This is a genomic window from Streptomyces sp. TRM70350, assembly GCF_019219825.1.
GTDB lineage: Bacteria > Actinomycetota > Actinomycetes > Streptomycetales > Streptomycetaceae > Streptomyces.
This window is the reverse complement of record NZ_JAHUXH010000018.1, coordinates 1-57,170: the sequence shown is the minus strand read 5'-3', so window position 1 is coordinate 57,170 and position 57,170 is coordinate 1. Positions and strand designations below refer to the sequence as shown.

Sequence of the window (57,170 nt, the reverse complement as noted above, 5' to 3'; positions counted from 1 at the left end):
AACCGTTCTCCAGGCCCGCCGCCGGATGCCACTCCACGGCCGCGATGTCGGTGACGGCCAGCGTGCGGGTGCCGGCGGCGGCCTTGGCGTCCTCCGTCTTCCAGTTCCACTCCAGGCGCACCTGCTCGCCGTCGAAGCTCGCCGTGCCGTCCCCGGCGGCGGCCGACAGCGGGACGGCGGGGCCGGGCAGCAGGTACTCCGAGACCGGGTCGGAGGGCACCTGGTCCAGCATCAGGGCGCTGCGCACCTCGTCCACCACGTACTCGGCGACGCCGTAGCGGTCGGACTCGACGACCAGTTGGTAGGGGTCGTGGGGCTCGGTGAGCCGACCGCCGGTCGCGTGCAGCAGCGGGTCGGCGCCGTCCCGCAGCCGCAGCCTCAGCCGCCCGGACTTGCGGCCCTGCTCGAACGATATGCCCGCCAGCGCCCGCAGCGGCACGACCAGTTCACCCAGCGTCTTGCGCAGCAGACTGACGTTCTTGTCCCGTCCGGGCGTCAGGCGCAGCGCGTCGCCGTCGAAGACCCAGGTGCCGTCCTTCTGGATGATTTCCGCCATGCCGGGGATTGTTTCACCGGTCTGGCGAGACAGTGGGTGCTGCGCCCTCCGACGGGACACCGCCTCCCCGCCACCACACATGGCGACGGCGGCATCCGGCTGCGGCTCGCCAAGGGCCCGTACGGCGACGGGGGCTACCGCCTCGGCAGCGGCCGCACCGGCGTCACCCTCACCGCCGCCCGCCCCGCCGGTCTCTTCCTTTGTCGGCCTTCATGTCCGCGCCGAGTGACTCGGCCAGCGCCCACATGCGCTGCAGCGGCTCGGTCATCTGGCGGTCGTAGACGGAGACGGCGACGCTCGGGGCGAGCTTGGCGATCTTGTCCTTGGACGCCTCGGGGACGTACCAGAGGGTGCCCGCGCTGTCGAAGGTGGTGGAGATCAGCACGTCCGGCTGGAAGGCGGCGTACTTCTCGACGTTGAACTGGTCCCAGGCGTTGCCGAAGACGGTCAGCTTGCTGACGTCCATGTCACCGGTCTGGACGTCGGCCTTGCCGTCCTGCGTGGTGGTCGGGCCGAAGACGCCCTTGACCTCGATGCCGTAGTCGTGGAGGGCGGCGGCGGCGACGCCGACGAAGGCGGCGATGTTCGTCGGGACCTGGTCCAGCTTCACCGTCTCGCCGCGGTCGTCCTTGAGCGACCAGGGGCCGGATGCCGTGGCGGATGCCTTCGGGTCCGAGCCGCCGCTGTTCGCGTCTTCGTCGCCGCAGGCGGCGAGCACGGCCCCGAGGCCGAGGGCGCCACCGGCGGCGAGGATGCCGCGGCGGGTGAGATGGGTGGCACGGGCGTTGGACACGAGCGTGGCTGCTTTCGAACAGGGCGGAGGGCCCGCCGGACCATTCGAAGATAGGTTAGGCTAACCTAATCTCATATCCTGTTCCGGGAGTGGGCCCCCGCGCCGCAGCCTGTACGCAGCCCGTGCGGGCGGTGGCTCAGCCCGCGAGCCCCAGCTCCCGCGCGATCAGCATCCGTTGCACCTCGCTCGTGCCCTCCCCGATCTCCAGGATCTTCGAGTCCCGCCACATACGGGCCACCGGATACTCGTTCATGAAGCCGTAACCGCCGTGAATCTGGGTGGCGTCGCGGGCGTTGTCCACCGCGATGGTGGAGGAGTACAGCTTCGCCAGCGCCGCCTCCTTCTTGAAGGGTTCGCCCGCCAGCAGCCGGGAGGCCGCGTCCCGCCACGCCAGGCGGGCCGTGTGGGCCTTCATCTCCATGTCGGCGATCTTGAACTGGATGGCCTGGTTGGCACCGATCGGCCGGCCGAAGGCGTGCCGTTCCTTCGCGTACTTCACCGACTCGTCGACGCAGCCCTGCGCCAGGCCGGTGGCGAGCGCCGCGATGGCGATGCGGCCCTCGTCGAGGATGCGCAGGAACTGTGCGTACCCCCTGCCCTCCTCGCCCAGCAGGTTCGCCGCCGGGACCCGGACGTCGTCGAAGGACAGCTCCCGGGTGTCGGAGGCGTTCCAGCCGACCTTGGAGTACGGGGGCGCGACCGAGAAGCCCGGCGTGCCGGACGGGACGATGATCGCGGAGATCAGCGGCCTGCCGTCCGGCTGACGGCCCGTCACCGCGGTGACCGTGACCAGACCGGTGATGTCCGTACCGGAGTTGGTGATGAAGCACTTGGTGCCGTTGATCACCCACTCGTCGGTCTCCGGGTCCAGCCGGGCCGTCGTGCGGGTCGCGCCCGCGTCCGAGCCGCCGTCGGGCTCGGTCAGGCCGAAGGCGCCCAGGATCTCGCCGGAGCACAGCCGGGGCAGCCAGGCGCGCTTCTGCTCCTCGGTGCCGAACAGATGGATCGGCATGGCGCCCAGCGAGACGCCCGCCTCCAGGGTGATGGCCACCGAGGAGTCCACGCGGGCCAGTTCCTCCAGGGCGACGCCCAGGGCGAGGTAGTCGCCGCCCATACCGCCGTACTCCTCCGGGAACGGCAGCCCGAACAGGCCCATCCGGGCCATCTCGCGGACGATCTCGTACGGGAACTCGTGCCGCTCGTAGTAGTCGCCGATCTTGGGCGCGACGACCTCGTGTGCGAACTCCTCGACCGTGCGGCGGAGTTCTTCCAGCTCGGGGGTGAGGCGGTGGTCCATGATGCGTCACTGCTCCTGGTGGGAGAGGGCTCTTACGGTGCGGGACGGGCTGGGTCGGCCCAGGTGACCGGCCATCCACACGCTGGTGGCGGTGAGACGGCCGAGGTCGACGCCGGTGTCGATGCCGAGGCCGTGCAGCATCCACACGAGGTCCTCGGTGGCGAGGTTGCCGGTGGCGCTCTTGGCGTACGGGCAGCCGCCGAGGCCGCCCGCCGAGGCGTCGACCGTCGTGACGCCGTGCTGGAGCGCGGCCAGGGTGTTGGCGAGGGCCTGGCCGTAGGTGTCGTGGAAGTGCACGCCGAGGGCGGTGGTGGGAATGTGGTCGGCGTTGAGGGCGGTGAGGAGTTCGGCGACGTGACCGGGGGTCGCCACGCCGATCGTGTCGCCCAGGCTCAGCTCGTCGCAGCCCATGTCCATCAGGGCCTTGCAGACCCGGACGACCTGGTGGACCGGGACGGGGCCCTCCCAGGGGTCGCCGAAACACATGGACAGATAGCCGCGGACATGGACGTGCTCGGCCTTGGCCCGCGCCACCACCGGGGCGAACATGGCCAGCGCCTCGTCGACCGTGCGGTTGAGGTTGGCCTTCGCGAAGGACTCGGTGGCGCTGGCGAAGACGGCGACGCGGGTGGCGCCCAGGACCAGCGCCCGGTCGAGGCCACGGGTGTTGGGGACGAGGACCGGGAGGGCGACTGCCACGTCCCTGACGAGCGGGAACAACTGCTCCGCGTCCGCCAGTTGGGGCACCCACTTGGGGTGTACGAAGCTGGTGGCCTCGATCGTGGTCAGGCCCGCGTCGGCCAGGCGGCGGACGAACTCCGCCTTGACCTCCGTCGGGACCTGCGCCTTCTCGTTCTGCAGGCCGTCGCGGGGGCCGACCTCGTGGATGCGGACCCGGGCGGGCAGGTCCGGGGCCGGTACGACCATCGGGAGGCCGGGTCCGGGGCTGCTCATGCCGTCTCCTCCTCGGTCGGGGCGATGACCGCCAGTACCTGGTCCATGGCGACCGTGGTGCCGGGAGCGACGTCCAGCTCGGTGACCTTTCCGGCGTGCGGGGCGGAGATGACGTGCTCCATCTTCATCGCCTCCACCACCAGCAGGCTCTGACCGGCGCTCACTTCGTCGCCGACCGCGACCTTCACGACCGTGACCGTGCCCGGCATGGGCGCGGTGAGCGAGTCGGCGCCGGAGTGGGCGGCGCGGGAGAGGGACGCCTCGACCGGGTCGTGGTCGCGGACGTGCCAGGCGTCACCGTCGCGGCCGAGCCACGTGCCGTCCGGCAGGGCGGCGAAGGTGTGGGCGGTGCCGCCGAGCCGGAAGGTGAACCGCGACTCCGCTCCCGCCGGGGCCGGGCCTGCGGACACTCGGACCGGGGCTGCGGCTTCTGCCGGGGTGGGGCCGGTTGCGCCCGGCCGGGCTGCGGCTTCGGCTTCGGCCCCCGCCAGGGCTTCGGCTCCCGTCCGGGCCGGCCCGGGGGCCCTCGGCGTCGGGGCCTCCGTCGTGCCGAGCAGCAGCTCGAAGCCGCCGTCCGTCGTGGCGCGCAGACGTGCGGTCACCGGGTCGTGACCCGGCACCCGCAGGTGATGCGGCGTCCAGGCCCGCTCACCGCCCAGGCGCCAGCCCTGAGGGACGGAGAACGGATCGACCCAGCCGGAGCCCGGGGCGGGCGCGGGGGCCGACGCGGCCTGGCGCAGCAGAGCCGCCGCCGCGTAGACCTCCTTGGGGACCTCGTCCGCCACGAGGTCCGCCACCTCCCGCTCCACCAGCCCCGTGTCCAGGTCGCCCTCGACGACCGCCGGATGGGCCAGCAGCCGTCGCAGGAACCCGGTGTTCGTCGGCACGCCCAGGATCACCGTCTCGGCGAGGGCGGCGCGCAGCTTGCGCAGGGCGGTGGCGCGGTCGGGGCCGTACGCGATGACCTTCGACAGCATCGGGTCGTACAGGCTGCCCACCTCGGTGCCCTCGCTGAGCCCGGAGTCGGTGCGGATGCCGTCGCCCTGGGGCTCGCGCAGCCCGAGCACCGTGCCGCCGGAGGGCAGGAAGCCCCGGGTCGGGTCCTCGGCGCAGATGCGGGCCTCTATGGCGTGCCCGGTGAGGGCGATGTCGTCCTGCGCGAAGGCGAGGCGCTCGCCCGCCGCGACCCGCAGCTGCCACTCCACCAGGTCGAGGCCCGTGATGAACTCGGTGACGGGGTGCTCCACCTGGAGGCGGGTGTTCATCTCCATGAAGTAGTACGCGCTCGGGTCCCCGCCCGGGACGATGAACTCGACCGTGCCCGCGCCGACGTACCCGCACGAGCGGGCCGCTTCCACGGCCGCCCGGCCCATCGCCGACCGCGTCTCCTCGCTGAGGAGCACACTCGGCGCCTCCTCGATGATCTTCTGGTGGCGGCGCTGGAGGGAGCACTCGCGCTCGCCCAGGTGAACGACGCCCCCGTGGCCGTCGGCCAGGACCTGGATCTCGATGTGGCGGGGCCGGTCGATCCACCGCTCCACGAGGAGGGTGTCGTCACCGAAGGAGGCGGCGGCCTCGCGCCGGGCGGCGGCGATCTCGTCGTTGAGGTGGGTCAGGTCCCGCACCAGGCGCATGCCCTTGCCACCACCGCCCGCGGACGGCTTGATGAGCACGGGGGCGCCCAGTTCGCGGGCCGCCCGCGCGAGTTCGGGGTCGCGGCCGCCGGGGACGACGGGGACTCCGGCCGCCGCCACGGTCTCCTTGGCGCGGATCTTGTCACCCATGAGGGAGATCGCGCCCGCCGGGGGGCCGATGAAGGCCAGCCCCGCCGCGGCGCACGCGCGCGCGAAGGCGGCGTTCTCGGCGAGGAAGCCGTACCCCGGGTGGACCGCCTGGGCGTTCGTGGCGGCCGCCGCCTCAAGGATCCGCTCCACGGACAGATAGCTGTCGACGGCCGGTGCCGGTCCGATCCGTACCGCCGTGTCGGCCTCGCGGACATGCCGGGCGTCGGCGTCGGCGTCGGAGAAGACGGCGACCGAGCGGACGCCCAGCGAGCGCAGCGTACGGATGACGCGGACGGCGATCTCGCCGCGGTTGGCCACAAGAACGGTGTCGAACATCGGTCCCCTCACATCCGGAAGACGCCGAACTGGGGGTCACCCAGAGGCGCGTTGGCGCACGCGGTCAGGGCCAGGCCGACCACCTGACGGGTCTCCAGGGGGTCGATCACCCCGTCGTCCCAGAGGCGGGCGGTCGCGTAGTAGGCGTTCCCCTGGCGCTCGTACTGCGCACGGATCGGTGCCTTGAACGCCTCTTCCTCCTCGGCGGGCCAGGACTCGCCGCGGCCCTCGATCTGGTCCCGCTTGACGGTGGCGAGGACGGAGGCGGCCTGCTCGCCGCCCATGACGGAGATCTTGGCGTTCGGCCACATCCACAGGAAACGGGGGGAGTACGCCCTGCCGCACATGGAGTAGTTCCCCGCGCCGTACGAGCCGCCGACCACGACCGTCAGTTTCGGTACGCGGGTGGTGGCGACGGCGGTGACCATCTTCGCCCCGTGCTTGGCGATGCCGCCGGCCTCGTAGTCCCTGCCGACCATGAACCCGGAGATGTTCTGCAGGAACAGCAGCGGGATGCCGCGCTGGTCGCACAGCTCGATGAAGTGGGCGCCCTTCTGGGCGGACTCGGAGAAGAGGATGCCGTTGTTGGCGACGACCCCCACCGGGTGCCCGTGGATCCGGGCGAAGCCGGTGACGAGGGTCTGCCCGAACTCGGCCTTGAACTCGGCGAACCGGGAGCCGTCGACCACGCGCGCGATGATCTCGCGTACGTCGTAGGGGGTACGGGGGTCGACCGGCACGGCCCCGTACAGCCCGTACGGGTCGACCTTGGGCTCGGTCGCGGGCCGCACCTCCCAGGGCAGCGCCCCGCGCGCGGGGAGCGTGGCGACGATGGTCCGCACGATGCGCAGGGCGTGGGCGTCGTCCTCCGCGAGGTGGTCGGTGACGCCGGACACGCGCGCGTGCACCTCGCCGCCGCCGAGCTCCTCGGCGGTGACGACCTCGCCGGTGGCGGCCTTCACCAGTGGGGGACCGCCGAGGAAGATCGTCCCCTGGTTCCGCACGATCACGGCCTCGTCGCTCATCGCCGGGACGTACGCCCCGCCGGCCGTGCAGGAGCCGAGGACGGCGGCGATCTGGGGGATACGGGCGGCGGACATCCGGGCCTGGTTGTAGAAGATCCGGCCGAAGTGCTCACGGTCCGGGAAGACCTCGTCCTGCATGGGCAGGAAGGCGCCGCCGGAGTCGACGAGGTAGAGACAGGGCAGCCGGTTCTCCAGGGCGACTTCCTGTGCGCGCAGGTGCTTCTTCACCGTCATCGGGTAGTACGTCCCGCCCTTGACGGTCGCGTCGTTGGCGACGACGACGCACTCCCGCCCGCTCACCCGCCCGATACCGGCGATGACACCGGCGGCGGGGGCCTGGCCGTCGTACATCCCGTCGGCCGCGAGCGGGGCCAGCTCCAGGAAGGGCGAGCCGGGGTCGAGAAGGGTGTCGACGCGGTCGCGCGGCAGCAGCTTCCCGCGCGCGGTGTGCCGGGCGCGCGCCTTCTCACCCCCGCCGAGCCGGGCGGCGGCGAGCTTGGCGCGCAGCTCCTCCACGAGCGCGAGGTGCGCTGTCTCGTTGGCCCGCCAGGCCTCCGACGCGGGATCTGCCGCGCTGTGCAGCTGCGGTGCCTGGTCCATCCTGCGGTCCCCTCACTTTGTTAATGAGCGTTAACGCATTTCCTCCAGGTTAACGACCGCTAACCTCGCTGTCTAGAATTGCTTCCATGGCCACCCGAACCGATGCCCCCACCCGCCGCGAACAGATCCTCAAGGAGGCCGCGCGACTTTTCGCCGAGCGCGGCTTCCACGGCGTCGGGGTGGACGAGATAGGCGCGGCCGTGGGCATCAGCGGCCCCGGTCTCTACCGCCACTTCCCGGGCAAGGACGCGATGCTCGCCGAGCTGCTGGTGGGCATCAGCGGCCAGCTCCTGACCGGCGGCAAGCGCCGGGTCGCGGAGGCGGACGGGGACGCCGAGGCGGTCCTCGACTCGCTCATCGAGGGCCATATCGACTTCGCGCTCGACGACCGCCCGCTCATCACCCTGCACGATCGGGAGCTGGACCGCCTCCGGGACAGCGACCGCAAGCTGGTGCGCCAGCTGCAGCGCCAGTACGTCGAGCTGTGGGTGGAGGTGGTCCGTCAGGTGTATCCGGCCCTGTCCGAGCCGACGGCCCGCTCGGCCGTCCACTCGGTCTTCGGCCTGCTGAACTCGACCCCGCACCTGGGCCGCCCGGGCTCCTTGCCGGGGCGGGGTGCGACGGCGGAGCTGCTGCACCGGATGGCGAAGGGGGCGTTCGCGGCGGCGGGTGCATAGACGGGCTGGGATGCTGGAGGCAGGATGCGGATCGTCTGTGTCGTCGCCGTCCTGGCTGCCGCGAACCTGGTCAACAACTGGCTCGTGCGCGGCCCTGTCGCGTACGTCCTCACCTGTGCGGCCGCGACGGCCGTACTGCTGCTGATCGCCCGCTGGGACGGTCTCACCCGGGCCGATCTGGGGATCGACGCGGCGGGGGTGCGCCGGGGGCTGCGGTGGGCGCCCGTCCTGGCCGGTGCCGTGCTCGTCGTCTTCCTGCTCCTCCTCGCCTTCCCGGCGGGCCGCGAGGCGTTCCGGGACGCCAGGGCTTCCGACCTGTCCGTCGGCCAGCTGCTGTGGAGCGTGCTGGTGCGCGTGCCGATCGGCACGGTGCTGCTGGAGGAGACCGCCTTCCGTGGCGTGCTGTGGGCCATGATCCGCCGCCGAGGTGGCACGGCGTGGGCGACCGCGGGCTCGTCCCTGCTCTTCGGCCTGTGGCATCTGCTGCCCTCTCGCGGCCTGAACCGCGCCAACCCCGCCATGGGTACGGCCTTCGGGAGCGGCTCGGCGGGCGTAGCGGCGACCGTGACGGTCGCTGTCGTCGCCATGGTCGTCGCCGGAGCGGTGCTGTGCGAACTGCGTCGCCGCTCCGGCAGCCTGCTGGCGCCCGCGGCGCTGCACTGGGCGATCAACGGCTTCGGCTACGCGCTGGCCTGGGCGGTGACCCGGGGGTGGGCTCCCGCCTGAGCACTGGAAGTGCCGCGATTGGCCGTCGATCGCCTGCAGCCCCGTCGTGGCTGGTCGCGCCCACGCGGCGGAGCCGCACATTGGTACGGCCTCGCGCCCCTTGGGGGCGCCTGTGCACCGGCGTGACGAGCGTTACCCACGGATCGGTCTGGACGCCGGTTCCTACCCGCCGGTACGGTGAGTGAGCAAGCGCTTAGACATGTACCCGTGGAGGTGGCGGCGTGCGCCGTACGGTGTTCAACGAGGATCACGAGGCGTTCCGGGAGACCCTGCGCGCCTTCATCGAGGCCGAGGTCGTGCCCGTGTACGACGAGTGGTTCGCGGCAGGCCAGGCGCCGCGCGAGTTCTACTACAAGCTCGCCGAGCTGGGGCTCTTCGGGATCAACGTCCCCGAGGAGTACGGCGGCGCCGGGCTGGAGACGCACAAGTTCGAGGCCGTCCAGTACGAGGAGACCGCCCGCGCCGGCGTCACCTTCGGCGGCTCCGGCGTGCATGTGCTGCTCGCCCTGCCGTACATCAAGATGCTCGCCACCGACGAGCAGAAGAAGCGCTTCCTGCCGAAGTTCGTCTCCGGCGAGGAGATGTGGGCCATCGCGATGACCGAGCCCGGCACCGGCTCCGACCTCGCGGGCATGAAGACCACCGCCAAGCTGAGCGAGGACGGCACCCACTACGTCCTCAACGGCGCCAAGACCTTCATCACCGGCGGCGTCCACGCCGACAAGGTGATCGTCTGCGCCCGCACCGCCCCGCCCACCGCCGAGGACCGCCGCTTCGGCATCTCCCTGTTCGCCGTGGACACCAAGTCCGAGGGCTACTCCGTCGGCCGCAAGCTGGACAAGCTGGGCCTGAAGACCTCCGACACGGCCGAGCTGGCGTTCGTCGACGTCAAGGTGCCCGTCGAGGACCTGCTCGGCGAGGAGAACAAGGGCTTCTCCTACCTCGGCGCCAACCTGCCCTCCGAGCGCTGGGGCATCGCCTTCGGCGCCTACGCGCAGGCCAAGGCCGCCGTGCGGTTCGCCCAGCAGTACGTGCAGGAGCGCACCGTGTTCGGCAAGCCGGTCGCCCACTTCCAGAACACCAAGTTCGAACTGGCCGCCTGCCAGGCCGAGGTGGACGCCGCCGAGGCCGTCGCCGACCGCGCGCTCGAAGCGCTCGACGCCGGTGAGCTGACCGCCGCCGAGGCGGCGTCCGCCAAGCTGTTCTGCACCGAAGTCGCCCACCGCGTGATCGACCGCTGCCTGCAGCTGCACGGCGGCTACGGCTACATGAACGAGTACCCGATCGCCCGCCTGTACGCGGACAACCGGGTGAACAGGATCTACGGCGGGACGAGCGAAGTGATGAAGATGATCATCGCGAAGGACATGGGCCTGTAAGGTTCCCGAAATTACCGGCCAGTAGAACAGTGGCCATGAGCCAGGCACTACAGGATCTCCTCGATCTGCTCGACCTGGAGCAGATCGAGGAGAACATCTTCCGCGGCCGGTCCCGGTCCGCCGTCGTCCCACGCGTCTTCGGCGGACAGGTCGCGGCCCAGGCGCTCGTCGCCGCCGGGCGCACGGTCCCCGAGGACCGGCCCCCGCACTCCCTGCACGCGTACTTCCTGCGCACCGGCGACCCCGGCGCGCCCATCGTCTACACCGTCGACCGGCTCCGCGACGGCCGCTCCTTCACCACCCGCCGCGTCGTCGCGGTCCAGCACGGCCAGCCGATCTTCGGCATGTCCGTGTCCTTCCAGACGTACGAGGAAGGGATGGACCACCAGGCGCCGATGCCACCCGCGCCCGACCCGGTCACCCTGCCCACCTCCGAGGAACGGCTCAGCGGCTACGGCCACCTCGATGCGCAGGTCGTCGAGAAGTTCCTGGAGGCGCGCGCCTCAGTCGACCTGCGCTACGTCGACGAGCCGCCGTACGGCAGGTTCGGCGAGCCCCGCGCACCGCACTCGCAGGTGTGGTTCCGCACCAGTGGCAAGCTCGCCGACGACCCCCTCCAGCACATCGCCCTCGCGACCTACGTCTCCGACATGACCCTGCTCGACTCGGTCCTGCTCGCGCACGGCCGGGGCGGCTGGGCCGTCGGTGACGTCGTCGGGGCCTCGCTGGACCACGCGATGTGGTTCCACCGCCCGTTCCGCGCCGACGAGTGGCTCCTGTACGACCAGGAGTCCCCGTCGGCGTACGGCGGCCGAGGCCTCGGCCAGGCCCGCATCTACACGCAGGACGGCCGCCTCGCCATCACGGTGATCCAGGAGGGCGTCGTCCGGATACCCCGGGCTACGTGAGCCCGGCCTCCGACAGCAGATACGCCGTCATCGGGTCGTAGTACCGGGGGCTGACCACATGGTCGTCGAGCGGGACCGTCACCTGGACGGTCCCTTCGGCCTCCGCGATGAACAGGGCCGGGTCGTTGCAGTCGGCGTAGCCGACGGAGTCGACGCCGTGCTGGCCGGCGTAGCCCGCCCAGCCGTGGTCGGCGACGACCAGGTCGGGCAGCGGGCGGCCCTCGCGCTCCAGGGCGGTGAGGATGGCCTTCATCGGTTCGCCCGAGTGGGTGTGCCACAGGGTCGCGCCGTGCTCCAGCATCGCCACGTCCGCGAACTGCATGACGTACCCCTCGTCCGTCTGCAGCCCGTCCGGGATCACGACGATCTCGCACCCGGCGGTACGCAGTGCCGCCGCCGTCGCCCGGTGCACGTCGAGGAGCCCACCCGGGTGGCCGGTCGCGAAGAGCACCCGCTGCTTGCTGTCCGCCGCCTTGCGCAGCCGGGCCGCGAGGCGCTCCAGGGCGGCGACCGTCAGCTCGGGATCGATGGTGTCCTGGCCGTGCCGGTACTCGGGGTCGTCGTTCACGCCGACCCGCTCCGCCATCACCGCGAGCACGTCCTGCTCGTCGGTCCAGCGGTCGCCGAGCTCCAGACCGAGCCAGAAGTTGCGGACGCCGTTGGACAGTTGGCGGTAGTGGGAGAGGTTGTTCTCACGCGGGGTGGCGACGTCGCCCGCGATACGGGTCTTCACGAGGTGCTCGACGAGCTCGGCGCGGCTGGGTGTCCCGGGTATCGGCATGGCTCTTATTGTGCGGTACGCCTCCGGACCCGTCCCCGAGGTCCCGCACGCTGGGACGTGGGTCACTCACCTGGTCACACTCGGGTCACAGCTGCCGCAGCGCGAACCACAGCTCCATCCGTACGTCCGGATCGTCCAGGTCGCTTCCGAGGAGCGCCGCGCACCGGGCGATCCGTTGCCGCACGGTGTTGCGGTGGACGGACAGGGCGACGGCGGTGCGGTCCCAACTGCCGTGCAGGGAGAGCCACGTGCGCAGGGTTTCGGTGAGGGCGGGGTTCGGGGTGAGGGGAGCGAGAACGGTGGTGGCGTGGGCCTGCGCCTCGGCCGCCGGGACCAGGTCGGTGAGTCCGGGGCGGCCGGTGCCGTGGTGGGCCAGGGGGGTGCGGGTGGCGCGGGCGCGGGCCAGCGCGCGGGCCGCCTGCGTGTCGGCGGCCGACCACTCCCCGGGGCCGACGGGGGCGCTGACGCCCAGGGTCCAGCCGGGTTGCGGGGCCGGTTCACGATCGGCGGGCAGCAGGACGCGTACGACGTCCTTGCCGAGGTCCACCAGCGGCGAACCCAGCGCCGCGCCGAGCGCCGAGGCGGCGACCGGGTCGGGGGCGGTCGTGTCGGGCCGCGCGTGCACCACCAGCCACCGCCCGGCACCCAGCAGCGGGGCCACGGCCTCCGGCTCGGCGCCCAGCAGCAGCCGCACCAGCGCGGAGGAGCGGGCCGCTCCGGTGCCGCTCTGGTGCTCGCCGGTGAGGAGGGAGAGGAGCACGGCGGCGACGGAGGCGATGGCGTGGTCGGCGGGGTCGCGGTGCGGGGCGGCGACGCCGAGGACGAAGCCCCGGCCGGTGCCCAGGGCGTAGGCGGCGAGGCGGATGCCGGACGCGGTGGTGTCCGTGGCCGTGGCCGACGAGCGGTTGATGACAACCTCCGCCAGCCCGGCCAGCGACTCCCGCACCTCGTCCCCCTGACCGCGCCCCGCCTCCCCGATCACCGCCCCGTCCGGCCCGTACAGCACCGCCTGGCCTTCCACCCGCTGGGCCAGCTGGCGCAGCACCGCCCGTACCGGGTCCGGGCGCGAGGCCGCCGCCGCCAGGCTCTGCTGGGCCTCCGTCACCCGGCGCAGTTCGGCGTGGCGGGCCTGGGCCATGAGCTGCCAGACCGCGCGGGCCACGCCCGAGAAGGTGGTCCGGGGCGGGACCTCCAGAAGCGGGAGCTCGTATGTGTCGCACGCCTCCACCAGGGCGCGCGGCACGGTGTCGTGCACAGGGGCGAGGCCAAATCCGAGTGCCGCGCCACCCGCCGCGACGATCCTCGACACGTAGTCGTCGAAGTACGTCCCTGACGCCGCCTCCGGGATGTGCACCCCGGCCGTCAACAGCAGCTCACCGCCCAGCAGGTAGGGATACGGATCTGCCAACTCCGACGTGTGCGCCCAGTGGATCACCGTGTCCGCGTCGGCCGGGCCGGCGATCTGGTGCAGGGCCAGGTCCTCACGGGCCAGGAGTGCCGACAAGGGCACCGGTGGCGTGGGCGGGACGGCCGGGTCCGGCATGGTGGATGTTTCCTCCATCCACTCGGTATGCGATGGATAAAACGTACACTTTCTGGCCTTCTTCGAGCCACTTAACGTCGTGAGGGAGCGGAGCCACGGAGCGAGGAGGACGTGCGATGGATGTCGATCGCCTCGACCTCGTGCTTGATCTTGTAGCTGTATCCGTCGGCTCGCTGGAGAAGCCGGATGTTCGGGTGCCGGGTGTCGATGCGCTGCCCGGTGGAAGTGGTGACACGATGCCTGCCGGTGGAGCGGACGGCGATCCGCCCGCTGTGCGTCCCGGCGTATCGACCAGTGCGGATGACCACACGCACAAGGTCTCCGGTTGCGTAGCCGTACGAGTACCTCCGCTTTGGCAGGAGAAGGCGGGGGAAGCCGTGTGCGTCGGACCGGGTGCGGGAGTAGGAGCCGCGCCCAGTCGATGTTGTGACCAGCACTGTGGAGGGATACCGCACAAGAGTGGCGGTGCCGAGAATCAGTGGGCGCCCTCGCTTGTCGAGCACCGCGGCCAACGCCGCCCCGGGAGCCGTGCCCGGTTGTGGGACGGGGAGTCCGTGGTCCGTTTCGTGCTTGCTCCCGAGCGTGTCTGCGACCACGGATTCCAGAGCCTGCCGCTGAGGAAGCACGGCGGGGTGGGTCCGCTCACTCGAACTGAACGTCACCGCCGGTTTTGCACCTCACTGCGTCCGAAGGATGGGCTGGTCACTCCGTACCCGCCTGCGACGAGGCGGGTCCCGGCAATGAGCCGGGAGCGAGTGACGGGCTGGTGGGGCATGCGCGCGCCAGATCGAAAACTACGGCTTGCCACCGATCACCGATATCCGATCAACGACCGATCACTCGAACTGAGGAATTCAATGCAAACGCCTGACCGTCATGGTGCAGATGTCCAGCGCCTCAAGGTTCCGTCGGCTGAACCCCGCGGCCCCGTCGACTCCTCCCGCGTCCCGCGGTACGCCGGTCCCGCGACGTTCGCCCGGCTGCCCCGCCTGGACGAGGTCGGCACCGCCGACGTCGCCGTCGTGGGCGTGCCGTTCGACTCCGGTGTCTCGTACCGGCCGGGCGCCCGCTTCGGCGGCAACGCGATCCGCGAGGCGTCCCGGCTGCTGCGGCCGTACAACCCGGCGCAGGACGCCTCCCCCTTCGCGCTCGCGCAGGTCGCGGACGGCGGCGACATCGCCGTGAACCCGTTCAACATCAACGAGGCCGTGGAGACCGTCGAGGCGGCGGCCGACGACCTGCTCGGCACCGGCGCCCGCCTGATGACACTGGGCGGCGACCACACCATCGCGCTGCCGCTGCTCCGCTCGGTGGCCAGGAAGCACGGCCCCGTCGCCCTGCTCCACTTCGACGCCCACCTCGACACCTGGGACACGTACTTCGGCGCCGAGTACACGCACGGCACCCCGTTCCGGCGGGCGGTGGAGGAGGGCATCCTCGACACCTCCGCGCTCTCCCACGTCGGCACCCGCGGCCCGCTGTACGGCAAGCAGGACCTGGACGACGACGCCAAGATGGGCTTCGGCATCGTGACCTCGGCGGACGTGATGCGGCGGGGCGTCGACGAGGTGGCCGACCAGCTGCGCCAGCGCATCGGCGACCGCCCGCTGTACATCTCCATCGACATCGACTGCCTCGACCCTGCGCACGCGCCCGGCACCGGCACCCCCGAGGCCGGCGGCATGACCTCCCGCGAGCTGCTGGAGATCCTGCGCGGCCTGGCATCCTGCAACCTGGTGTCGGCGGACGTCGTCGAGGTGGCCCCCGCGTACGACCACGCGGAGATCACGTCGGTGGCCGCCTCCCACACGGCGTACGAACTGACCACGATCATGTCCCGACAGATTGCCGAGGCGCGCGCGAAGTGACTCACGACCACGACCTGGTACTCCGCCCGACGGCCACGCAGACGGAGGCCGCACTGAACCCTCCCCCCGGCCGAGGCGGCGGAGACCTGGTCGTGGAGACGCTGGCCGGGCTCGGCGCGACGACGGTCTTCGGCCTGCCCGGCCAGCACGCGCTCGGCATGTTCGACGCGCTGCGCCGCTCGGACCTGCGGTATGTGGGCCTGCGGGTGGAGAACAACGCCGGTTTCGCGGCGGACGCGTACGGCCGGATCACGGGCGAGGCGGCGCCGCTGCTGTTGTCGACGGGGCCGGGGGCGCTGACCTCGCTCGCCGCCCTCCAGGAGGCGCGGGCGGCCTCGGCCCCCGTGCTGGCGATCAGCAGCCAGATCCCGACGGCCGGGCTGGGCGGCGGCCGCCGCGGCTACCTCCACGAACTCCCCGACCAGGCCGCCTCGTTCCGGGGCGTGGTCAAGTCCGTCCACACGGTCCGTACGCAGTCGCAGATCCCGTCGGCGATCGCGGAGGCGTGGCGGTCGGCGCTGACGGCTCCGCACGGGCCGGTGTGGGTGGAGATCCCGCAGGACGTACTGCTGGCCGAGACCTCGCTGCCGGTGGTGACGGGGGTGGACGCGACGCCGGAGGAGCTGGTGCCGCGCCCCGAACTGACGGCGGTGGCGGCTGACCTGCTCTCGAAGGCGGCCCGCCCGGCGATCATCGCGGGCGGGGGAGTCGTACGCGCGGACGCGTCGAAGAAGCTGCGCCAGCTGGCGGAGCGGCTCCAGGCACCCGTCGTCACGACCTTCGGCGGCAAGGGGGCGTTCCCCTGGGAACACCCGCTGTCGCTGCAGTCCTGGCTGGAGGACCGTCATATGACGGACTTCCTGGAGGACGCGGACGTACTGCTGGTGGTCGGCTCCGGCCTCGGCGAACTCTCCTCGAACTACCACACGTTCAAGCCGCGCGGCCGGGTCGTCCAGATCGAGGCGGACCTCGGCAAGCTGGAGTCCAACCACCCGGCGCTGGGCATCCACGCGGACGCGCGGCTGGCGTTGCAGGCGTTGCTGGAGACGGTTGAGACGGTGGAGGACCGGCAGGACGCGGGGGTGCGGGAGCGCGTACGCGAGGTGCTCGGGCGGATCGCCGACCGGATCGCCGCCCAGGAACGCACCCTGGAACAGCAGGTGCTGGCGTCGGTCCGCCGGGCGCTGCCCTCCGACTCCCCGTCCTTCTGGGACATGACGATCCTGGCGTACTGGGCCTGGTCGGCCTTCGACCCGAAGGCCCCCAACGCCATGCACTCCGCCCAGGGCGCGGGCGGTCTCGGCTACGGCTTCCCGGCGGCGCTGGGCGCGGCGGTGGCGGACCCGACCCGTCCGGTGCTGGCGGTGTCCGGCGACGGCGGCGCGCTGTACTCGATCGCGGAGCTGGCGACGGCGAGGCAGTACGACCTGCCGGTGACCTGGCTGATCGTCGACGACGGCGGTTACGGCATCCTGCGCGCGTACATGACGGACGCCTTCGGCCAGGCCACGGCGACGGAACTGACGCGCCCCGACTTTGTGGCGCTGGCGGAGTCGTTCGGGGTCCCCGGGACCCGCACGACCCCCGAGATGCTGGAACAGGACCTGGCGAAGGCGCTGGCGTCACCCGGGCCTTCGGTGGTCGTTCTCCCCGCGGTACTGCGGATGTTCGCGCCGACGCACCTGGGCTGACGACGGATCAGCAGGCACCGGGGCCGACCCCGTCGATCCGGCCGCCGAAGTCGCCGAGGTAGCGGGAGCGCCAGTCGCCGTTGAAGGCGTCGCGCTTCTCGGCCGGGCCCCAGTTGATGAAGCAGGCGTGGGTGCTCGCGACGAACGAGCCGACGTGGCCGTGCAGGTGGGGCGGCATGTCGCGGTAGCCGCTGCGTGCCGTCCACTCCCAGTAGCCGCCGTCGAAGCCCACACCAAAGCCCAGGCCGAACAAGCCCCTGCCACTTGACCGGCCAGGTCACACGGGACGGAAGGGCGGCCTCTGGATCCGTCGCGCTGCCGGGCATGAGCTCAATCGGACGGCATGACCGGGGACCGCAGGCCGAGCCACTGCTCGGCGTCCCAGGCCTGGAACCGCTCTACCTCGGTGAACCCCAGCTTTGCCGCGAGGCGCATCGAGCCGACGTTGGCGGTCTGGGTGGTGAGCACCACCGGCTCGCCGGGAAGGACGCCGTCGAACCAGTCGAGTGCCGCCGCGCACGCCTCGGCGGCGTACCCGAATCCCCACGCTCGCGGCAGGAACAGGTAGCCGAGATCGGCCTTCCCCGCGGCAGCCGGGCGACGGTGCCCCGTTGCTCTCCTGAGCAGGATCTGGCCGATCATCGCCCCGTCGAGATCAACGACGAAACTCCCGGGCCACCGCTCGGGCGCTCCGGGCATCTCGCGCTCAAGCTCGTCACGCGGCCTGGGGCCGCCGAGGTAGGTGTGCACCTCTGGCGACGCCAGCAGCTCGATGAACGCCGCACGGTCCCGGGCCTCGGGCTCACGGAGCACGAGCCTCTCGGTCCTGATCGGGGCAGGCGGCCAAGCGACGGGTCCGAGGTCAGTCATGTCAGCCAGCCAATCAGCAGGCTCGGCAGCGATCAAGGCTCGCGGACCGATCAACCCGCTGGCCCGGGCAAGCCGACGAGAATGCAAAGAAGCGACGTCTGTCAGCGGCCAGTTACTGACTTCGGCTCGTCAGGGTGAACTTCGGCGAAGTCCGTGATGGGCCTGGAGCGGTGGCCGTATCCCGTGCTGTGTGAGATATGCGGATGGGGGCGGGCTGACTGCTGCGGGACGCCGGCGCCGGGAGACCGTGCGGATGTGGGCGGGCGAGCTGTTCGAGCGGAAGGTCAAGCCATCGGAGGTCGCGCGCCAACTGCGGGTGAGCCGGAAGTCGGCCTACCAGTGGCATCAGTTGTGGCGGGACGGTGGTGCGGGGGCTCTGGTCTCCCGTGGCCCGAGCGGTTCGCGGTGCCGTCTGTCCCCGCGCTGTCTGGAGAAGCTGGCCGCGTATCTGGAGCAGGGTCCGGCCGCGCACGGCTGGGTGGAGGACCAGGTGTGGACCACAGCGAGGGTGGCCACGCTGATCGGCCGGAAGTTCCACGTCTCCTACAGCGTCTCGGGTGCGACGAGGCTGATGCACCGGCCCGGCTCCCGGACCCGGCAGTGCCACCGCCTGCGCACCCACCGAGCGGGCAAGGGCAGACGCCGCAGCATGGGCGAGCGGGACTTCATCGCGCTGATCGACGGCGTCCACCAGCTCGTCAAGGCGCCGGTCGTGCTGGTATGGGCCGCCTGAACACCCACGTCTCCCGCGCCATGGGTGAGCTGATTGCCGAGCGTGAGTGGCTGACGGTGTTCCTCCTGCCGGCCTACTCGCCCGACCTCAACCTGGTCGAGTGGGGTATGGGCACACGTCAAACGCAGCCTGGCCAACCTCGCCGTCGTCGCCCTCGATCGGCTCGAAGCACTCGTACGCAACCGGCTCAAGCGCCTTCAGTACCGGTCCAGCACCCTCGACGGCTTCATAGCAGGCACCGGCCTGACCCTCGACGAACCAGCGTCACCTTGACGAGCCGAAGTCAGTGGTCTCGCCCTTGACGACGACTCGCCCCGCTGCGCGGCGGTACCGAGGTCGAGTTCCCCGTGGTCGTGCGCGCTGAGGAACTCGGCCCCGTGTGCGGTGTCCGTCGTGGCTACCAGATCGCCTCGACCCACTCAGGGTGGTCGATGAACGGGTTGCGGTTGTGCTGGTAGGAGTTGTAGATGACGTCGTTGCGGCGCTCCTCGAAGGCGCTCGGCGGGTCCTGCTCGTGCCACTGCTTCAGGACGGAGAGGCGGCCGTGGTAGGGGGCGCTGCCGTTGCTGGTGGAGTTGTTGGGCTCCAGGTCGGGCCAGCTGTCGTCGCCCTCGTAGCGGACGGCCATGTACAGGATCATGCGGGCCACGTCGCCCTTGACGGCGTCGCGGGGCTCGAAGGAGTCAGAGTCGGTGAGGCTGCCGCCGCTGTTGGTGAAGCTGCTGCCGCCGTTGTCGAAGTCCTTGTTGCCGCGTATGGAGTTGACCTGGACGTCCTCGGGGCGCAGGTGGTGCAGGTCGGTGCCGGGGCCGGTGGAGGTGCCGAAGTCGCCGTGGGACTTGGCCCACACGTGCTCGCGGTTCCAGTCGCCGACGTCGCCGCCGTTGAGGGACTTGCTGCGGGAGATGCCCGAGTACAGCAGGATCACGTTGTTGCTGTTGTTCGGGTCCTGGTCGGTGACCTTCAGGGCGTTCCAGACGGAGGAGTAGGACAGCTTCGTCTGGTCGCTGATGATCGTGTGCAGCGAGGACTTGAGGCTCGTCCCCGTCTTGCCGATCGCGTTCTTGTAGTACGTCGAGTCGTACGCGGTCGTCGTGGCTGCCGCCGGGGTCGCGGTCAGCGTCGGTGTGGTGAGGCCGACCAGGACGGCGGCCGTCGTCAGCGCCACTGACTTCCAGCGGCGGCGTATGCGTGTCGCCAGCATGCGGGGTGTCCCATCTACGCGGGTTGAACGGAGGCGGCAAACGGGAGAGTGGCATGGACATGCAGTGGTGTCGAGGGCTTGTACGTGTCTATCGGGTGACGGGAAACGGCAAATCGGGTTTGTCTACGCGAGTTGAGAGGCAGGCGGCCGTCGCGGCGTCGCCCGCCCGGCTCGAAGGCCCACCGCCGCGCGCGTACGGTGGACGTATGGCCTCCCCTATCGGAGGGAAAGGCGCGATGCCCGAGCACAAGGTCGGCCCTGCGGCAGCTCACCCCGCTGCTCACGGCGTCGAAGTCGGCCGCTGACCGCATCATCGGCGTCGTCGCCGTCGGTCGGACCACGGTCATCGCGGACGGCGGCTACCGGGGCACCGACCTGTCATTCCGCATCGCCGCGAACGCGGCCAGACCGAGCACGTCTTCGCGCGAATGAAGACCTGGAAGTCCCTTCGCGGCTGCGTCTGAAGGGCGACGGCATTCACACCGCGATGCTCGGCATCGCCCGGCTGCACACCCTCGCCCTCACGGGATAACTCTCGCCCCTGCGAGGCCAGAGAGGCCCAAGGGAGACGGCTCCCCACCTCGCTGGCTCGGAGGACGCTCAATCGAGACAGAACTCGTTGCCCTCGATGTCCTGCATCACGATGCACGAATCGTTGCCGTCATACAGGAGTCGCACGCGTACCGCGCCGAGAGGGACCAGTCGTGCGCATTCGGCCTCGAGCGCGGCCAGGCGCTCTTCCCCCACGAGTCCGGTACCGACTCTCACGTCAAGATGCAGCCGATTCTTGGCGACCTTGCCTTCGGGGACGCGCTGAAAGAACAGTCGCGGGCCCACACCTGAGGGATCACTGCAGGCGAACCATGAACCCCGATCCTCGGGAGGCTGGGAGCGCTTGAAATCGTCCCAAGTGGCGAACCCCGCCGGTGGCGGCGGTACGACGTACCCCAGCACCTCGCACCAAAAGCGAGCGAGACGCTCAGGTTCCGCGCAGTCGAAGGTGACTTGGAACTGCCTGGTCGATGACATCGGCGCACCATAACAAGGGTGAAGGCGCCTCCCCAAGCATCGCCGACGGCCTCCGCCACCACGCCCGCAACCCCGCCCCCCCCTTGGCCATGATTGTCAACCGCTCGAAGGTTCCTGGAGTTCGTGTCACCGCTCTTCCACGGTGACGTGGGAGGGGAGCGGCCGCACGCGCGCTGGGCCCAACGTGGGATCGTGGTGGCAGTCGAATGATCTGCTTCCCTCGCGCCAGTCCAGCCGCAGCGATGTCTCCACGTAGCCGTCTGCGGTGTCGCCGGAGTGTTCCACCCGCACCGCCCGCACGTCGGCGATGCGCACCGTCCGCACGCCCGCGCGGCTCTCCAGCCGGACCTGCGCCTTGGTGAACTCGACCGCGCGCACGACGTACCGGCTCCTGAGCAGGCCGGTGCAGACGGTCAGCGCCAACAGCCCACATCAGGCCGAATGACACCACGACGGCTGGGAAGTAAGGGACTTCGCACCGCACCGACTGCTTCGTGCCCATGCCCACGCCCACCCCTCCACCATGACCGCACCCCCGCCGAAGGATCGCAACCACTGGCGAGCAACCACTGGCGAGCAACCACTGGCGAGCAACCACTGGCGAGCAACCACCGGCGAGCAACCACCGGCGAGCGACAGAGCCAACGTTGCTTGATGCGGTACTCGGTACAACCTTTCCCCCGAACCCGTGAGTCAAGAGAACATGACTCACGGGATACCGAGCGACACGTCAAGAGGCATTTCCGGACGCGCCAGAGCGCTCGGCGCGGCAGGAGTGGGCGCCGGTGTGCTCATAGCGTGCGTCGCGGCCGCCTCGCCCGCCGCCGCGGCGCCCACACCCACCGTCGGCTGTACGTCCGCCAAGGCGGGCCTCGCCGCCAAGCTCAAGAAGGACATCACCGCCGCCCTCGCCGACCGCAAGGGGACCATCGCGGTCGGCCTCTACGACCGTTCCACGAAAACCACCTGCACCCTGCGGCCCTCCACCACCTACGACTCGGCCAGCGTCGTCAAGGTCACCGTCCTCGCCACGCTGCTGTGGGACGCGAAGAAGCACAACCGGTACCTCACCGCCCGCGAGGTCTCCCTCACCAAGGCCATGATCACCAAGTCGGACAACGCCGCGACCTCCACCCTGTGGAGGCAGCTGGGCATGACGAAGATCAAAGGCTTCCTCGCCGCCGCAGGCATGACGCAGACCAAGCCCGGCGCGAACGGCTACTGGGGCCTGACCCGGATCACCGTCACCGACGAGCAGAAGCTGCTCAAGCTCATCACCGCCAAGAACAGGGTGCTCAGCGACAACTCACGCGCCTACATCCTGAAGCTGATGGGCCAGGTCGTCTCCTCGCAGCGCTGGGGCACGCCGTACGGGGTGCCGTCCGGGGTCTCCGTCGCTGTCAAGAACGGCTGGCTGCAGCGGGCCACGCATGGCTGGCGGGTGCACAGCGTCGGCGCCTTCAAGGGCCGTGGCCACGACTACACGATCACCGTGCTCACCCAAGGCAACAGCACCATGAACTACGGCATCGCGACCATCCAGGGCGTGGCCAAGGTCGTCCACCGGGACCTCGCCGCCTCCTGATGACGCTTCACGCGGCGGTCCCCCGCCCGTCACCGTCCCGTCCTACGGTGACGCCCATGCACCTGAGACCCGTACGCACCTCACGCACCGCACGTTCCGTGCTCGCCACCGTCACCGCCGCCCTGGCCGCGGCCACCTGCCTGACCGCCGCGGGGCCCGCCCAGGCCGGCACCAACTTCTCCGCAACGCAGGCCTGTTCGCCGTCCGTCTCCATCGACCGCTTCTCCGACGCGCTCGACAAGACGACCTACGAGGGCACCTACGTCGGCAACTTCTCCGCCCTCGCCGTCGACCGGAACGGCACGCTCGCCGCGCTGTCCGACCGCTCCTCCCTGTTCGGCCTGAACGCGAAGACGCTCGCGCCCCAGCGCGTCGTCCAGCTCGCCGACGAGAACGGCGCCGACCTCGACTCCGAGGGCCTGGTCGTGGAGCGGGACGGCACCTACCTGGTCTCCTCCGAGACCGAGCCCTCCATACGCCGCTACTCCCGCGACGGCCGCATCCTCGGCCGCCTCCCCGTACCGGACGCGCTGAAGGTCGCCCCGGCCGGCCGCGCGGTCAGCAACGGCACCTTCGAGGGCCTCACCCTCCTGCCCGGCGGCCGCACCCTGCTCGCCTCCATGGAGTACGCCCTCTCCGGCGACAGCGCGGGCATCGTCCGCTTCCAGACCTGGCAGCGGCACGGCAAGGACGGCTTCCGCCTCGGCGCCCAGTACGCCTACCGCACCGACCCCGGCCTCGGCGTCCCCGAGGTCACCGCGACCCCCGACGGCCGCCTCCTCGTCCTGGAGCGCGGCTGGACCTCCGGCGTCGGCAACACGGTCCGCCTCTACCGGGCCGACCCGCGTCGCGCCACGAACACCGTAGGCATCGACACGCTGACCGGCCAGGACGACGTACGCCTGATCAGGAAGACCCTCCTCGCGGACCTGGTGAACTGCCCGTCACTGGGAGCGACGGCCAACCAGCCCCAGCCCAACCCGCTCCTCGACAACATCGAGGCCATGACGATCACGGGCCACACCAAGGGCCGCCTCCGGCTCCTGCTCGCCAGCGACGACAACCAGAACGCAGCGCAAACGACCCGCTTCTATTCAATGCAGGTCAGGACAACCCCCTAAGGGGCGCGGGGAACTGCGCGAAAGGCCCCCACGGCGCCGCACCCGAATGACAACGGGAACCCCCACGGCGGGATGAAATCCACCCCTCTCCGCGTTGGTGCCTTCCGGAAGATCAGGCCAAACGGAAGGCACCGGCGTGGAACCGCAACGGGGATGGGCACGACGACTCTGGGGCTACGCCTGGCGATATCCCAAGGACGTGGTCCTGGCCCTCGGCTCCTCCCTCGCCGGCATGGCCGTCATGGCCCTCGTCCCCCTGATCACCAAGGTGATCATCGACGACGTGATCGGCGACGGGACCCGCACCATGGCCCCCTGGGCCACCCTCCTCATCGCCGCCGCCCTCCTCGTCTACGTCCTCACCTACATCCGCCGTTTCTACGGCGGCCGCCTCGCCCTCGACGTCCAGCACGACCTGCGGACGGAGATGTACGAGACGATCACCCGGCTCGACGGCCGCCGGCAGGACGAGCTGTCCACCGGCCAGGTCGTCGGCCGCGCCACCAGCGACCTCCAGCTGATCCAGAGCCTGCTCTTCATGCTCCCGATGACCATCGGGAACATCCTGCTCTTCCTGATCTCCCTCGTGATCATGGCGTGGCTGTCGATCCCGCTCACCCTGGTCGCCCTGGCGGTCGCCCCCGCCCTCTGGTGGATCGCGAAGCGCTCCCGCACCAAGCTCCACCCCGCCACCTGGTACGCCCAGGCGCAGGCCGCCGCCGTCGCGGGCGTCGTCGACGGCGCCGTCAGCGGCGTACGGGTGGTGAAGGGCTTCGGGCAGGAGGAGCAGGAGACCGGCAAGCTCAGGGAAGTCGGCCGGAAGCTCTACGCGGGGCGGCTGCGCACCATCCGGCTGAACAGCAAGTACACCCCCGCCCTGCAGGCCGTCCCCGCCCTCGGCCAGGTCGCGATGCTCGCCCTCGGCGGCTGGCTGGCCGTGCGCGGCCACATCACGCTCGGCACGTTCGTCGCCTTCTCCACCTACCTCGCCCAGCTCGTCGGCCCGGTCCGGATGCTCGCCATGGTCCTCACCGTCGGCCAGCAGGCCCGCGCCGGCACCGAGCGCGTCCTGGAGCTGATCGACACCGAGCCGTCGATGCGCGACGGGCACAAGGACCTCCCCGCCGACGCGCCCGCGACCGTCGAGTTCGACGACGTCTCCTTCGGATACGACGACAGCAAGCCCGTTCTGAAGGGCCTCACCTTCGAGATCCGCCCCGGCGAGACCCTCGCGGTCGTCGGCTCCTCCGGCTCCGGCAAGTCGACGGTCTCCCTTCTCCTGCCGCGTTTCTACGACGTCACGCACGGCGCCGTCCTCGTCGGCGGCCACGACGTCCGCGAACTGACCCTCGCCTCGCTGAGAGCGGCGATCGGCCTGGTCCCCGAGGACTCGTTCCTCTTCTCCGACACGGTCCGCAACAACATCGCGTACGGCCACCCCGACGCCACCGACGAACAGATCGAGGCCGCCGCCCGCGCCTCCCAGGCCGACCGTTTCATCCGGGAACTCCCCGACGGCTACGACACCAAGGTCGGCGAACACGGCCTCACCCTCTCCGGCGGCCAGCGCCAGCGCATCGCCCTGGCCCGCGCCCTGCTCGCCGACCCGCGCCTGCTCGTCCTCGACGACGCCACCTCCGCCGTGGACGCCCGCGTCGAGCACGAGATCCACGAGGCCCTCAAGCACGTCATGCGGGGCCGCACCACGCTGCTCATCGCCCACCGGCGCTCCACGCTCAACCTCGCCGACCGCATCGCCGTCCTGGACGCCGGCCGGCTCGCCGACATCGGCACCCACGACGAGCTCCAGGAACGCTCGGCCCTGTACCGCCGCCTGCTCACCGACCCCGACGGACTCGGCGCCGTCTCCCCGGGCCACGCCCCGCCCGCCGCGCCCCGGGAGGACACCTCCGTCCGCGACGAACTGGACGCCGAGTTCGACGCCGAACGGGGGGTCACGCCCCACCTGTGGACCGGTGACCGCGAGCCCAAGGACACCGCCCTCGCCGGCACCCCGGCCACCCCGGAACTGCTCGCCAAGGTCGACGCCCTGCCCCCGGCCACCGACACCCCGGCCGTCGACGAGGCCCGTGCCGTCCAGCCGGAGGAGTCGTACGGGCTGAAGCGGTTGCTCCGAGGTTTCGGCCTGCCCCTGCTGATCAGCCTCGGTCTCGTCGCCGTCGACGCCGGCATGGGACTGCTGCTGCCCGTGATGATCCGGCACGGCATCGACAGCGGTGTCAGCCAGATGGCCATCGGCGCCGTCTGGGCCGCCTCGCTGCTCGCCCTGCTCGCCGTCCTCGCCCAGTGGGCGGCACAGATCGGCGAGATGCGGATGACCGGCCGGACCGGCGAACGCGTGCTGTACGCCCTGCGGCTGAAGATCTTCGCCCAGCTCCAGCGGCTCGGACTCGACTACTACGAGCGGGAGCTGACCGGCCGGATCATGACCCGGATGACGACCGACGTGGACGCGCTGTCGACGTTCCTGCAGACGGGCCTGGTCACCGCCTTCGTCTCCGTCGTCACCTTCTTCGGCATCATGGTCGCCCTGCTGGTGATCGACCTCCAGCTCGCCCTCGTCGTGTTCGCCACGCTCCCGCCGCTGATCATCGCCACGTACTTCTTCCGCAGGGCCAGCGTGAAGGCGTACGAGCTCGCCCGTGAGCGGGTGTCGACGGTCAACGCCGACCTTCAGGAAACGGTGTCCGGGCTGCGGATCGTGCAGGCGTTCGGCCGCGAGCGGGACGGCGGGCGGCGGTTCGCGGAGCGCAGCGACAGCTACCGGCAGGCCCGTGTCCACGGTCAGTGGCTGATCTCCGTCTACTTCCCGTTCGTGCAGTTCCTGTCGTCCGCCGCCGCGGCGGCCGTGCTCGTCGCGGGCGCCGGGCGGGTGGAGGCGGCCACGCTCACCACGGGCGCGCTGGTCGCGTACCTGCTCTACATCGACCTCTTCTTCGCCCCCGTCCAGCAGCTCTCCCAGGTCTTCGACGGCTACCAGCAGGCGTCCGTCTCGCTCGGCCGGATCCAGGAACTGCTCCAGGAACCGACGTCGACCAAGTCCCCGGACGAACCCCGCGAAGTCCGCTCCCTGCGGGGCGAGATCGCCTTCGAGAACGTCCACTTCTCCTACGGCGACGACGAGGAGGCCCTCAGCGGCGTCGACCTCACCGTCTCCGCCGGGCAGACCGTCGCGTTCGTCGGCGAGACCGGCGCGGGCAAGTCGACGCTGGTGAAGCTGGTGGCGCGGTTCTACGATCCGACCGGCGGCCGGGTCACCGTCGACGGCACCGACCTGCGCGACCTCGACATCACCTCGTACCGGCACCGCCTGGGCGTCGTACCGCAGGAGGCGTATCTCTTCCCCGGCACCGTCCGCGACGCCATCGCCTACGGCCGCCCCGACGCCACCGACGCCGAGGTGGAGGCCGCGGCCCGCGCGGTCGGCGCGCACGAGATGATCGCGACGCTGGACGGCGGCTACCTCCACGAGGTCGCCGAGCGCGGCCGCAACCTCTCCGCCGGGCAACGGCAGTTGATCGCGCTGGCCCGCGCCGAACTCGTCGACCCGGACATCTTGCTCCTCGACGAGGCGACGGCCGCGCTGGACCTGGCGACCGAGGCGCAGGTCAACCAGGCGACGGACCGGCTGACCGGCCGTCGTACCACCCTCGTGGTGGCCCACCGGCTGACCACGGCCGCCCGCGCGGACCGGGTGATCGTCATGGATCACGGCCGGGTCGTGGAGGACGGTACGCACCAGGAGCTGCTGGCGCGTGACGGGCGGTACGCGCGGCTGTGGCGGACGTTCGTCGGGGCGCCGGAGCCGGAGGAGACCGTGGGCGTCTGAGCCCGTGCAACCGTCGGGCATACGCCCTGCGTCCGTACATCCGTACGTCGATCCGAGGGGTGCGGAGGGGACGACTGTGGACACCGGTGCGATACGACGTCGGATGGCGCTCGGCGTGGCCGCGCTGACCGCGTCCGGACTGCTGGCGCTCGCCGCTCCCGCGGACGCGCAGGCGGCGGCGGCCGGCTGCGCCGGACGCAAGGTCAGGACGCTGCCGTTCTCCACCGGCGTCGTGCAGGTCTACAAGCGCGGCGGTTACGTCTGCGCCGTCACGCTCGCGAAGAACCCCGGCCCGAAGCGGACGATGTCGGTCAGCGTGCAGGCGCGCGGCAACCGCCCGGTCGTCGACAAGGGCAGGTACTCGCATCACGCGGGGCCGGTGACCGTGCACGCCGGGCAGCGGTGCGTGTGGGTGAAGGGCTCGGTGGGGCGGGGGTCGGTGAGCTCGGGCTGGATCCTGTGCTGACCTGACCTGACGTGACCTGCTGATTCGTCAACCACCCTGGTGCACAGGTGTGTTGCTCCGATAGCTTCCGGCGCACATCTGTTCTCACAGGGAGGGTGCATGCGCAAGGCGCTCAGATGGCTGCTCGCGCTCACCGTGCTCATAGGCACGCTGAGCACGGCGGGGGCGGCCACCGCCGCCCAGCCGGAGGCCACCGACATCAAGGATCGGCTGCTCTCCATACCCGGCATGAGCCTCGTCGAGGAGAAGCCGTACCCCGGGTACCGCTTCTTCGTGCTCACCTACACGCAGCCGGTCGACCACCGCAGGCCCTCCAGGGGCACGTTCCAGCAGCGCGTCACCGTGCTGCACAAGGACGTCTCGCGGCCGACGGTCTTCCACACCAGTGGCTACCACGTCTCCACCAACCCCAGCCGCCGCGAGCCGACCCAGATCGTGGACGGCAACCAGGTCTCCATGGAGTACCGCTTCTTCACGCCGTCCCGGCCCAGCCCGGCCGACTGGACCAAGCTGGACATCTGGCAGGCCGCCAGCGACCAGCACCGCATCTTCAAGGCGCTGAAGCCGGTCTACTCCAAGAAGTGGATTTCCACGGGCGGTTCGAAGGGCGGCATGACCGCCACGTACTACGAGCGTTTCTACCCCCGTGACATGGACGGCGTCGTCGCGTACGTCGCCCCCAACGACGTGGTGAACAAGGAGGACTCGGCGTACGACGAGTTCTTCGCGAACGTCGGCACCAAGGAGTGCCGGGACCGGCTGAACGGCGTGCAGCGCGAGGCGCTGGTGCGCCGGGAACCGCTGGAGGAGCGGTACCAGGCGTTCGCGGCCGACAACGGCTACACCTTCAACACCGTCGGCAGCCTGGACAAGGCGTACGAGGCGACCGTCCTCGACTACGTCTGGGGCTTCTGGCAGTACAGCCTGCTGTCCGACTGCGACACCATCCCGGCCGACGCGAAGAACGCGACCGACGACGAGATCTGGAACTCCATCGACACGGTCGCCGGGTTCTCCTTCTACACCGACCAGGGCCTGGCGCCGTACACGCCGTACTACTACCAGGCGGGTACGCAGCTGGGCGCGCCGACGATCGTCTTCCCGCACATCGAGAAGAAGTACATCCGGTACGGCTACCTCCCGCCGCGCTCCTTCGTCCCGCGTGACATCGAGATGAAGTTCCAGCCGTGGGCGATGCGGGACGTCGACAGCTGGGTGCGCCACAACGCGCGGCACATGCTGTTCGTCTACGGCGAGAACGACCCGTGGGGCGCCGAGCCGTTCCGCCTCGGCAAGGGCGCGCGCGACTCGTACGTCTTCACCGCCCCCGGCGCCAACCACGGCGCCAACGTGGCCGGTCTCCCGGAGAAGCAGAAGGCGCTGGCCACCGCCAGGATCCTGAAGTGGGCGGGCGTCGCGTCCGCCACCGTCGAGGCCAACCCGGCCGCCGCCAAGCCGCTGGCCAAGTACGACTCCCGGCTCGACAAGCGGGGCGCGGAGCGCACCCTGCGTCCGTGACACCAGTGCTGCGCCCGTCCGTCGGTCACACCGGGCGGGCGCAGCCCACCGGGTCGGCGCCGCCCAGCTGGACGTACAGGGCGGTGGTCGCCGGGCAGTCGGCTCGGGCGCCAACCGCTTTTGTCACCCTGTACTCCGGCCGCTCCCGGCCCGAGCCGTCGCACGCCGTCTCCCGCACCTTTCCGCCCCCGGCGTCGTACACGCAGTCCCCGACGATGGTGCGCGGGCCGCCCCCGCCGCCCGGGTCGCCGGGATGCGGCGGCTGGAGGTTGCGCATACAGGCGTACCCCTGGGGGACGGCGCCGTCGCCGTCCTCGTCGTCAGAGGGGCGCTGTTCGCTGATGTGCAGCACGAAGTCCGTGGTCGCCGGGCACGTCGGCCCGTCGTCCACCCGGCCGTCGTAGCGCGCCACGACCCGCGCGGCCGCCCGTTCGCCGGAGCAGGGCACCTCGGTGAAGCTCGTCGTACCGAACGAACTGCACTCGTCGACCGCCAGGAACACCGCCCCGAACCCCGAGGCCCCGGTCGGCGCGGGTGACAGGCCGGGGCCCGGGCCGCCCTCCGCCGCCGGGGCCTGACAGCCCATCAGCAGCGCCGCCAGCACCACCCCGGCACACCGTCTCCCGCGCATGGTCATCCCCCCACCCCCGTCCAGCGTGACCCGCCACAGCGGGCACACGCCAGACACGCAGCGCGCTTTGCGCCCGTTTGGGGGTGGTGCGCCGGGAGCGCGGCGTACCGCACCCTACGTCCGATCGATGCCTAGTACGACAACCCGTGCCCGAGCGGATACAGCACCCGCGCCGGATCGTCCGCCTGCTGCACCGGCACCGGCAGCTTTCCGCGCGGCCGAACCTTCCCGGCGATGACCCGGGCCGCCGCCCGCAGCTCCACGTCCGTCCAGGAGTAGGACGCCAGGTAAGCGCGCACACCCGGCAGCTGGGCCACGTCGTACGGATTGCGGACGGCCACCGCGACCACCGGCCTCCCGGTCGCCAGCAACCGCTCGACCAGCGTCTTCTGCGAGCTGCTCGCCGTGACGTTGTACGTCCCCACGACCACCGCGTCCGCGTCCTGGGCCGCCGCGACGGCCCGGTCGACGGTCGCCGGGGACGGGGCCGTGCCGGTGGGCAGCGCCGTCGCCGTGAAGCCGAGTTCGGTGAGCGCGGTCGCGAGGACGCCGGTGGGCGGGCCCGTCGTGCCGGACGGCGAGGCCGGGTCGGCGCCGACCACGAGCAGCCTGGGGTGCTCGCGCCGGGACAGCGGCAGCAGCCCGCCCTCGTTGACGAGCAGGGTCGTCGTCCGCTCGGCGATCCGGTCGGCCGCGGCGAGGTGCGGCCTGGTGCCGACGGTGCGGTCCACGCCCCGCGCGCTGACGTAGGGCTCCTCGAACAGCCCCAGCCTGGCCTTGAGCCGCAGCACCCGCAGGATCGACGCGTCGAGCCGTTCCTCGGTGAGTTCGCCGTCCTGTACGGCCTTCAGGACCGCGTTCCAGGCGATGTCCAGCTTGGGCGGGTTGAGGAGCTGGTCCACGCCCGCCTTCAGCGCCAGCACCGGCACCCGGTCGTCGCCGTACTTGGTGCGGACGCCCTCCATGCCGAGGGAGTCGGTGACCACGACCCCGTCGTAGCCCAGCTCCTCGCGCAGGATGCCGGTGAGGATCGGGCGGGAGAGGGTGGCCGGGTCGCCGGAGGGGTCCAGCGCCGGGACCATGATGTGCGCGGTCATGATCGAGTCGATACCGGCCCTGATCGCCGCCCGGAACGGGGGAGCGTCGAGCGTCTCCCACTGCTCCCGGGTGTGCTCGATGACCGGGAAGCCGTAGTGGCTGTCGACCTCGGTGTCACCGTGCCCGGGGAAGTGCTTGGCGGTCGCGGCGACCTTCGCGCGCTGGTACCCGGCGACCTCCGCCGCGACCAGCCCGGCCACCGCGTCCGGGTCGGCGCCGAAGGACCGTACGCCGATGACCGGGTTGGCCGGGTTGACGTTCACGTCGGCGACGGGGGAGTAGTCCTGACGGATGCCCAGCGCGCGCAGTTCCTCCCCCGCGATCCGGCCGAGGGTGCGGGCGTCGGAGCGCGAGCCGCCGGCGCCGACCGCCATCGCGCCCGGGAACAGCGTCGCGGGCCTGCCCACGCGGGCGACTATGCCGTGCTCCTGGTCCGTGGAGATCAGCACGGGCAGTCCGCGCGGGAGGTCGAGGGAGGCCTTCTGGATGCCGTTCGACAGGTCCGCGATCTGGTGCGGGGTGCGGGTGTTGTGCGCCCAGGTGAAGTAGATGACGCCGCCGAGGCGGTACGTGGCGAGCAGCTCGGCGGCCGTGCGCACGCCGAGCTCCCTGAGGTTGGCGTCGATGTCGGCCTGGTCGGGTGCGGTGGCGGAGTGGCCGTAGACCCGGGAGACGAAGAGCTGGCCGACCTTCTCCTCCAGGGTCATCCGGGAGATGAGCTTCCGGAGGCGTTCGTCGTCGTCGGCGTGGGCGGTGGTCGGCCCGATCGTCAGGGCCGCGGTGACGCCCGCGGTGGCGGCGAGGAGCGTGCGTCTGGAGGGGGAGGAAGCGGTGTTTCCTGCGCTTTTCGTGCCGGCGTGGTGCACGGTGCGCTCCTTCCGGAGGAGATCGCTGAAGGAAACTTCCAAGGAGTCACCAATATCCGGGAAGTTTCTGCCGGTCAAGGGGACGCACAGCCCGTCCCGGCGAGCGCGCCGCCATCGGCGCATGGGAGGGGGCGCGCCGATGGCGGTGGGCTGCCGGCCGTGGTGCGGCGGAGAGGGTGGTCGGCGCTCGCGGCCAGCACCGAGGGCCGACACCGCATCGCGGAGACTCATCCGGCAGCTGTGCGCATGGGACGAGCGGCACCCGACTCGGGTTGCTCTGTGGGGTGGCAGCTGAGGCGGAATGCAGCTTGCGCCTGTCTCATCCCAAGACGCCAGTAGAGCGTGCTCCTGCTGGTCGCGCTTCACGCCTGGGCGCACGCCCCTGGTCGGCGGTACGTCCGGGACCGTCCCCTCTCACAGACAAGGAGGTGAAAGGGGACGGGGCAACTCAGCGCAGGCCACCGGAGCACCTGATCGTTTCGCCGGTGATCCAGGCGGCCTCGTCCGAGGCCAGGAAGGCGACGACAGGCACGATGTCTTCAGGATGACCACCGCGTCCCAGTGGCGTGTCGGTCAGCAGACGATCATGCAGGCGCGTTCCGGGGAGACCGAGCGCGTGCGTGCCCTCGGTCTCCGTGAAGCCCGGCGCCACGCAGTTGACGCGTATGCCGCGCGGCCCGAGTTCAGCGGCCAGGACCCGGGTGAGCGCTTCGACCGCCGCCTTGCTCGCGGAATACGCGCAGGTCCGCGGAGTACCGGACTGTCCCCAGATGGAACCGATGTTGATGACGGTGCCACCACGGCAGGGGAAGTACCGCAGCGCCGCCTGCGTCAGGAGGACCGGGCCCAGGACGTTCGTGTCGAAGTGCCGACGCGCCTCCTCCTCACTCAGGTTCTCGACAGGAGTGAAGGAGTAGATCCCCGCATTGTTCACGAGCACGTCGGGCGGTCCGAGGAGACGTACGGTCTCCTCGAAAAGGGCGATCCGTGAGGCGTCGGTCACGTCGGCGCGTACGGCGCGGGCGACGCCACCCGAGGAGCGGATCGACTCGATGACCCGGTCGGCGGCCTGCTTGCTGTCGGGACGGTCCGAGGAGTGGTTGACGGCCACCGCGGCACCCTCCGCGGCCAGCCGCACCGCGATCGCCGCACCGATGCCTTTTGAAGCACCGGTGACCACCGCCACTTTGCCCGTCAGTCGCGCGGGCACATCTTTCAGTCCGGCCATGTGTCCTCCTCATCCTGGTCGGCGGCTCGCCGTAGCGGTTTGCCAGGCTTTGTGCCGGGATCGGCCGGTGGGATGTTCCAGTTGGACCGGAGGTTGTTTCCCGGGTCGTAGCGGGACTTCACCTGCCGCAGCCGGGCGTACTTCTCCGGCCCTCCGTACGCTTCGGTCAGCGCCCGGACGTCGTCGCCTTCGTCGGCGTTGCGCATGTTCAAGTAGGTGCCCGGCGCCACGCATGCCCCGAGCCGGCCGACGGCTTCGCGGGCTTGTTGTGCGTACGGGGCGTCCCACCGCGGGTCCTGCCAGTGCAACAGGAACTCCAGCCACCACGGACACTCACGGTGGGAGAAGGCGCTGTCCGACTCGGGCACGTCGCACAGCGCCCCGCCGAGGCCCAGAAGCACGATCTCCCCGCACATCGGCATCTCTGCCCAGAAACGCACTATCTCCCCTATTGCCTCTTCGTCGAGTCCCCGAAGATGCGCCTCCTTGGTGTAGTAGCGCCTTCCATCGGGAAACTCGGCGTCCATCAGCCGCTGCACACCGTCCGCGAACGGCAACACGAGGCATTCCCGTGCCCAGGGTCTGCCCACCTGGGTGAGGCGCCGCAACTGCGCCGCCGCGGGGTCGTCGGCGTCGCCGAGCCACATGGCGATCAGCAGCAGCCCGGGCTCGCCCACGCGATCGGCGGGCACGAAGGGATAGGGCGGCAACCGCTTCTTCAGTGACGCGTGCCAGCCGATCGTCCTGGGCAGTCCCGGGGCGAGGTCCGCGTATGCGGCCAGCGCCTCGTATGCCTCCTCCGGCCGGTACAGGGACACGGCCACAAGCATGCCGGGACCGAATCGGTGCGCTCGGAGCGTGAACCGGGTGACGATCCCGAAATTGCCGCCCCCGCCCCGCAGCGCCCAGAACAGGTCCGCTCGCTCGGTGGAGGAGGCTTCGACCACCCGGCCGTCGGCGAGTACCACTTCGCAAGCCACGAAGTTGTCACAGGTCAGCCCGAAGGAGCGGGTCAGCCAGCCGGTACCGCCGCCGAGCGCCAGGCCGCCCAGCCCCGTCTCGGACACCGTTCCGGCCGGCACCGCCAGGCCGTGTGCGGCGGTGGCCCGGTCCAGGTCGGCGAGGCGGCAGCCGCCCTCGGCCTCGACCAGGCCCTGGCCGGCGCGCACTGTCACCCGGCGCATACCGGAAAGGTCGATGGTGAGGCCGCCCTCGCACAGCGCCTGGCCCGAGACGGAATGTCCCCCGCCGCGCACCGACACGGGCAGACCTTCCGCCCGGGCGGCGTTTACGGCGCGGACCACATCGAGGGTCGAGGTGCACACAGCGATCGCCGCGGGCCGGCGGTCCACCATGGCGTTCCAGACGGTGCGCTGCTTGTCGTAGTCGCTGTCTCCCGGCACCAGCAGTCTCCCCCGGAACTCCGGAGCGACAGCGGCCAGCACCCGACGTGCGCGGATCGCCTTCACCGCGCCGTACCCGGCCGAAGCGAGGTCTGGCCGGCCTGGCCGGAACCTGGCATCTGGTAGACGGCCATCAGTAGTTCACGAGCCGTCAGGTTCGGTTCCCAGGCGGTCGCCGCGGGTGTTCCGAACCCCGAGAGGAAGGAGACGAGCCGTTCCCCGCCTCGTGAAACCGGATGTCGGCCAGGGCGACCGGTGCCGGCCATACCGGCACGGACTGACGTCTCATCCTTGGGTGTCGGCCGGGTGGGGCGGTGCGAGGAACTGCTGGAGCGCGTGAGGGGCATGGGCGTTCTCCCAGTGTTCGATGATCAGTCCGTCGGCGAACCGCCAGAGCCCGCAGAAGGGCATGGCGAAGGTTCGGGGGCGGGAGGCCCGCAGCGTGCCGAGAACGGCACCGAAATAGCCGTTCGCGACGATATGGTCGGTGTCCATCACGAGGGTGCCGTCAGTGGCCCGGACGAGGTTGCGCTCATGGGCCAGGACGGCGTCCTTCCCCCGGAGCACCCGGCCGTCGTCGGTACCCCGGTGCGCCGGGTGGAGGACGATGTCCGGCGCCGCGAAATCCGCCAGGCGCAGCAGGTCGGCGTAGACGGCTTCCAGGATGCGTACGTGCGGGTGGACGGAAGCGGACCCGGAGGGCACAAGGGCGGTCATCGGGTGGCCCCCTGCGCGCCGGGACGCCAGGGCACGGCCTTGGCACACAGCTTCTCGATCTCGGTCCACTCCGCGTCACTGAGCTGGAGGTCAGCCGCCGCGACGTTCTCCTCGAGGTGGGACACGGAAGTCGTCCCGGGTATCAGCAAGGTGTTCGGGGAGCGGTGCAGAAGCCAGGCCAGACCGAGTTGGGCTCCGGTGGCACCGTAGCGCCCGGCCACGGCGGTGAGGACGCCGTCCGGGCCGACCAGATCGCCGTGCCCCAGCGGGAACCAGGGAATGAAGGCGATGCGGTGCCTCTCCGCGTAGTCGAGGACGTCTTCGCCCGCGCGGTCCGCGATGTTGTACAGGTTCTCCACCGCGGCTATCTCGGTGATCCGCCGTGCCTGTTCCAGCTGCTGCACGGTCACCTCGGGCTGGCCCGAGAGCCCGATGTGACGGATCTTTCCCTCCCTCCGCAGGTCGGCGAGCGTTCCGAGCTGGTCCTCCAGCGGTACCGCGTCGTCGATGCGATGCAGCATGTAGAGGTCGATGCGGTCCAAGCCCAGACGGAGAAGGCTCACCTCGACCTGCTGGCGCAGGTATGCGGGCTGCCCGAGTGCGACGATGTACGGGGAGCGGTTCCCCGCCCTGACCCAGTCGTCGGGTCCGCTGCGCAGCATCCCGCCCTTCGTGGCGATGACCAGCCCCTCCGGGTAGGGGTGCAGCGCGGCGCGGATGAGGTCCTCGTTGTAACCGGGCCCGTAGGAGTCCGCCGTGTCGATGAAGTCGATGCCGAGTTCCACGGCGCGTTGCAGGACCGCCAGCGCGTTGTCCGGATCGGCGGGCGGCCCCCACATGCCGGGGCCGGTCAGATGCATGGCGCCGTAACCCATGCGGTGGACGCGCAGGCCGTCGGCGAAGGTGAAGTGCGTGGGGGGTGTGACGGTCGGGGTGCTCATGCCGTAGCGCTCCTCTTGACGGTGGTCGCGGGGGTTCGTTCGTCGCTGGAGGCGGATGCCGATCCGCCGTCCACAAGCCTGCTGTCGTCGCCCAGCCAGGTGCCGATGCTGATCTCGGCGGTGATTCCGGGCCCGAACCCGGCGACGATGCCGCGGTGCCCGGGTCGCAGGGTTCCCGAGGTGATCAGCCGCCGGAGCACGTCCAGGACGACTGCGGAGGCGATGTTGCCGCGGTGCGTGAGCGTGGCGCGGCTGAAGGAAAGGAGGTCCGACGGCACGCCCAGGAAGTGGGACAGGTCGTCGAGGATGCGCGGGCCGCCGGCGTGAATGACGTAGAAGTCGAGTGCCGAGGCGTTCCAGCCGTGAGCGGCTGCCACGTCCCGCAGGGCGGGCGCGAGTTGCTCCATCGTGCGGGGCACCCGGCGGTCGAGACGGAAGTGGAACCCGGTGTCTTTAACGGCGTAGGAGATCCAGTCCTCGGTGTCCGGGACCAGCCGGGAGCCGTTGGCGTCCAGGCGCAGGCCATGTGCGGAGTGCGACTTGACCACGGCGGCGGCGACCGCGTCGCCGAAAAGGCCGTTCGACAGCAGGTTGCCCACCTCCAGGTCGTCGGGCTGGTAGCACAGCGAGCAGAACTCGCAGGAGACAATCAGAACGTTGGAGCTGGCGTGGGACGCGCAGAAGTCATGGGCGCGATTGATCGCCGCACCTCCGGCCGCACAACCGAGCTGTGCGATCGGAATCTGGCACGTGTCATGTCGAAAGCCCAACTCGTTGATCATCCACGCGGTGAGCGACGGCATGGTGAACGCGGTGCAGGACACGAAGACGATGGCGTCGATGTCTGCCGCCGTGACTCCCGCGTTGTTCAGGGCCCGGTCGACCACTGCAGGGATACGGACCTTCGCCTCACGCACGTAGACCTTGGTGCGCTCCTCGACGCCCGGGTGACGAAGGGTGCGCTCAAGGGGCTGGATCAGATGTCGCGTGCGCACACCCGTGTTGGAGATGAGTTTCAGCGCAAGGGGCAGCTGACCGTGGTCACTGTGCAGACGCTCCGCGAGGTGCAGGGTGTCCTCCATGGTGATGGTGTGCTCGGGAACGCTTACCGCAGGGCAACAAAGGACAGTCATGGCGCTCCTCTGGTGTTTCGGGTTCGAGTTCGGAACGGTTTTCGACACAGGGAGACGACGCCGTTGCGCGCCCCGCTGGTCGGCGCCGCCAGCAGCCGTGCCTCACGACCGTGACAGGCACCGCCGAGGTGCTGCTTGTCAGCACCGGGGGCACATCAACGGCTAACCGCAACCGGCCAAGGCCTAACTGCCGTTGAGCACTCGTGCTGTGAACGCGTTGAACGGGCCCGAATGAGGTCGCCGCCCCTTCGGTGAGGGGAGGCAGACAGTGCGCCTTCGGAGGTCACTGTCGCCTCAGGTCCCATCGGCTCCCCTTCGGGAGCAGCAAGGAATCAGCCGCTCCAGCGAGGCCGGACCCGCTTGTGACGGCACCTTTTGGATTGATGGTGCGCAGTGACGCTTATGAGCCGTGCAGAGGACTTCTGGCCAGCGCCATGAGACCACGGGCCTGCTCGCACAAGCCGACCGCTTGTGGGTGGCGTGGGAACGCGCTGAGGGCGTGGATGAGGCCGGCGAGGGCACGATCCGCCTGAGCGGAGCGCAGCAGAGGGTAGAGGTCGAGGAAGTGGTGCCAATGGCTGCACGCCTCCTCAAGGTGCCCGGCTTCGAGCAGGAGGTGCGCGAGACGCGACTGGGTGAGCGCCGCCGGCCGGCGCTCTCTCGGGGATCGCCCGTGCACCGCGTCTTGGAAAGCGGCGATTGCCTGGTCGCGCCGCCCCAGGGCGTACAGGGCCTGGCCCCGCTGGTACGCGAAGGCCGCAGCCGGGTAGGACGTGAACGCCCCTGCATCGCCGGACGACTGCCGGAGAGCGTCCTCGGCGGCGGCGAGATCGGCGTCTGCCCGACGGGAATCGCGCAGTAGGGCGCGGGTCAGGGCGCGCTGGCTCAGCACGTATGCACGGATTGCCGCAGGTGCGCCGGGGGGCGCCTGTCTGGCGGCCGCCGCGGCGAGATCTGCCGCCTGCCGGATATGGCCAAGGTGTACGGCCTGGGTGCTCAGAGCCCGCAGGACGATGGCACACGTCAACCGATCACCAGCTGCATGCGCCAGACCGAGGCTGGTGCTGTAGTAGCGCTGGGCGAGCCCCTGATGCCCGGCGTCCGCGGTCATGGCGGCGAGCAAGTGGGTCAGTTGGGCGCATGCCGTCAGGACCTGCCGGTGCAGCTCGTCCGGCGCCGGTCCGGACATGAAGGCCATGCCGTCGTCGGCGAGATAGGCTGCGAGCGCGCTCCGTGCGTAGTTGCCGCCGTGCGCGTCGACGCTGGCCGCGAAGAGCCGTGTGGCAGCTCCCAGTAGTGCCAGATCTGCGCGAAGGACCGGGCGTCCCACGGGAGAGCCGCGGGTACGCGAGCGGATGTGGCACGCGGGCACGGACGCGCCCGACAGGTCGAACACGGTCTGGGTCAGGAAGACACGTTGTTCGGGATCGACTTCCGCCCTGCACATCCGGACGAGGCGCCGTACGGGGTCTGGCTCCTCCTGTGGCGGCGGCACGGAGTCACGGGCGCCGTGTCGCCGTTCGTCGGGGGCAGCCACGAGTCCGGTGTCCTCGGCAGTGATCAGCCGACCGCATCTGCGGCTCAGCGCCTGGCCCACCAGTTCGGCCACTGGGCGACGGGGGCGTGATCCCTTCAACCAGTGCGCGACCGCTGTACGGTCGTAACGAAGCAGGTAACCCTGCTGGCTTCCCAACGCGTTCACAGCCCTGGCCAGTTGGGCCCCATTCCAGTCGGCTTCGGCGAGAAGGGCGGCGAGTCGTCGATTGGGCTGCTTACGGGACATCTGCTCTCCGACGTAACGGAACCGAGTGTTCCAGCAGTGCGCACGTGCTTGGACCACGGACGTCTGACCCGGTGAACGCCGTTGGCCAACGTCCGCTTCCTCGAAGGAAATCTCTTACCGCCTGATTAGTACGGGAATACCTACCCGGCAGACGACACCCCCTACCTCAAGGCAACGGTCTGCCGGAACGTTCCACAGTCCACGTCCGAAGCCGTTCAACGCGTTCACGTGTCCGGCGCCCAACGCAGCTTCTCTTTCGGCTCTGTACGGCGCTGTAATGGATAGTCACCGCGCCCGTGCGGGACCGTTGGACCCGTGCGAACTGCGCGGTGCCAGGTGCCCCACTTCATGCGATCACGTTCGGCCCGCCGAGGCCGTCTGTCCGTCTTCGGCACAGCCCCTCGGTGGCCGACACCGAGCGGAGGACAAGCGGAAACACCGCGTCCGCGCGGGTGAACTTCGCCGCGTCCCAGGTTGCCTCGGCCACCCCCTACGACAAAGGTCTCCAGAGTGTGCATCATGCAAGATCCATTCATCTTCGAGGCACTCCTGCCGTCCCACGACCAGGGCCGTTCCGGTCAGCCGGATGCCCGCCGGCGAGGATCGGACCGCTCCCGGATCAAGGCGCTCGGCAACGACCGGCCGCGTGAGACCGAACCCGTGAACGACGTCGCGACCGCGGATGCGGCAAACGCATGAAGTCACTGCAGCGCGACCTCGACGAAGCGGCACGTGCAAAAGGCCGTTCCCGCGTGCGCCACCCGCTGCTGCCTGCAGTCGTAGATCGTGGCGCATACCGGACACCTCTGGGCCTCAGCTCGCTGCGTCGTCATCTCGGCGCGCGAAGTCGCCATCCACCCGTCACCGAACACCAGAACCACGCGCTCCGACAGTCAGGGAGGAGCCGCACAGGGACACCGACATGCCCAGCTACGCCGGCAGTTGGGAGACTTACTGGGCCGAAACAGTGGCCAAGGGGCAATCGTCGCTGTGGGACTGCGACCCGGAGTTCGCCAGTGCCCGGGACCTGCCGCACTTCGCACCGTACCTCGACCCCGAGCAGGCACTGATCGACATCGGTTGCGGCAACGGGACCCAGACCCGCTACCTCGCCCAGCACCACAAGCAGGTCATCGGGACCGACGTTTCCGCCTCCGCCATCAAGACCGCGCGTGCCCACGATCCCGACCACGCCCACCTGGTGCTCGATCTGCTCGACACCTCAGCCGTGAACGCTCTGCACGAAAAGCTAGGTGACGCCAGTACTCACATGCGCACCGTCCTTCACCAGATCCGGCCGGAGCACCGTCCCGCCTTCACGGCCTCTTCGCGCACCCTGTTGGGTGCCAACGGAATCCTCGCCTTCGTCGAACTGGCTCCAGGCGCTGAGGACTACCTGCATGACCTCGTGACAGAATACGGTTCTCCCCCTCCGCCCTCACCCGGGTCCTCGACACCGGTGTCCGCCCTGGTAGCGTCAATCGTGACGAGGCAGTTGCCCTCCTGGGCACGGACGAGTTCATCGTTCTCGCCGAATCCGACACCACCGTCCACACCACCTACACACTGCCCACTGGTCGGCGCGCTGAGGTTCCCGCTTACTTCATGGCACTGCGCCGCACGTGAAACGGGGACGGCGAACAAGCTCCGGTGGCCGGTCAGGCAGTCAGCGCTGCGAACTCGTGTTGCCGCACCAAGCCGAAGCGAACACCCGCAGGCCCTTCCGGCGCAGCCGGGCGAAATCCACCTCAAAAAGCACGTGCTCCTGCTGGTCGCGTTGCACGCCTGGGCGCACGCCCCTGGTCGGCGGTACGTCCGGGTCACGGCCGAACGTCGTCCGTATCGGAGTGATGTGTGCGATGCCCGCCGGGAGTTGATCGAACCGGTGCTCAGTGTGTGGCGGGCCGAGCGGCGCCGGTATGCGCTGAACATCGGACATGCACGCCGGTGCGGCGGCGCTACCTGCCGCATGACTTCCCGCCCTGGGAAACGGTGTACGGCTACTTCGCCAAGTGCGGAGAGGGCGTGACGAGGGATGTTCAGCCAGTCTGCCCAGGGCCCGGTGGCCCAGGAGGCGCCGATGCCCGTCACAGACGCCTTCGGGCAGCGGCGACGCCGACGCTCTTGACCTCAAGCGCACTTGACGTACGACGCTCGCGTCATGACCGATCACCACGTGTCCCTGGAGATCCAGGCTCTCGTCCACCGCCTCTTCCGCGCCCTCGACGCCCGCGACTTCGCTGTCGGCTGGATGCGCGACCTCGCCACCGATGACGTACGGATGGAGACACCCGTCGGCACAGCCGACGGCGTGGACGCGGTCGGGCGGCTCTCGGAGGAGGCGGTCGGGCGGTTCGTGCGGACGCAGCACATGGCGTCCGGGATCCTCGTCGACGTCGAGGGCGACCGGGCCGACGCTTCCTGGAACGCCCACATGACCCATGTACACGATGACGGAAGCCTGTTCACCGTCGGCGGGCGATTCGACGCCGAGGTGCGGCGTACGCCGGGCGGCTGGCGGTTCAGCCGGATGGCGGTGCGGCCGGTGTGGACTCAGGGGCGGGCGCCGGAAGTGAAATGACCGTCCGCGGAGCGATGATTTTCGGGTGGGCCCGCAGTCTTCAGTGCAGTTGAACGTGACCGACCCGGACAGCAGGAGCAGCAGCATGCGCATCGTCATCACCGAGTTCCTCAGCCTCGACGGCGTCGTCCAGGCGCCCGGCGGCCCCCAGGAGGACACCGACGGCGGCTTCGCCCACGGCGGCTGGTCGCACCCCTTCTTCGACCCGGAGATCGCCGGCGGGGCCTTCGACGCGGCGCTGGACGAGGCCGAGGCGCTGCTGTTCGGGCGGCGGACCTGGCAGACGATGGCCGGGGCGTGGCCGGAGCGGGCGGGGGATCCGTTCGCCGACCGGATGAACTCCATCCGGAAGTACGTCGTCACCGGCACCCTCGGGGACGAGGACCTCAAGGCCTGGGACAACACCACCCGCGTCCCGGCCACCGAGGCCGTCGCCGAGCTGCGCAGGCTGCGCGAGTCCGAGGGCGGGAACCTGCTGGTCATGGGCAGCCCGACGCTCGCCCGGACACTGCTGAGCGAAGGACTGGTGGACGAGCTGCGGCTGATCGTGATGCCGGTGATGCTCGGCGGCGGGAAGTCGATCTTCCCGGACGACGGTACGAAGACCGCGTTCGAGCTGGTCTCGACGACCGCCTCGAAGACGGGCGCCCAGGTGTGCGTCTACCGGCGGGCCAGCGCGCAGTAGGCGCGGGCATGGACGAGGGAGCGGCAGCGGCCTGGGCTCGACCCCCATGGAAACCTGACGCCGCCGACCTGCTCGACGAACGGGCGCGCGAGACGGTCGGGGCGCTGCCGGCCCACGTGCCGCCCGAGGAGCGGGGGCGGCTCGCGGAGGCGCTGCGCGCGGTACGGGCGGTCCTGGGCGCCGACCGGACACCGCACCCCGAGGACGTGGTGCTGCGCGAGCCCGGCCCCGGCGACCTGGGCTGGATCGTGCAGCGCAACGCCGCGCTGTACGCCGCCGAGTACGGCTGGAACACCGACTACGAGGCCTGGTCGCGCGGATCGTCGCCGACTTCGCCAAGGACCACGATCCGCACCTGGAGCGGGTGTGGATCGCCGGGCTGGACGGGCGGCCGGTGGGGTGCGTGATGTGCGTGCGGGACGAGGCGCCCGGCACCGCGCGGCTGCGGCTGCTGCTGGTCGACCTACGGGCACCGGAGTGACGGGAAGGGGCCATGTGCAGCAAGCTGGGTACATGAAGCTGGCCTTCTCCACCCTCGGTGTCCCCGGCCTCCCCCTGCCGGACGTCCTCCGACTCGCGACCGAGCACGGCTACCACGGTGTGGAGCTGCGCGCCCACCCCGAGGAGCCGGTGCATCCCGGCATCGGGGCCGCCGAACGGGCGGATGCCGCCGCCAGGTTCAAGGAGTCCGGCGTCGAGCTGCTCGGTGTCGCCGGGTACGCGCGCGTGGCCGCGCCGGGCGACGACGAGCCGGTACTCGCCGAGCTGCGCGCCCTGCTCGACCTGGCCCGTGACCTGGGGGCGCCGTACGTCCGGGTCTTCCCCGGCGGTACGGCGGAGCAGAGTCCGCAGGATGCCGACGCGACCGCCGCCCGCCGCCTGGGCACGGCCGCCGAGTACGCCACCGACGCGGGGGTGCGCATCCTCCTCGAAACCCACGACTCGCACCGCACGGGCGCCGACGTGATGCGGATTCTGGGCCTCGTCGGCCACCGCCAGGTCGGCGCGCTGTGGGACGTGATGCACACCTGGCTGGGCGGCGAGCAGCCCCAGGAGACCTACGCGGCCCTCTCCCCGTACCTCGGCTATGTCCAGGTCAAGGACATCGCCTCGGTCGACGACACCACCCCGCTTCCGCTGGGCGCCGGTGTCCTCCCGCTCGCCGAGACGGTGGAACTGCTCTCCCGGCACGGCTGGGACGGCTGGCTGTGCTGGGAGTACGAGAAGCGCTGGTACGAGGCCGCGGCCCCGCTTCCCGGCCTGCTGGGCGGGGGCCGCGACCATCTGGCCCGCCTGCTCAACGACTCGGCCTGATCCAGTCGAACCCTTGCGGGCGGCCGGTCATCCGGGCAGGCGGCCACGCAGCTCCGGCCGGTGGACACCTCCACCCCCAGCCGCCTCAGGTTCTCTGCACAGGCCTCCAGGCGGTCGCATTCCTTCACCCACGTGTTTGCCACGTCCTCGATGCGGACCGGGCCGGAGGCGAAGGGGGCGATCGCGGCCAGGGTCGGCATGGTGTCGGAGATGTCCCGCATGCTGACCGTGAGGCCGATCGGTCATGGCGCGAGCGTCGTACGTCAAGCGCGCTTGAGGTCAAGGACGGCCGAGCCGAAGGCGACTGTAACTACTAGTATGTACAGGCTCGGAGCCCGGCCCTCCCAGGGAGTTGATTCGTCATGCCCCTCGTCCGCATAGACGCCCTGGCCCCCGACCCGACCCGCCTCGAATCCCTCGGCAGAGCCGTCCACGACGCCCTGATCCAGGCCCTCGGTATCCCGCCCGACGACCACTTCCAGATCCTGACCGCCCACGACGGCACGACCAGCACCCTCCGATACGGCGACTACCTGGGCGTCCCGCGAGACGAGGGCATCGTCTACGTCACGATCACCCTCCGCGCCGGCCGCACCCCCACCCAGAAACGCGCCCTGTACCGCCGTATCGCCGAACTCGCCCAGGACTACGCGGGCACGGAGCCGCGCAACATCTTCGTCACCCTGACCGAGAACGAGTCGATCGACTGGTCACTGGGGAACGGGGAGGCGCAGTACGCGCCTGATCGGTGAGGTGGGGACGTTCGAACTGCCGCCCTCACCCCCGCGGCACCCCCGTGGACCCCCGCACCATCAACTCCCCGCGCACCGTGGCGATCCCCCCGGGCGGCGGCTCCTCCCGCCCCATCGCGATCCGCCCCGCCCGCGCCCCCGCCTCCGCGAGCGGCAGCCGCACCGTCGTCAGCGCGGGCACCGCGTCGATGCTGAACGGCAGGTCGTCGAACCCGGCGACCGAGACGTCCGCCGGGATACGCCGCCCCGACTCCCGCAGCGCGGCACACGCGCCCAGCGCCACGGAGTCGTTCGCGGCGACCACGGCCGTGAGGGACGGATCGCGGCGCAGCAGCTCCAGCGTGGCCTCGTAGCCGGACCGGCGGTCGTAGCGGCCGTGGACCGTCCAGCGCGGGTCCTCCGGGATCCCCGCCGCCTCCAGCGCGGCCCGGTGGCCCTCCAGCCGGTGCCGGGTGGTGGTCCGTTCCTCCGGTCCGGCGATGTAGCCGAGCCGTCGGTGACCGAGCTCGATCAGGTGCTCCGTCAGCTGCCGTCCGCCGCCCCGGTTGTCGAAGGTCAGCGCCACCGCCTGCGCCTCCGGCGCCGGCGGCCGCCCGCACAGCACCACCCGCGTCCCCGCCTCGGTCAGCTTGCGCAGCTTCGCCGACACCGCCGCCCCGTGCGCGGCGTCCTCCACGGCACCACCGGTGAGCACGACCGCCGCGGCCCGCTGCCGCTGCAGCAGGGTCAGGTACGTCAGCTCGCGCTCGGGCGAGCCCCCCGTGTTGCAGACGACCGCCAGCCGCTCACCGCCCGCTCTGCCGCCCGGACCGCCGATCTCCGACTGGATCGCGCTCGCCATGATCCCGAAGAAGGGGTCGGCGATGTCGTTCACCAGGATGCCGACCAGGTCGGAGGTGGCCGCGGCGAGCGCGCTCGCGGGGCCGTTGAGGACGTAGTCCAGTTCGTCGACCGCCTTGAGCACCCGCTCGCGGGTGGATGCGGCCACCGGGTAGTTCCCGTTCAGCACGCGCGACACCGTCGCGGGCGAGACCTGGGCGCGGGCCGCCACGTCCGCCAGGGTCACCGTCATCTCGTCGTCCTCCGGAAGCGCATCCCTTGTTCCTCCCCGTTACTCGCGTTGACCTTAAGGCCACCGGCCCGCGTTGTTCGCCTCCTCGAACAACTCAAGACGGTCACACCCTTGTCTGAACCTTGCTCAGAGGCTAGCTTCTGACCATATAGAAAGCGCTTGCTGTACTGCTTCCTGTACCGATTACTGCTCACCTTCACCAGCCAGAGCGAGAGGGATCCACGTGAACCGCAAGACGGTGCGTATCGCCATGAACGGCGTGACCGGGCGCATGGGCTATCGCCAGCACCTCGTCCGCTCCATCCTGGCCCTCCGTGCGCAGGGCGGCCTCGACCTCGGCGACGGCACCGTGCTGTGGCCGGAACCGATCCTGCTCGGCCGCCGCGAGTACGCCCTCAAGGCGCTCGCCGAGCAGCACGGACTGGAGCACGTCTCGACCGACGTCGACGCCGTCCTCGCCGACCCGACCGTCGACCTCTACTTCGACGCCCAGGTCACCTCCGCCCGCGAGGAGGCCATCAAGAAGGCCATCGCCGCGGGCAAGCACATCTACACCGAGAAGCCGACGGCCACGGGGCTCGACGGCGCCCTGGAGCTGGCCCGCCTCGCGCAGAACGCGGGCATCAAGCACGGCGTCGTCCAGGACAAGCTGTTCCTGCCCGGCCTGCTGAAGCTGAAGCGGCTCATCGACGGCGGCTTCTTCGGCCGGATCCTGTCCGTGCGCGGCGAGTTCGGCTACTGGGTCTTCGAGGGCGACTGGCAGCCCGCCCAGCGCCCCTCCTGGAACTACCGGGCCGAGGACGGCGGCGGCATCGTCGTCGACATGTTCCCGCACTGGGAGTACGTCCTGCACGAGCTGTTCGGCCGGGTGAAGTCCGTCCAGGCCGTCGCCACCACCCACATCCCGCAGCGCTGGGACGAGAACGGCAAGCCCTACGACGCCACCGCCGACGACGCCGCGTACGGCGTCTTCGAACTCGACGGCGGTGCCATCGCGCAGATCAACTCCTCCTGGGCGGTGCGCGTCAACCGCGACGAACTGGTGGAGTTCCAGGTGGACGGCACCGAGGGCTCGGCGGTCGCGGGCCTGCGCAACTGCCGCGTCCAGCACCGCAGCGCCACCCCCAAGCCCGTGTGGAACCCGGACATCCCGGCCACCTACGCCTTCCGCGACCAGTGGCAGGAGGTGCCGGACAACGCCGAGTTCGACAACGGTTTCAAGGCCCAGTGGGAACTGTTCCTGCGGCACGTCTACGCCGACGCCCCCTACCACTGGGACCTGCTCGCCGGCGCCCGTGGCGTCCAGCTCGCCGAACTGGGCCTGAAGTCCTCGGCCGAGGGCCGCCGTATCGACGTACCGGAGATCTCCCTGTGACCATCCGACTCCCTGACGCCCACGGAGGCCTGCGCACCTACGAGCCCCGTACCGAACCCCTCGCCGTCACCCCCGGCGCGGGTTTCTCCTGCCGTACGGTCTTCTCCGCGGCCCATGTCGTCGCCGACCCGTTCGCCGACACCACCCCCGACTCGCCCGCCGCGATCGACTGGGACGCCACGCTCGCCTTCCGCCGCCATCTGTGGTCCCACGGGCTCGGCGTCGCCGAGGCGATGGACACCGCCCAGCGCGGCATGGGCCTGGACTGGGCGGCCGCGGCGGAGCTGATCCGCAGGTCGGCGGCGGAGGCGAAGGCGGTCGGCGGCCGTATCGCCTGCGGAGTGGGGACGGACCAGATCACCTCGGGCACCCCCGCGGAGGTCCGCGCGGCCTACGAGGAGCAGCTCGCGCTCGTCGAGCAGTCCGGCGCCCAGGCGATCCTCATGGCCTCCCGGGCACTCGCGGCCGCCGCGAGCGGTCCCGACGACTACCTGGAGGTGTACGGCCATCTGCTGCGCCAGGCGTCCGAGCCGGTGATCCTGCACTGGCTCGGCCCGATGTTCGACCCGGCGCTGGAGGGCTACTGGGGCTCACCGGACCTCGACGCGGCCACCGACACCTTCCTGGACGTCATCGCCGCCCACCCGGACAAGGTGGACGGCGTCAAGATCTCCCTCCTGGACGCCCAGCGCGAGATCGCCCTGCGCCGACGCCTGCCGCAGGGCGTCCGCTGCTACACCGGCGACGACTTCCACTACCCCGAGCTGATCGCGGGCGACGACCAGGGCTTCAGCCACGCCCTGCTCGGCATCTTCGACCCGCTGGGCCCGCTGGCGGCCGAGGCGGTACGGGTCCTGGACACGGGGGACGTGGGCGGTTTCCGCGCGCTGCTCGACCCCACCGTCGAGCTGTCCCGGCACCTCTTCCAGGCCCCGACCCGCTTCTACAAGACCGGCGTCGTCCTCCTGGCCTGGCTGGCCGGCCACCAGACGCACTTCACCATGGTCGGCGGCCTGCAGTCGGCCCGCTCCCTGCCGCACCTCGCCCGTGCCTACGAACTCGCCGACGGCCTCGGCCTGTTTCCCGACCCGAAGCTGGCGGAGGAGCGGATGAAGACCCTGCTCGCGCTGTACGGGGTGACGCAGTGAGCACCGCACTCGACCGTTTCAGCATCAACCAGATGACCGTGAAGCAGCTGAGCATGCCCGAACTGGTCGAGGCGTGCGTCCAGTTGGGGATCGGCAACGTGGGCCTGTGGCGTGAGCCGGTCCAGTCGTACGGCCTGGAGGCGACCGCGAAGCTGGTCCGGGACGCGGGTCTGGCGGTGACGACGTTGTGCCGCGGCGGGTTCCTCACGGCGATCGACCCGCAGGAGCGGGCCCGCGCCCTGGCCGACAACCGCCGAGCGGTCGACGAGGCGGCCACCCTGGGCACGGACACCCTGGTCCTGGTCTCCGGCGGCCTGCCCCCCGGCTCGAAGGACCTGCGCGCCGCCCGCGAGCGCATCGCGGACGCGCTGGCGGAACTGGGCCCGTACGCGGAGCGGCACGGCGTACGCCTCGCCATCGAGCCGCTCCACCCCATGTACGCCGCCGACCGCTGCGTGGTCTCCACCCTCACGCAGGCCCTCGACCTCGCGGAACGCTTCCCCGCGCACCAGGTCGGCGTCACGGTGGACACGTACCACATCTGGTGGGACGACACGGCCCCGCAGCAGATCGCCCGCGCGGGCGCCGGCGGCCGTATCCACACCTTCCAGCTCGCCGACTGGACGACCCCGTTGCCGGAGGGCGTCCTGACCGGCCGGGGCCAGATCGGCGACGGCTCGATCGACATGCGGGAGTGGAAGGGGTACGTGGAGGCGGCCGGGTACACCGGGCCGATCGAGGTGGAACTCTTCAACGAGGGGCTGTGGGCGAGGGACGGGCGGGAGGTGCTGGCGGAGACCGCGCAGAGGTTCGTGCGGAACGTGATCGCGTGAGCGGGAGAGGGGCCCGGCACCGGCGCGGGTGATCCCGGGCCGGGCCGGAGCCGTCCGCCGATCAGTCGAGGACGGCGGCGTACATGCCGGGCTCGTAGGAACCGCCCTTCTGGCGCACGATCACGGCGAGCCGGTTGGCCGCGTTGATCAGGGCGACCAGGGCGACCAGGGCGGCGATCCGGTCGTCGTCGTAGTGCTTGCGCACCTGCGCCCAGGTCTCGTCGGACACGCCGTGGTGGGCGTCGGCGAGCCGGGTGCCCTCTTCGGCGAGCGCCAGCGCGGCCCGCTCGGCCTCGGTGAACACGGTGGACTCGCGCCAGGCGGCGACCAGGTGGAGCCGGACCGCGCTCTCACCGGCGGCCGCGGCCTCCTTGGTGTGCAGGTCGATGCAGTGGCCGCAGCCGTTGATCTGGCTGGCGCGCAGCGACACCAGCTCCTGTGTGGACCTCGGCAGCGGCGACTGGTGGACCACCATGGCGGCGTTGGCGAACCGCTTGGCGAACTTGGCGGCGATCTCGTTCTCGAACAGGTTGAACCGGGCGTCCATGACGTCGTCCTCACTCGTGGCTCGGTGGTGTTGCACCGGACGACCACGAGATGCCTGGGCCCGGCTCCCTGTGACGGGCCGGTGGCGTGACCTGCGCCACCACCCCCGGATGTCACACCACCGCGGGGACCGGCGTCCTGTGCGTGTGACACCGTCGAGAGCGAACAGTCAGGAGCAGCCGGTGAACAGCGAGGGCAGCGAGCGCACACAGGACACGGCGGGACGGCTCGCCGACGGCGGACGCACGGACGCCGCCACCGAGGCGTTCGTCACCCACCGCAACCTGCTGTTCACCGTCGCCTACGAGATGCTCGGCTCGGCCGCCGACGCGGAGGACGTCCTGCAGGAGACCTGGCTGCGCTGGGCGGGCGTCGACCTCGGCACGGTACGGGACCGGCGGGCGTACCTGGTCCGGATCACCACCCGCCAGGCGCTGAGCAGGCTCCGCACGCTCGGCCGCCGCAAGGAGTCCTACGTCGGCTCCTGGCTGCCCGAGCCGTTGCTGACCGCCCCGGACGTGGCCGAGGACGTCGAACTGGCCGACAGCGTCTCGATGGCGATGCTGCTGGTGCTGGAGACACTCACGCCCACCGAGCGGGCGGTGTTCGTGCTGCGCGAGGTGTTCGACCTCGGCTACGACGAGATCGCCGAGGCCGTCGAGAAGACCCCGGCGGCGGTCCGCCAGATCGCGCACCGGGCACGGACCCGTGTCGCGGCGCGCCGACCGCGCGGGGTCGTCTCCCCGGCCCAGACCCGAGAGGCGCTGGACGCGTTCCAACGGGCGGTCGGGACGGGCGATCTGCAGGGCTTGCTCGACATCCTCGCGCCGGATGTCGTCCTGCTGGGCGACGGTGGCGGAATCAAGCAGGCCGTCCCGCGGCCCGTCGTGGGGGCCGACAAGGTGGCCCGCCTGCTGGCCGCCGGGCTGGGCAGGGTCGCGGGTGCGCCGTCGCTGCGGCGGGCCCAGGTCAACGGCCACCCGGCGTTGATCTTCCACCTCGACGGCGCGCTCGACACCGTCGTGGCGGTACGCGTCGACGACGGCCTCATCACCGGCCTGTACGCCGTGCGCAACCCCGAGAAGCTGTCGCACATGCACCGGGAGACGGCCCTGCGCCGCTGAGGCCCCATCACCTACCGCATCCGGGACAGAGGTACGTCTCGGACAGAGGTACGTCTCGGACAGAGGTACGTCTCAGAAGAACACCCCGCAGCGCAGCAGCACATTCGCGTACGGCGACGCCTCCCCGGTGCGTACGACCAACCGCGCGCCCCCCGACAGCTCCTTGAGCCGCTCGTGCGGTACGAGGTCGAGCTCGGGAAAGCGCCCGTCCAGCAGCGTGGCCGCCGCCGGGTTGGCCCGCCGTACCTCCGTCGCCGCGGTCGCGCCCTCCACGACCAGCTCGGCCAGCAGCCCGTCCAGCACCTCGGCGAAGGACGGCACCCCGGCCCGGAAGGCCAGGTCGACGACGCGCGGCCCGCCCGGGATCGGCATCCCGGCGTCACACACCAGTACCTCGTCCCGGTGCCCCAACTCGGCCAGCGCCCCGGCGAGATGACGGTTGAGGATCCCGGCCTTCTTCACAGGGCGTCGACCTCTTCCGGCGTCGGGTACGACTCCTGCGCCCCCGCCTTCGTCACCGCTGCCGCCCCGACCCGCGCCGCGTACGCCGCCGCCTCCGGCAGCGCGTCGCCCTGACCCAGCCGCCAGGCCAGCGCCGCCGTGAAGGCGTCGCCCGCGCCGGTGGTGTCGACGGCCTCCACCTTCACGGACGGCACCCGGGCCACACCGTCCGCGGACGCCACCAGCGCACCCTCCGCACCCAGCGTCACGACCACCGAACGGGGCCCGCGCGCCAGCAGGATCCGCGCCCAGTCGGCGGGGTCGTCGCCGACCAGCGCGTCACCGAGGACCACCCTCGCCTCGTGCTCGTTCACGATCAGCGGATCGCACGCCGCCAGCACCTCCGGCGGCAACGGCCGCGGCGGCGACGGGTTCAGCACGAACCGGCTGCCGGGCGCCAGACTCCGTACCGCTTCCACCACCGTCTCCAGCGGAATCTCCAGCTGCGTCGACACCACCCGGGAGGCATGGAAAAGGCTCCCCGCCGCCCGCACGTCCTCGGGCGTGAGCTTCCCGTTGGCCCCCGGTGACACCACGATGCTGTTGTCGCCGGACGGGTCCACGGTGATCAAGGCCACGCCGGTCGGCGCACCGCCGACCAGCACGCCCACCGTGTCCACCCCGGCGCCCCGCTGCGAGTCGAGCAACAGCCGACCGTACGCGTCGTCCCCGACCCGGGCCAGCAACGCCGTACGGGCCCCCAACCGGGCGGCCGCGACCGCCTGGTTGGCGCCCTTGCCGCCCGGATGAACGGCCAGATCGGACCCGAGCACCGTCTCCCCGGCCCCCGGCCGCCGCTCGACCCCGATCACGAGATCGGCGTTGGCCGACCCGATGACCAGGAGGTCGTAGTCGTACATGAACGTCTCCTTGATACCCGTACCTGGTAGGTGACGTGAGCCGCCGACCACCGACCGAAGCCGGGCCCCGAAGCCCCGAGCGGGACCCGAAGCCCGAGCCGAAGCCCAGCCCCGGAGCCGAAGCCCCGCCCTGGGATCTGGAGCCCGGCCCCAGCTCCGGAGCCCGAGCCGAAGCCCCGCCCCGGACCTGGAGCCCGGCCCCAGCCCCGGAGCCCGAGCCGAAGCCCCGCCCCGGATCTGGAGCCCGACCCCAGCCCCGGAGCCCGAGCCGAAGCCCCGCCCCGGATCTGGAGCCCGACCCCAGCCCCGGAGCGCGGGGCCGGAGCCGGAGCCGGAGCCGGAGCCGGAGCCGGAGCCGAAGCCGCTGGCGGTCAGCCGTCAGCGGCAGCCGTCGGCCGTCAGCCGCCGAAGTCGGCCACGTTCTCCTTCGTGACCACCTTCACCGGCACCTTCACCGTCGCGCTCACCTTCTCGCCCTCCGCGGCCCGCAGGGCGTTGTCCACGGCGATCCGGCCGAGTTCCGTGGGCTGCTGGGCCACCGACGCGTACAGTGTCCCGTCCTCGACCGCCTTCAGCCCGTCCGGCGTGCCGTCGAAACCGACCACCTGCACCGACGTACCGGCCTTCGAGCCCAGCGCCTTGATCGCGCCGAGGGCCATCTCGTCGTTCTCCGCGAAGACCCCGTCGATGTCGGGGTGCGCCTGGAGGAGGTTCGTCATCACGTCGAGACCCTTGGTGCGGTCGAAGTCGGCGGGCTGCTTGGCGACCACCTTGATACCCGGGTAGGCCTTCAGTCCCACGGCGAAGCCCGCCCCCCGCTCCCGGCTGGCGGACGTACCGGCCTGGCCCTGCAGGATCACGATCGTGCCCCGGCCGCCGAGCTTCTCGGCGAGCGCCTCGGCCCCCAGCTTGCCGCCCTCGACGTTGTCGGAGGCGACGAGCGCGGCCGTCTTCGCCTTGTTGACGCCCCGGTCGACGCCGACGACGGGAATACCGGCCTGGTTGGCGGCCCGCACCGCCGGACCCGCCGCGTCCGAGTCCACCGGGTTGACGATGATCGACGACAGCCCCTCGCTGGTGAAGTTCTGCAGCTGGTTGGCCTGCTGCGAGGCGTCGTTCTGCGCGTCGGTCACGGTCAGGTCGACGCCGAGCTTCTTCGCCTCGGCCTCCGCGCCCGCCCGGATCTGCACGAAGAAGGGGTTGTTGAGGGTGGACAGCGACAGCCCCACCTTCTGCTGCGCGGCAGTCGACGAGCCGCTGTGCAGCAGCGAGGTCGCCCCCACGACCGCCACCGCGACCACGGCGGCAAGAAGGTACGTCACCGCCTGCTTGCCCCTGCTGCCGCCCCCGCCACCGGCGCCCACCGGGGTAGCCCCCGCCTTGCGCCGCACGGTGTCGAGCAGCACGGCCAGCGCGATCACCACACCGATGACCACCTGCTGCCAGAAAGCCGAGACGGAAAGGAGGTTGAGGCCGTTGCGCAGCACCGCCAGGATCAGCGCCCCGATCAGCGTCCCGGACGCCTTGCCGGTACCGCCCGCGAGCGAGGCACCGCCGATGACGACGGCCGCGATGGCGTCCAGTTCGTATCCCTGCGCGGCCTGCGGCTGCGCGGAGGACAGCCGGGAGGCGAGCACGATGCCCGCGGCGGCGGCGAACAGCCCGGACAGCGCGTAGATGGCGAGCTTCTGCCGCTTCACCCGCAGCCCCGACAGCCGCGCCGCCTCCTCGTTGCCGCCGATCGCGTACATGGACCGCCCGATGTACGTCCGTCCCAGCACGAACGCCGTGATCAGCCCCATGACCACCATCACCAGCACGGGCACCGGCAGCCATCCACCCAGCGTGTCCCCGAGATGCGAGACCGACTCGGGAAAGGCGATCGGCGAGCCCTGCGAGACGACCAGCGACAGCCCGCGCGCCACGGACAGCATGGCGAGCGTCGCGATGAACGGCGGCAGTTTGCCGTACGAAATCAGAAAACCGTTCACCAGACCGCACGCGACACCCGTGGCAACGGCGAGGACCACCGCCACCACAACAGGCACGCCCTCGTTGGTGGCACTCCACGCCAGCACGGTGGCCGACAGCGCCGCCACCGACCCGACCGACAGATCGATGCCCGCCGACACGATCACGAACGTGACACCGAAGGCGAGGATCGCGGTGACGGCCGCCTGGACGCCGATGTTGAGCAGGTTGTCGGCGGTCAGGAAGTCCCCGGACAGCGCCGAGAGCGCGACGACGAGGACGATGAGCGCGGTCAGCGCCCCGTTGTCGAGCAGCAGCCGGCGCAGCCCGCCGGGGCCGGAGGCGCCACCCGCGCCCGCGGAACTCTTGAGCGTGTCAGTGGCCACGGGAGGCCTCCGTTTCCGTAGTGGGGTTGCCGAGGGCATCCGTAGGGGGACTGCTGACGGCTTCCGTAGGGGGGTTACTGACGGCGAGCGCCATCACGGCGTCCTGGGTCGCCTCCTCGGCGGGAAGTTCGCCCGCGATCCGCCCCTGTGCCATCACCAGCACCCGGTCGCTCATACCGAGCACCTCGGGCAGATCGCTGGAGATCATCAGTACGGCGGCACCGGCGGCCGTCAGTTCGTTGATGAGCTGGTAGATCTCGACCTTCGCGCCGACATCGATGCCGCGCGTCGGCTCGTCGAGGATCAGCACCTTGGTGTCGGCGAGCAGCCACTTGCCGATGACGACCTTCTGCTGGTTGCCGCCGGACAGGGTCCGCACCTGCTGCCCGAGCCCGGCCATCCGCACCCCGAGCTGCCTCGCGATCCGCGCGGCGGCCTCCCGCTGAGCCTTGAGGTCGACGAGTCCCGCGCGGGTGGCCTTCCGCAGGGTGACCAGCCCGAGGTTCTCCTCGACGGAGGCATCGAGCACGAGCCCCTGCCCCTTGCGGTCCTCGGGCACGAGCCCGATCCCGGCGGCCATGGCGTCGTTGACGTCATGGCGTTTCACCGCCGCACCCGCCACCTTCACGGTCCCCTTGTCGTACGGATCGGCCCCGAACACGGCCCGTACGACCTCCGTACGCCCCGCCCCGACGAGCCCCGCGATCCCCACGACCTCACCGGCCCGCACCTCGAAACTCACGTCATGGAAGACCCCGTCCCGCGTGAGCCCCTCGACGCTCAGCAACGCCGCCCCGGCACCGGCCCGCTCCCGCGGATACTGCTGCTCGATCGACCGGCCCACCATGAGCCGTACGAGCTCGTCCTCCCCGGTGGAGGCGGGCACCTGCCCGACGCTCTTCCCGTCGCGGATGACGGTCACGCGATCCCCGAGAGCGGCGATCTCCTCCAGGTGATGCGTGATGAACACGACCCCGACACCGTCCGCGCGCAGCTGCCGCACGATGGCGAACAGCTTCTCGACCTCCTCGGTGGTGAGTACGGCGGTCGGCTCGTCCATGATGAGCACGCGCGCGTCGAGACTGAGCGCCTTGGCGATCTCGACCATCTGGAGCCGGGCGATACCGAGTTCACGCACGCGCGCGCGTGGGGACACGTTCACGCCCACGCGCGCGAGCAGCGTCTCGGCGTCGGCCTCCATCCGCTTCCGGTCGATCATCCCGAACCGCCGAGGCTGCCGCCCGAGAAAGATGTTCTCGGCGACGGACAGATCAGGAACGAGATTGAACTCCTGATAGATGGTGGCGATCCCGAGCCGCTCGGAGTCCTGCGCACCGTGGATGCGCACCTCCTCACCACCCACCAGGATCCGCCCGGCATCGGGCGTGTAGGCACCGGAGAGCATCTTGATGAGCGTGCTCTTTCCGGCCCCGTTCTCGCCGAGCAGCACATGCACCTCACCCGGGCGCAGATCGAAGTCGACGCCGTCGAGCGCGACCACGCCGGGGAAGGTCTTGCGGATGCCCTCGATACGCAGCAACTCGTCCGGGTCGCTCACGACGTACTCCTTCGTACGGGGGACAGAGGCGGTACGGCTGAGGGGGGCTCGCCGCACGAACGCCGTACGACGAGACGGGCGGGCAGGGTGACGGACTCACCGGGCCGCCCCTCGATCCGGTCGACCAGCGCGCGCACGGCGGCGCGCCCCAGCTCGCCGGTGGGCTGGGCGATGGCGGTGACCGGCGGATCGGTGTGCACGAACCACCGGATGTCGTCGAAGGCGGCGAGCGCGATGTCGTCGGGCACACGCAGCCCACGCGCGCGTACGGCGTCCAGCGCGCCGAGCGCCATCAGGTTGTCGGCCGCGAAGACGACCTCGGGCGGCTCGGGCAGATCGAGGAAGCCCTCGGTGACCCGGCGCCCGCTGTCGGCCTGGAAGTCGCCCTGGCCTACGTAGGCGGTGGGGAGGTCGAGGCCGTACGCGCTGAGCGCCTCCCTGAAGGCCTCAACACGCTCCCGCCCGGTCGTGGTGGCCGCCGGTCCCGCGATGATCGCGAGCCGCCGGTGCCCGAGCCCGTGCAGATGCGCCACGAGATCCCGTACGGCGGCCCGCCCGTCGGCCCGCACCACGGGCACGTCCACACCCGGGATCCACCGGTCCACGAACACCATCGGCGTCCCCGCGCGCACGGCGTCCAGCATCAGCGGCGAGCCGCCGTCGGTCGGGGAGACGAGAAGGCCGTCGATACGCCGGTCCAGCAGGTTCCGTACGTGGTGGTCCTGGAGGTCGGGCCGCTCGTCGGCGTTACCGATGATCACGCTGTACCCGAGCGCACGGGCCTCCTCCTCCACTGAGCGAGCCAGCTCGGTGAAGTACGGGTTCAGCACGTCGCTGATGACCAGGCCGAGGGTGTGGGTCTGGTCGGTGCGCAGGGAACGGGCGACGGCGTTCGGGCGGTAGCCCAGCGTCTCGACGGCGGCCAGCACGCGCGTGCGTGCGTCCGCGCTGACCGACGGATGGTCGTTCAGGACGCGCGAGACCGTGGCGACGGAGACGCCCGCCTCGGCAGCGACGTCCTTGATGCTCGCCATCGCCGGTCCACCTCCTTGTGGAATCGATTACATAGGTCGGCGTAGAGAGGATTGGAATCGATTACATGCGGGGTGGCAAGGGGCGGGGTGGAGGGTGAGACCGGATCGTGACCTTTGGGGTGGGTGCCCGATTCAGGGGGCGGCCAGGGGCGTCACGGCGTGGCCCTGTAGCTGGGTTGTGACGGAAGACGGTTGCAGGTGCGATCGGTGGTGGACGAACATGGTGAGCGCAGAAACGTACGGTGGAGTCAATTCGCGTGTGGGGGAGGCGGGTTCGGTATGAAGTTCGACATGGGTGCGCAGACGCTGTCGACGCTGATGCGTGATTCGCGGGGG

Annotated in this window: 49 protein-coding genes and 6 pseudogenes (1 of these 55 running past the window's edge); 25 read left to right on the top strand and 30 right to left on the bottom strand. The window is 70.8% G+C overall.

Going from position 1 to position 57,170, the window contains the following annotated elements; all coding sequences use genetic code 11:
* The 6 genes and pseudogenes from KWI83_RS24480 to KWI83_RS24450 form a co-directional block, all read right to left on the bottom strand.
* Positions 1-556, bottom strand: partial view of a DUF4429 domain-containing protein gene (locus KWI83_RS24480; protein ID WP_218516544.1) — the 5' portion only. 323 nt of this gene lie to the left of the window's left edge; the window shows 556 of its 879 coding nt (coding positions 1-556); the start codon lies at positions 554-556; its stop codon lies off the left edge, out of view.
* A gap of 184 nt (positions 557-740) precedes the next feature.
* Positions 741-1,349, bottom strand: a pseudogene (locus KWI83_RS24470) (ABC transporter substrate-binding protein); the annotation flags it as partial.
* 136 nt (positions 1,350-1,485) lie between these two features.
* Positions 1,486-2,646: an acyl-CoA dehydrogenase family protein gene (locus tag KWI83_RS24465; RefSeq protein ID WP_218516543.1), complete on the bottom strand. Its 1,161-nt coding sequence runs from the start codon at positions 2,644-2,646 to the stop codon at positions 1,486-1,488.
* A 6-nt stretch (positions 2,647-2,652) separates the two neighbouring features.
* Entirely contained in the window at positions 2,653-3,600 is a 948-nt protein-coding gene (locus tag KWI83_RS24460; RefSeq protein ID WP_218516542.1) for a hydroxymethylglutaryl-CoA lyase, read from the bottom strand.
* Positions 3,597-5,720, bottom strand: a complete 2,124-nt coding sequence (locus KWI83_RS24455) for a biotin carboxylase N-terminal domain-containing protein (RefSeq protein ID WP_218516541.1) — start codon at positions 5,718-5,720, stop codon at positions 3,597-3,599. The genes KWI83_RS24460 and KWI83_RS24455 overlap by 4 nt, the downstream gene beginning before the upstream one ends.
* A gap of 8 nt (positions 5,721-5,728) precedes the next feature.
* Positions 5,729-7,345, bottom strand: coding sequence for a carboxyl transferase domain-containing protein (locus KWI83_RS24450; protein ID WP_218516540.1), 1,617 nt, complete (start codon positions 7,343-7,345; stop codon positions 5,729-5,731).
* 86 nt (positions 7,346-7,431) lie between these two features.
* On the opposite strand from KWI83_RS24450, the gene KWI83_RS24445 reads away from it, so the two are divergent.
* From KWI83_RS24445 to KWI83_RS24430, 4 genes are all read left to right on the top strand, one after another.
* Positions 7,432-8,022 carry a TetR/AcrR family transcriptional regulator gene (locus KWI83_RS24445; protein WP_218516539.1) on the top strand — a complete coding sequence of 197 codons (591 nt, stop codon included), beginning with the start codon at positions 7,432-7,434 and terminating at the stop codon, positions 8,020-8,022.
* Positions 8,023-8,046: 24 nt separating this feature from the next.
* The gene (locus tag KWI83_RS24440) at positions 8,047-8,748 is read left to right on the top strand and encodes a CPBP family intramembrane glutamic endopeptidase (protein ID WP_218516538.1); all 702 of its coding nucleotides are present in this window, start codon (positions 8,047-8,049) and stop codon (positions 8,746-8,748) included.
* 221 nt (positions 8,749-8,969) lie between these two features.
* Positions 8,970-10,127, top strand: coding sequence for an acyl-CoA dehydrogenase family protein (locus tag KWI83_RS24435; protein ID WP_218516537.1), 1,158 nt, complete (start codon positions 8,970-8,972; stop codon positions 10,125-10,127).
* A gap of 35 nt (positions 10,128-10,162) precedes the next feature.
* Positions 10,163-11,035 carry an acyl-CoA thioesterase II gene (locus KWI83_RS24430; RefSeq protein WP_218516536.1) on the top strand — a complete coding sequence of 291 codons (873 nt, stop codon included), beginning with the start codon at positions 10,163-10,165 and terminating at the stop codon, positions 11,033-11,035.
* Here KWI83_RS24430 and KWI83_RS24425 read toward each other — a convergent pair.
* The 3 genes from KWI83_RS24425 to KWI83_RS24415 all read right to left on the bottom strand — a co-directional run bounded on the left by KWI83_RS24425 (position 11,028) and on the right by KWI83_RS24415 (position 13,667).
* Positions 11,028-11,816, bottom strand: a complete 789-nt coding sequence (locus tag KWI83_RS24425) for a phosphatase (protein ID WP_218516535.1) — start codon at positions 11,814-11,816, stop codon at positions 11,028-11,030. The genes KWI83_RS24430 and KWI83_RS24425 overlap by 8 nt on opposite strands.
* 85 nt (positions 11,817-11,901) lie before the next feature.
* Entirely contained in the window at positions 11,902-13,377 is a 1,476-nt protein-coding gene (locus KWI83_RS24420; RefSeq protein ID WP_256362750.1) for a PucR family transcriptional regulator, read from the bottom strand.
* Between the two features lie 53 nt (positions 13,378-13,430).
* Entirely contained in the window at positions 13,431-13,667 is a 237-nt protein-coding gene (locus tag KWI83_RS24415; protein WP_218516534.1) for a hypothetical protein, read from the bottom strand.
* A 549-nt stretch (positions 13,668-14,216) separates the two neighbouring features.
* Between KWI83_RS24415 and speB the strand changes: the two genes are divergently transcribed.
* Both speB and KWI83_RS24405 read left to right on the top strand, forming a co-directional pair.
* Positions 14,217-15,227 (top strand): agmatinase, encoded by a 1,011-nt coding sequence (speB, locus tag KWI83_RS24410; protein WP_218516533.1) that lies wholly within the window; start codon positions 14,217-14,219, stop codon positions 15,225-15,227.
* Positions 15,224-16,918 carry a thiamine pyrophosphate-binding protein gene (locus KWI83_RS24405; protein WP_218516532.1) on the top strand — a complete coding sequence of 565 codons (1,695 nt, stop codon included), beginning with the start codon at positions 15,224-15,226 and terminating at the stop codon, positions 16,916-16,918. Before speB ends, KWI83_RS24405 begins: the two co-directional genes overlap by 4 nt.
* 7 nt (positions 16,919-16,925) lie before the next feature.
* Here KWI83_RS24405 and KWI83_RS24400 read toward each other — a convergent pair whose 3' ends face one another.
* Positions 16,926-17,171 carry a hypothetical protein gene (locus KWI83_RS24400; protein WP_256362749.1) on the bottom strand — a complete coding sequence of 82 codons (246 nt, stop codon included), beginning with the start codon at positions 17,169-17,171 and terminating at the stop codon, positions 16,926-16,928.
* Between the two features lie 77 nt (positions 17,172-17,248).
* Positions 17,249-17,788, bottom strand: a complete 540-nt coding sequence (locus KWI83_RS24395) for a GNAT family N-acetyltransferase (protein WP_218516531.1) — start codon at positions 17,786-17,788, stop codon at positions 17,249-17,251.
* A 253-nt stretch (positions 17,789-18,041) separates the two neighbouring features.
* Here KWI83_RS24395 and KWI83_RS24390 point away from each other — a divergent pair, with 253 nt between their 5' ends.
* On the top strand, positions 18,042-18,521 hold the full coding sequence (locus KWI83_RS24390; protein WP_374106372.1) for a winged helix-turn-helix domain-containing protein: 480 nt from the start codon (positions 18,042-18,044) through the stop codon (positions 18,519-18,521).
* Between the two features lie 397 nt (positions 18,522-18,918).
* On the opposite strand, the gene KWI83_RS24380 is transcribed toward KWI83_RS24390, so the two are convergent.
* Positions 18,919-19,725 (bottom strand): endonuclease I family protein, encoded by an 807-nt coding sequence (locus KWI83_RS24380; RefSeq protein ID WP_218516530.1) that lies wholly within the window; start codon positions 19,723-19,725, stop codon positions 18,919-18,921.
* 324 nt (positions 19,726-20,049) lie between these two features.
* Between KWI83_RS24380 and KWI83_RS24375 the strand changes: the two are divergent.
* Positions 20,050-20,257, top strand: a pseudogene (locus tag KWI83_RS24375) (IS5/IS1182 family transposase); the annotation flags it as partial.
* A gap of 68 nt (positions 20,258-20,325) precedes the next feature.
* On the opposite strand, the gene KWI83_RS24370 reads toward KWI83_RS24375, so the two are convergent.
* Both KWI83_RS24370 and KWI83_RS24365 read right to left on the bottom strand, forming a co-directional pair.
* Positions 20,326-20,754 carry a VOC family protein gene (locus tag KWI83_RS24370; protein WP_218516529.1) on the bottom strand — a complete coding sequence of 143 codons (429 nt, stop codon included), beginning with the start codon at positions 20,752-20,754 and terminating at the stop codon, positions 20,326-20,328.
* Between the two features lie 126 nt (positions 20,755-20,880).
* A complete protein-coding gene (locus tag KWI83_RS24365) occupies positions 20,881-21,177 on the bottom strand; it encodes a hypothetical protein (RefSeq protein ID WP_218516528.1) in 297 nt (98 codons plus the stop codon).
* 280 nt (positions 21,178-21,457) lie between these two features.
* On the opposite strand from KWI83_RS24365, the gene KWI83_RS24360 reads away from it, so the two are divergent.
* From KWI83_RS24360 to KWI83_RS24340, 5 genes are all read left to right on the top strand, one after another.
* Positions 21,458-22,339, top strand: a complete 882-nt coding sequence (locus tag KWI83_RS24360) for a serine hydrolase (protein WP_218516527.1) — start codon at positions 21,458-21,460, stop codon at positions 22,337-22,339.
* A 56-nt stretch (positions 22,340-22,395) separates the two neighbouring features.
* Positions 22,396-23,460, top strand: a complete 1,065-nt coding sequence (locus KWI83_RS24355; RefSeq protein WP_218516526.1) for an esterase-like activity of phytase family protein — start codon at positions 22,396-22,398, stop codon at positions 23,458-23,460.
* 136 nt (positions 23,461-23,596) lie between these two features.
* Entirely contained in the window at positions 23,597-27,310 is a 3,714-nt protein-coding gene (locus KWI83_RS24350) for an ABC transporter ATP-binding protein (protein WP_218516525.1), read from the top strand.
* 76 nt (positions 27,311-27,386) lie between these two features.
* Positions 27,387-27,776 (top strand): hypothetical protein, encoded by a 390-nt coding sequence (locus KWI83_RS24345; protein WP_218516524.1) that lies wholly within the window; start codon positions 27,387-27,389, stop codon positions 27,774-27,776.
* Positions 27,777-27,875: 99 nt separating this feature from the next.
* Entirely contained in the window at positions 27,876-29,294 is a 1,419-nt protein-coding gene (locus KWI83_RS24340; protein WP_218516523.1) for a S28 family serine protease, read from the top strand.
* Positions 29,295-29,319: 25 nt separating this feature from the next.
* Here the strand turns inward: KWI83_RS24340 and KWI83_RS24335 are convergent, their stop codons facing one another.
* The 8 genes from KWI83_RS24335 to KWI83_RS24300 all read right to left on the bottom strand — a co-directional run bounded on the left by KWI83_RS24335 (position 29,320) and on the right by KWI83_RS24300 (position 39,094).
* On the bottom strand, positions 29,320-29,925 hold the full coding sequence (locus KWI83_RS24335) for a hypothetical protein (RefSeq protein ID WP_218516522.1): 606 nt from the start codon (positions 29,923-29,925) through the stop codon (positions 29,320-29,322).
* 131 nt (positions 29,926-30,056) lie between these two features.
* Positions 30,057-31,889, bottom strand: a complete 1,833-nt coding sequence (locus KWI83_RS24330; RefSeq protein WP_308122153.1) for a glycoside hydrolase family 3 protein — start codon at positions 31,887-31,889, stop codon at positions 30,057-30,059.
* 448 nt (positions 31,890-32,337) lie between these two features.
* Positions 32,338-33,117, bottom strand: coding sequence for an SDR family NAD(P)-dependent oxidoreductase (locus KWI83_RS24325; protein ID WP_218516520.1), 780 nt, complete (start codon positions 33,115-33,117; stop codon positions 32,338-32,340).
* Positions 33,105-34,586: an FAD-binding oxidoreductase gene (locus KWI83_RS24320; protein ID WP_218516519.1), complete on the bottom strand. Its 1,482-nt coding sequence runs from the start codon at positions 34,584-34,586 to the stop codon at positions 33,105-33,107. The genes KWI83_RS24325 and KWI83_RS24320 overlap by 13 nt, the downstream gene beginning before the upstream one ends.
* Positions 34,587-34,805: 219 nt before the next feature.
* Entirely contained in the window at positions 34,806-35,237 is a 432-nt protein-coding gene (locus KWI83_RS24315) for a nuclear transport factor 2 family protein (protein WP_218516518.1), read from the bottom strand.
* Positions 35,234-36,178, bottom strand: coding sequence for an aldo/keto reductase (locus tag KWI83_RS24310; protein WP_218516517.1), 945 nt, complete (start codon positions 36,176-36,178; stop codon positions 35,234-35,236). The genes KWI83_RS24315 and KWI83_RS24310 overlap by 4 nt, the downstream gene beginning before the upstream one ends.
* Positions 36,175-37,311 carry a type III polyketide synthase gene (locus tag KWI83_RS24305; RefSeq protein WP_218516516.1) on the bottom strand — a complete coding sequence of 379 codons (1,137 nt, stop codon included), beginning with the start codon at positions 37,309-37,311 and terminating at the stop codon, positions 36,175-36,177. The genes KWI83_RS24310 and KWI83_RS24305 overlap by 4 nt, the downstream gene beginning before the upstream one ends.
* Positions 37,312-37,711: 400 nt before the next feature.
* Complete coding sequence (locus tag KWI83_RS24300) at positions 37,712-39,094, bottom strand: tol-pal system YbgF family protein (protein ID WP_218516515.1); 1,383 nt, start codon at positions 39,092-39,094, stop codon at positions 37,712-37,714.
* 519 nt (positions 39,095-39,613) lie between these two features.
* Between KWI83_RS24300 and KWI83_RS24295 the strand changes: the two genes are divergently transcribed.
* From KWI83_RS24295 to KWI83_RS24270, 7 genes and pseudogenes are all read left to right on the top strand, one after another.
* The gene (locus tag KWI83_RS24295) at positions 39,614-39,793 is read left to right on the top strand and encodes a hypothetical protein (protein ID WP_218516514.1); all 180 of its coding nucleotides are present in this window, start codon (positions 39,614-39,616) and stop codon (positions 39,791-39,793) included.
* Positions 39,777-40,445 (top strand): annotated as a pseudogene (locus tag KWI83_RS40050) (class I SAM-dependent methyltransferase); the annotation flags it as partial. The gene KWI83_RS24295 and the pseudogene KWI83_RS40050, both read left to right, overlap by 17 nt.
* A gap of 426 nt (positions 40,446-40,871) precedes the next feature.
* A pseudogene (locus tag KWI83_RS39000) lies at positions 40,872-41,104 on the top strand (transposase); the annotation flags it as partial.
* Positions 41,105-41,255: 151 nt separating this feature from the next.
* Positions 41,256-41,675, top strand: a complete 420-nt coding sequence (locus KWI83_RS24285) for a nuclear transport factor 2 family protein (protein WP_218516512.1) — start codon at positions 41,256-41,258, stop codon at positions 41,673-41,675.
* 85 nt (positions 41,676-41,760) lie between these two features.
* The gene (locus tag KWI83_RS24280) at positions 41,761-42,360 is read left to right on the top strand and encodes a dihydrofolate reductase family protein (RefSeq protein WP_218516511.1); all 600 of its coding nucleotides are present in this window, start codon (positions 41,761-41,763) and stop codon (positions 42,358-42,360) included.
* Positions 42,361-42,416: 56 nt separating this feature from the next.
* Positions 42,417-42,823, top strand: a pseudogene (locus KWI83_RS24275) (MarR family transcriptional regulator); the annotation flags it as partial.
* A 50-nt stretch (positions 42,824-42,873) separates the two neighbouring features.
* A complete protein-coding gene (locus KWI83_RS24270) occupies positions 42,874-43,674 on the top strand; it encodes a sugar phosphate isomerase/epimerase (RefSeq protein ID WP_218516510.1) in 801 nt (266 codons plus the stop codon).
* Between the two features lie 17 nt (positions 43,675-43,691).
* Here KWI83_RS24270 and KWI83_RS24265 read toward each other — a convergent pair.
* Positions 43,692-43,910: pseudogene (locus KWI83_RS24265) on the bottom strand (3-phosphoshikimate 1-carboxyvinyltransferase); the annotation flags it as partial.
* Between the two features lie 126 nt (positions 43,911-44,036).
* Here KWI83_RS24265 and KWI83_RS24260 point away from each other — a divergent pair.
* On the top strand, positions 44,037-44,426 hold the full coding sequence (locus KWI83_RS24260; RefSeq protein ID WP_218516509.1) for a tautomerase family protein: 390 nt from the start codon (positions 44,037-44,039) through the stop codon (positions 44,424-44,426).
* Between the two features lie 25 nt (positions 44,427-44,451).
* Here the strand turns inward: KWI83_RS24260 and KWI83_RS24255 are convergent, their stop codons facing one another.
* Positions 44,452-45,498, bottom strand: a complete 1,047-nt coding sequence (locus KWI83_RS24255) for a LacI family DNA-binding transcriptional regulator (RefSeq protein WP_218516508.1) — start codon at positions 45,496-45,498, stop codon at positions 44,452-44,454.
* A gap of 223 nt (positions 45,499-45,721) precedes the next feature.
* Between KWI83_RS24255 and KWI83_RS24250 the strand changes: the two genes are divergently transcribed.
* The 3 genes from KWI83_RS24250 to KWI83_RS24240 are packed head-to-tail and all read left to right on the top strand — an operon-like array spanning position 45,722 to position 48,854.
* Entirely contained in the window at positions 45,722-46,873 is a 1,152-nt protein-coding gene (locus KWI83_RS24250) for a Gfo/Idh/MocA family protein (protein ID WP_218516507.1), read from the top strand.
* Positions 46,870-48,021 (top strand): dihydrodipicolinate synthase family protein, encoded by a 1,152-nt coding sequence (locus KWI83_RS24245; RefSeq protein ID WP_218516506.1) that lies wholly within the window; start codon positions 46,870-46,872, stop codon positions 48,019-48,021. The genes KWI83_RS24250 and KWI83_RS24245 overlap by 4 nt, the downstream gene beginning before the upstream one ends.
* Before the next feature lie 32 nt (positions 48,022-48,053).
* Entirely contained in the window at positions 48,054-48,854 is an 801-nt protein-coding gene (locus KWI83_RS24240) for a sugar phosphate isomerase/epimerase (protein ID WP_218516623.1), read from the top strand.
* 61 nt (positions 48,855-48,915) lie between these two features.
* On the opposite strand, the gene KWI83_RS24235 is transcribed toward KWI83_RS24240, so the two are convergent.
* Entirely contained in the window at positions 48,916-49,401 is a 486-nt protein-coding gene (locus KWI83_RS24235) for a carboxymuconolactone decarboxylase family protein (protein ID WP_218516505.1), read from the bottom strand.
* Between the two features lie 139 nt (positions 49,402-49,540).
* On the opposite strand from KWI83_RS24235, the gene KWI83_RS24230 reads away from it, so the two are divergent.
* Entirely contained in the window at positions 49,541-50,524 is a 984-nt protein-coding gene (locus tag KWI83_RS24230) for an RNA polymerase sigma-70 factor (RefSeq protein WP_374106365.1), read from the top strand.
* A gap of 72 nt (positions 50,525-50,596) precedes the next feature.
* On the opposite strand, the gene rbsD is transcribed toward KWI83_RS24230, so the two are convergent.
* The 5 genes from rbsD to KWI83_RS24205 all read right to left on the bottom strand — a co-directional run bounded on the left by rbsD (position 50,597) and on the right by KWI83_RS24205 (position 56,834).
* Complete coding sequence (gene rbsD, locus KWI83_RS24225; protein WP_218516503.1) at positions 50,597-50,986, bottom strand: D-ribose pyranase; 390 nt, start codon at positions 50,984-50,986, stop codon at positions 50,597-50,599.
* Positions 50,983-51,885 carry a ribokinase gene (locus KWI83_RS24220; RefSeq protein ID WP_218516502.1) on the bottom strand — a complete coding sequence of 301 codons (903 nt, stop codon included), beginning with the start codon at positions 51,883-51,885 and terminating at the stop codon, positions 50,983-50,985. Before KWI83_RS24220 ends, rbsD begins: the two co-directional genes overlap by 4 nt.
* Positions 51,886-52,283: 398 nt before the next feature.
* Complete coding sequence (locus KWI83_RS24215) at positions 52,284-54,242, bottom strand: substrate-binding domain-containing protein (protein WP_218516501.1); 1,959 nt, start codon at positions 54,240-54,242, stop codon at positions 52,284-52,286.
* Positions 54,232-55,800, bottom strand: a complete 1,569-nt coding sequence (locus KWI83_RS24210) for a sugar ABC transporter ATP-binding protein (protein WP_218516500.1) — start codon at positions 55,798-55,800, stop codon at positions 54,232-54,234. The genes KWI83_RS24215 and KWI83_RS24210 overlap by 11 nt, the downstream gene beginning before the upstream one ends.
* Positions 55,797-56,834 (bottom strand): LacI family DNA-binding transcriptional regulator, encoded by a 1,038-nt coding sequence (locus tag KWI83_RS24205; protein WP_218516499.1) that lies wholly within the window; start codon positions 56,832-56,834, stop codon positions 55,797-55,799. The genes KWI83_RS24210 and KWI83_RS24205 overlap by 4 nt, the downstream gene beginning before the upstream one ends.
* Between the last annotated feature and the right edge of the window lie 336 nt (positions 56,835-57,170).

Coding starts and splice junctions, on each gene's coding strand:
- KWI83_RS24240 (WP_218516623.1), top strand. CDS start 48,054: ATGACCGTGAAGCAGCTGAGCATGCCCGAACTGGTCGAGGCGTGCGTC.
- KWI83_RS24260 (WP_218516509.1), top strand. CDS start 44,037: ATGCCCCTCGTCCGCATAGACGCCCTGGCCCCCGACCCGACCCGCCTC.
- KWI83_RS24335 (WP_218516522.1), bottom strand. CDS start 29,925: ATGCGCGGGAGACGGTGTGCCGGGGTGGTGCTGGCGGCGCTGCTGATG.
- KWI83_RS24355 (WP_218516526.1), top strand. CDS start 22,396: ATGCACCTGAGACCCGTACGCACCTCACGCACCGCACGTTCCGTGCTC.
- KWI83_RS24270 (WP_218516510.1), top strand. CDS start 42,874: ATGAAGCTGGCCTTCTCCACCCTCGGTGTCCCCGGCCTCCCCCTGCCG.
- KWI83_RS24310 (WP_218516517.1), bottom strand. CDS start 36,178: ATGAGCACCCCGACCGTCACACCCCCCACGCACTTCACCTTCGCCGAC.
- KWI83_RS24420 (WP_256362750.1), bottom strand. CDS start 13,377: ATGGAGGAAACATCCACCATGCCGGACCCGGCCGTCCCGCCCACGCCA.
- KWI83_RS24300 (WP_218516515.1), bottom strand. CDS start 39,094: ATGTCCCGTAAGCAGCCCAATCGACGACTCGCCGCCCTTCTCGCCGAA.
- KWI83_RS24445 (WP_218516539.1), top strand. CDS start 7,432: ATGGCCACCCGAACCGATGCCCCCACCCGCCGCGAACAGATCCTCAAG.
- KWI83_RS24395 (WP_218516531.1), bottom strand. CDS start 17,788: ATGACTGACCTCGGACCCGTCGCTTGGCCGCCTGCCCCGATCAGGACC.
- KWI83_RS24295 (WP_218516514.1), top strand. CDS start 39,614: ATGCAAGATCCATTCATCTTCGAGGCACTCCTGCCGTCCCACGACCAG.
- KWI83_RS24235 (WP_218516505.1), bottom strand. CDS start 49,401: ATGGACGCCCGGTTCAACCTGTTCGAGAACGAGATCGCCGCCAAGTTC.
- KWI83_RS24280 (WP_218516511.1), top strand. CDS start 41,761: ATGCGCATCGTCATCACCGAGTTCCTCAGCCTCGACGGCGTCGTCCAG.
- KWI83_RS24465 (WP_218516543.1), bottom strand. CDS start 2,646: ATGGACCACCGCCTCACCCCCGAGCTGGAAGAACTCCGCCGCACGGTC.
- KWI83_RS24430 (WP_218516536.1), top strand. CDS start 10,163: ATGAGCCAGGCACTACAGGATCTCCTCGATCTGCTCGACCTGGAGCAG.
- KWI83_RS24255 (WP_218516508.1), bottom strand. CDS start 45,498: ATGACGGTGACCCTGGCGGACGTGGCGGCCCGCGCCCAGGTCTCGCCC.
- KWI83_RS24315 (WP_218516518.1), bottom strand. CDS start 35,237: ATGACCGCCCTTGTGCCCTCCGGGTCCGCTTCCGTCCACCCGCACGTA.
- KWI83_RS24380 (WP_218516530.1), bottom strand. CDS start 19,725: ATGCTGGCGACACGCATACGCCGCCGCTGGAAGTCAGTGGCGCTGACG.
- KWI83_RS24340 (WP_218516523.1), top strand. CDS start 27,876: ATGCGCAAGGCGCTCAGATGGCTGCTCGCGCTCACCGTGCTCATAGGC.
- KWI83_RS24370 (WP_218516529.1), bottom strand. CDS start 20,754: ATGTCATCGACCAGGCAGTTCCAAGTCACCTTCGACTGCGCGGAACCT.
- KWI83_RS24425 (WP_218516535.1), bottom strand. CDS start 11,816: ATGCCGATACCCGGGACACCCAGCCGCGCCGAGCTCGTCGAGCACCTC.
- KWI83_RS24460 (WP_218516542.1), bottom strand. CDS start 3,600: ATGAGCAGCCCCGGACCCGGCCTCCCGATGGTCGTACCGGCCCCGGAC.
- KWI83_RS24455 (WP_218516541.1), bottom strand. CDS start 5,720: ATGTTCGACACCGTTCTTGTGGCCAACCGCGGCGAGATCGCCGTCCGC.
- speB (WP_218516533.1), top strand. CDS start 14,217: ATGCAAACGCCTGACCGTCATGGTGCAGATGTCCAGCGCCTCAAGGTT.
- KWI83_RS24205 (WP_218516499.1), bottom strand. CDS start 56,834: ATGGCGAGCATCAAGGACGTCGCTGCCGAGGCGGGCGTCTCCGTCGCC.
- KWI83_RS24360 (WP_218516527.1), top strand. CDS start 21,458: ATGACTCACGGGATACCGAGCGACACGTCAAGAGGCATTTCCGGACGC.
- KWI83_RS24220 (WP_218516502.1), bottom strand. CDS start 51,885: ATGTACGACTACGACCTCCTGGTCATCGGGTCGGCCAACGCCGATCTC.
- KWI83_RS24325 (WP_218516520.1), bottom strand. CDS start 33,117: ATGGCCGGACTGAAAGATGTGCCCGCGCGACTGACGGGCAAAGTGGCG.
- KWI83_RS24440 (WP_218516538.1), top strand. CDS start 8,047: ATGCGGATCGTCTGTGTCGTCGCCGTCCTGGCTGCCGCGAACCTGGTC.
- KWI83_RS24305 (WP_218516516.1), bottom strand. CDS start 37,311: ATGACTGTCCTTTGTTGCCCTGCGGTAAGCGTTCCCGAGCACACCATC.
- KWI83_RS24390 (WP_374106372.1), top strand. CDS start 18,042: ATGTGGGCGGGCGAGCTGTTCGAGCGGAAGGTCAAGCCATCGGAGGTC.
- KWI83_RS24285 (WP_218516512.1), top strand. CDS start 41,256: ATGACCGATCACCACGTGTCCCTGGAGATCCAGGCTCTCGTCCACCGC.
- KWI83_RS24450 (WP_218516540.1), bottom strand. CDS start 7,345: ATGGACCAGGCACCGCAGCTGCACAGCGCGGCAGATCCCGCGTCGGAG.